Origin of the sequence: Haloactinopolyspora sp., from assembly GCF_027324685.1 — a bacterium.
Taxonomy (GTDB): Bacteria; Actinomycetota; Actinomycetes; order Jiangellales; family Jiangellaceae; genus Haloactinopolyspora.
The window spans coordinates 1-57,671 of record NZ_DAHVSH010000168.1; the positions used below are offsets into that span (position 1 = coordinate 1).

Genomic DNA, 57,671 nt, shown 5'->3' on the forward strand with positions numbered 1-57,671 from the left:
TGACGGCCGGGTGGTCGTCTGTGACGACGAGCGCGAGCCGGACTTGTTCTGGGCGCTACGCGGGACCGGCGGTGGCACGCTCGGCGTCGTGACGTCACTGGTGTTCGCGACGGTGCCGGAGCCGCGGACCACCGCGTTCCACCTGACCTGGCCGCACGACCAGGCCGCCGACGTCCTCACCGCCTGGCAGTCCTGGTCGCCGGCTGGTCCGGACGAGCTCGCCGCCAGCCTGCTGATGACGGTGTCGGGCTCCGGGTCGCGCCAGCCGGTCGTGAACGTCTTCGGCTCCTTGATCGGAACCGGTAGCGACGCCGAGGCACTGCTGGAGCCGTTCGTCGCGCAGGTGGGCACCGATCCGCGCTCGTCCGTTCGGCACGAGTCATCGTTCCGCGAGACCAAGCGTTACCTGTCCGAAGAGCTACCCGTCGCGGCGCACGCGGAGGAGCCTCCTGCGAACGGTGACATGCTCAGCCGGTCGGAGTTCTTCCGGCGATCGATGCCGCGCGAAGCGGTCGCGAGGCTGGTTGACAACCTCACCGCAGGGCTGGTCCCGGGTGAGTCGCGCGAACTCGACTTCAGCCCGTGGGGCGGCGCGTACAACCGCGTTGCGGTCGACGCCACGGCCTTCGCCCACCGCGCCGAACGGTTCCTGCTCAAGCATGCGACGGTGATCCATCCGGAGGCGACCGACGCCGAGCGTGCCGCGGCACGGCGGTGGCTCGAGGCGTCGTACGACACTGCGCGTCCCTTCGGAACCGGCCAGGTGTTTCCGAACTTCCCCGAGCCTGGGCTCGATCCGTGGTCGCCGCGGCACGTCGGCGGCAACCGCGACCGACTCCTCCAGAACAGCGACGCTTACGACCCGGACGGGCTCTTCGGCCGCGGTCGTGACGCCACCGCGAGCCGCCGGGGTGCAGGGTCACAGAGCGCGCGCGAGTGAGCGGCGGAGCAGCCACGATCCGAGCACCAGCAGGAACACCGCCATACCGGCCAGCACCCCCAGCGACGGCAGGATGTCCATCAAGCCGGCGTCATGCCGTTGGATCTCGGCGAACGCTTCGTATCCCCAGGCGTGCGGCGTGAAGTCAGCGACCGTGCGCAGGCTGTCCGGGAACAGCTCCAGCGGGAGCATCGATCCGCCGAGTCCGGCGAGCACCAGCCCGACGCCGATGCCGACTCCGGAAGCGGCGGAGTCGTTGTCCATCACCGAACCGATGACCATCGCGGCTGCGGCGGCCACCAGGCAGAACACGCTCAGGATCAGCCCGGCGAGCAGCACGTCACCCCAGGTCACCCCGAACAGCAGCGTCGTGCCGAGCATGATGTAGCCGCCCTGGAGCAAGGCGATGACGAACCGGCCGATCACCTGGCCGCCGATGACGTGCCGGGCGGACACCGGGGCGGCCAACGTACGGGCGATCACCCCTTCGCGACGAGCTTGGATCAAGGTCGCCGACCCGGCGAGGGAGATGAGGAACACGAACAGCAGCATCTGCTGGACCGCGCCGACCTCGAACTGTCCGACTCCGCTGAACTCCTGCGCCAGCTCATCGGTGTCCAGCACTTCCACGACCGGCGGCTGGACGGTCTCGCGTGCCCGCGTCAGTGCGTCATGCGCCGTGGCCTCGTCCAGGCCGGCACCGGTCAACGCTGCAAGCTGGCTCTGCTGGGTACCGACCGCCTGCACGGCGGTCCGCACCTTCTGCATGGTCGCCGGTGAACCGGCTCGGTCGGCGGTGACGATCTCGATGCGTACGTCCTCGCCGGCCTCGAACGCATCAGCGGCCTCGGCGGGGATGAACACGCCGACGTCACTGCGCCCGCGAGCCAGCTGCTCACGCACGTCATCGGCATCGTCGAACGTCACGTTGACGTCCTCGGTCTCCAGCTCGGCCACGACGGCGGTTCGCAGCGCTGAGTCGCCGCCAGCGACGGCGACCCGGCTCTGCCCGCTCTGCTCGCCGAACTGCAATCCGATGACCAGGACCATCAGCAGCGGGAACACGAAGACGAAGAAGATGTTCGACCGGTCGCGGAAGAAACGCCGCAGCTCGACGGCGCCGATCGCCAAGGCCGCCGTCATGTCGTCGCCGCCCGATCCGGGATCACTCGGGACACCAGCAGGCACACGACCGCGAACCCGACCATGATCGACAAGGGTGTGCCGAGGTCGGCCAGGTCACCGCCGCCGGACGTGATGCCCAGGCCCCGGATGAACGCCGCGATCGGATTCACGTCGATGATGGTGGCGGCCAGCCCGGTCGCGGGAATCGGAAAGAACGCACCGCCGGCCATGCCGAGCACCACGGCGACGATGGACTGCATCACGTTGGCCTGTTCAGCCGTGCGCGCCACTCTGGCGACGATGAACGTCAGTGAGGTCGCCGCCGCCACGGCGGTGACGATCAGCACAGCCACCGCGAGCACGTCACCGAAGTCGACACCGAACAGCAGCGACCCCACGGTCAGCAGGAACGACGTGGCGAACACGCCGAGCAGGAAACCGGTCAACGACTTCGCCAGGACCACGGTGGACCGGCGCATCGGCATCGACTGCAGCCGGGCCATGGTGCCCTGCTCACGCTCGGCAAGCAGCGCCAGCACGCCGAAACCGACGGTGAACAGCAGGAACAGTCCGGTCTGGCCGGCCACGAGCGTGCCTTTGGTGCTCAGTTGCTCGTTCGAGGCCTGCCCCTCGATCAGCGCGATGTGGTCACTCGGGGTTGCCGCGGTGCGGCCGACTGTGGCGAGCTCGTCGGGGGAGAGGCCTTCGGCGCTGCCCGCCACGGTGGCGACGACCCCCGCGGTGAGCTGGTCGACGGTGCCCTGGACCACGGAGATCACCACGTCGGCCTCCAGGCCGCTGGAGTCGCCCTCGATGATCTCGACACGCGCCTGCCGGCCGGTCGACACCGTCTGGGCGAAACCATCGTCGACGGTGATGCCCACGGCTGCATCGCCATCGGCTACGTAGTCGTCGACCTCGTCGGCGGGCATGTCCTTCACGGTGACGTCCATGACATCGAGCCCGGTCAGGACGTCAACGATGGTGGGCGCGAGCGGATCGTCGGCGGGGACACTGGCCGCGACCGTCACCGGCTCCAGTTCAGGGCTCTCGTCGAACCCGCCGAGCAGCAGGTTCAGTACGCCCATGAGAGCGAGCGGGACGGCGATGCCGAAGATCAGGATGGACTTGTCGCGGAGGCGTTGACGCAGGTCGAAGCCGACGATGGTCCACAGTTGCCGCATGTCAGTCCCGCAGCGCCTTGCCGGTCAGATGCAGGAACACCGACTCCAGATCGGGCCGGGTGATCTCGACGTCGGACAGCGACACCCCTGCCTCGGTGGCAGTGGTGACGACCCGCGCCACTGCGGTGGGCGCATCATGCACGGTGAGCATGAGCATGCGCCGGTCGGCGTCGACCTGTTCGATCTCGGGTAGCGCCCGCAGCGCCTGCGCCGCGGCTTCGATGTCGCCGGACCCGCTGAGGCGGATGTGGTCGACCCCGCCGGTGAGGCGGACCAGGTGGTCCCGGCTGCCCTCGGCCTGGATCCGCCCCTCGTCGATGATGCCGATGCGATCGCACAACCGCTCGGCCTCTTCCATGTAGTGGGTGGTGTACAGCACGGCCATCCCCTCGACCGACAGCGCCTCCACCGATTCCAGAATGGCGTTGCGCGACTGCGGGTCGACGCCGACGGTCGGCTCGTCGAGGATGAGCAGGCTCGGTTGATGCAGCAGGCCGATCCCGATGTTGAGCCGGCGTTTCATGCCGCCGGAGTACTCCTTGGTCAGGTCGCCGGCGCGGTCGCTCAGCCCGATCAGGTCGAGGACCTCGTCGATACGTCTATCGAGCGCGTCGCGCCCGATTCGCTGCAGCCGGCCGAAATAGCGCAGATTCTCCCGGGCCGTGAGATCGGGATAGATGGCCAGGTCTTGCGGGACCAAGCCGATGTTGCCCTTGACCTCGACCTTCTTCGGATCCATGGTCTGGCCGGCGACGACCACGCTTCCGGCATCAGGCGAGATCAGCCCGGCCACCATCGAGATGGTGGTGGTCTTTCCCGCGCCGTTCGGTCCGAGCAGGCCGTAGGTCTCGCCCGCCGCGATACGGAACGACACGTCGTCGACCGCGGTCAGGTCACCGAACCGCCGCACCAGCGACTGGACCTCGAGGACGTAAGCCCCCGCTGCCGGATGATCGAGCCGTGTGTTGGAGATGGTCTTCGCGGACACACGGAAACCCTTACTCGTCGGTCGAACGCGGGAGAGCAGCGATGACATCGTAGCGGCCCGGCTGCTGTCGCCCTTGTGTGGGAGGGTGAGCGCTGATGCGCGGGTCGTGAAGATCGTCGTGTCGGGGTGCGCGGGGTTTGGTCGGTTGTGATGATCGTCGTGTGGTGGGGCGCCGGGCATAGCGGCGTTTTTTGTCACGACGATCTTCACGACCGCCGGAGCTCAGGATTCGCGACCACCGGCTGAGCGGTTCCGCGACCGATTCCCTCACGACGTGACGCGGGTCTCCGCGCCGCGGTGTGCAATCGGCAGACTGTGGCGGTAAGCTCGATCACAGCCACGGCCCTTGCTCACCGCAGGGCCGTTCTCGTGCCCGGGTTCTATGACGGTGGAACGTCGAGAGAAAGTCGGGTACCGCGCCCCTGAAGGCTCATCGCGTTCCGCACCCGCGGCGACGCGCCGGGTGCGCCGACCGCTCGATTTCCGAACCGGAGCGCCAGTCTTGTCCTACGACCGTGCCAGCCTGCCCACGAGCAATTCTCGTCGTCCGCAACGCTCCAGCGGTGGTCCCCAGCGCCGCGACAATCGTTCCGGCCGCCGTCCCTACCGCAAGAACGACCGTCGCCCGAATGGTCACCGCAGCGACCGGCGTGCTTTCGATCCTGCGCGCCGGGCCGCCATCGAGGCGTTCGACCCGGCCGACTCCGCCTTCTCCGCTCTCGGGGTCCCCGAGAGCGTGGTGAAGATCCTCGGTGTCGACGGCATCGTCGAACCGACCGCGGTCCAGGCTGCCGTCCTGCCCGACGCGATGGCCGGGCGTGACGTGCTGGGCCGGGCCCGTACCGGCTCGGGCAAGACGCTGGCCTTCGGCCTGCCGATCCTGACCCGGCTGGCCGGGTCGCGCAGCGCCGCCAACCACCCGCGCGCGTTGATCGTCGTCCCGACCCGTGAGCTCGCCGGACAGGTGACGGCGGCGCTCGAGCCGCTGGCCGAAGCTCTGCGGCTGCGGATGGTCACCGTCTATGGCGGTGCGCCGTACGACCGTCAGATCCGCCGGCTCGACCGCGGCGCCGACGTCGTGGTCGCCACCCCTGGCCGGTTGAGCGACCTGATCGAGCGGGGTGCCTGCAGCCTCGACGCCGTCGAGGTGGTCACCCTCGACGAAGCCGACCACCTGTGTGATCTCGGCTTCTTCCCGGCCGTCGACGAACTACTCGCCCAGACACCGCGCGGCGGGCAACGGCTGTTGCTGTCGGCCACGCTCGACGGCGACGTCGACCGGCTCGTGCGGCGGCACCTCGACCAGCCGGCCCGGCACGAAATCGACCCCGAGGTCAGCTCCGTCGCGACCATGGATCACCACGTGCTGGTCGTCGGCGCGCACAACAAGCTGGACGTCACCACGCAACTCGTCCGCGCCAACCCGCGAAGCATCGTGTTCACCCGGACCAAGGGCGGCGCGACCCGCCTGGCCGAAGACCTCGAAGGCGCCGGGGTGCCGGCTGTCGACCTGCACGGTGACCTCTCGCAGCGGGTTCGCGAGCGCAACCTCGACCGGTTCCGGTCCGGGCGCGCCCAGGTCGTGGTGGCCACTGACGTCGCCGCGCGCGGAATTCACATCGACGGCGTCGGGCTGGTCGTGCATTTCGACCCGGCCGGTGAACCCAAGGCCTACCTGCACCGATCCGGTCGGACCGCCCGCGCGGGCGCGTCGGGCGCCGTGGTCACGATGGCGACTCATGGGCAAGCCCGGCATCTCGGCGAGCTGTTCCGCCGGGCGGGCGTGGAGGCGAAGAACGTCGACGCTCGCTCGGTCGCCGGTGAGCCCATCACGGCCTCGGCCTTGTCCGAAGCGCCCGCGATGGCACGGCGCGAGCCGCCTCGTGGACCCGCTCGCCGCAACAACGGCGCCCGGCCGGGTAACCGGCGGCGTCGCGACGGTGCACCGCGCCGCCGCCCGGTCGGCTGAGCCTGCTCAGAACGCAGCTTCGTCGAGATCCATGAGCGCGTTGTCCGTCGCCTCGACCATCGCGCGCTGAGCACCGAGCAGCGGCAGCACCTGCCGGGCGAAGAACTGCGCGGCGGCGACCTTGCCCTCGTAGAAGGCAGTGTCGGCGGCGGAGACGTCGCCGTCGAGCTTCGCCAGCGCGATGCTCGCCTGTCGGACGAGCAGCCACGCCACCACGAGGTCGCCGGTGGCCAGCAGGAACCTGGTGGTGTTCTGGCCCACCTTGTAGACGTTGCGGGGGTCACCACCGTCGCTGGCCGGATCGGCGGCGGTGGCGAAGCTGATCATGGCGGTCAGCATGCCCTGCACGTCGCCGAGCGCGGTGGCCAGCAGTTCTCGCTCGACCTTGAGCCGGCCGCCGCCGGCCTCTTCGGCGATGGTGTTCTGGATCTGCTGGGCCAGCCAGCCGATCGCCTGGCCGCGGTTGCGGACGATCTTGCGGAAGAACAGGTCTTGGCCCTGGATCGCGGTGGTGCCCTCGTACAAGGTGTCGATCTTCGCGTCGCGGACGTACTGCTCGAGCGGATAGTCCTGCAAGAAGCCCGAGCCGCCGAGGGTCTGTAGCGACTCCGAGCCCAGCAGCGTCCAGGAGCGTTCCGAGCCGTACCCCTTGACGATGGGCAGCAAGAGGTCGTTCACGCTCTCGGCGAGTTCGTCGGTCTCGCCGTTGGCGGCAGCCTGGGACACCCGGTCCTGCATCGACGCGGTGTACAGCACCAGCGCACGCATGCCCTCGGCGTAAGCCTTCTGCGTCATCAGGGATCGGCGGACGTCGGGATGGTGCGTGATGGTCACCCTCGGTGCCGTCTTGTCCGCGGCGTTGACCAGGTCGGCGCCCTGGACGCGCTCCTTGGCGTACTCGAGTGCGTTGAGGTAGCCGGTGGACAACGTGGCGATCGCCTTGGTTCCGACCATCATGCGGGCGTACTCGATGACCTGGAACATCTGCGCGATGCCGTGGTGAACGTCGCCGAGCAGGTAGCCGACCGCGGGTTCGCCGTCGCCGAAGGTCAGTTCGCAAGTCGAGGAGACCTTCAGGCCCATCTTCTGCTCGAGGTTGGTGGCGTAGACGCCGTTGCGCTCACCGAGCTCACCGGTCGACAGGTCGAAGCGGTACTTCGGGACGACGAACAAAGACAACCCCTTGGTGCCGGGGCCACCGGCACCTTCGACCCCGACCGGCCGGGCCAGGACGAGGTGGATGATGTTCTCGGCCATGTCGTGCTCGCCGGAGGTGATGAACCTCTTGACGCCTTCGAGGTGCCAGGTGCCGTCTGCTTGGGGATAGGCCCGCGTGCGGCCCGCGCCGACGTCCGAGCCGGCGTCGGGTTCGGTGAGGACCATGGTCGCCGCCCAGCGACGTTCGATCATGATCTCGGCGATGCGCTTGTGCTCGTCGGTGCCGTTGTTCCAGATGACGCTGGCGAAGGCCGGGCCGGACGCGTACATCCACGCTGCGGCGTTCGCGCCGAGAACGAGTTCCGCGCCCGCCCAGTGCAACGCATGCGGCAGCGGGGTGCCGCCGAGCTCCTCGGGCAGCCCGAACCGCCAGATCTCGGAGTCCATGAGGGTACGAAAGCTCTTCTTGAACGACTCCGGAATCGTGACGGTGCGTTGCTGCGGGTCGTAGACGGGCGGCTGCCGGTCGGAGTCGGTGTAGGACGCGGCGAGCTCGTCGCGGCTCATCCGGTCGATCTCGGCCAGGATGCTTCGCGCGGTGTCGACGTCGACGTCCGCATAGCGCCCCTGCCCGAGCAACTCACCGGTGCCGAGCAGGTCGAACAGCGTGAATTCGATATCGCGAAGGTTGGACTTGTAGTGGCCCATGTGGCTCCTCCGTGCGGCGCGGTCGGCGTGGCTACCAGTGAGTAACCCACATCTTGCTACCAGTGAGTAACTTTTCGCAACCTCGGTCTTCGTGATCCGGCCCGCGGTGCACGGCCCGACACGCCTGGTCGGGAACTTTGTGCCCGAGGAGGGGAACGGATCATCGCCGCGGCGCGTCGCATCGGTATGCGACGACTTCGAATCTTCAGTGCCGTGGCGGGCATCGCGCTGCTTGCCGCCTGCGGCAGCAACGGCAGCGACGACGGCACCACCGCGGTACCGGAGGACGGTTCCGGCACGTCCGAGTCCGAGACCACCGCGGAGCCCGCGTCGATCGTCAGCACGAAGTGGATCCTCAAGGAGGTGGCCACCGCCGACGTGTCGCTGCAGTCCGCGGACGACGGCCCGTCGGCCTGGCTGCAGATCAACGACGCCGGCGAAGTCACCGGCAGCACCGGCTGCAACGGCTTCGGCGGATCGGCGGAGGTCGGCGAGGGTGTCGTGACGTTCGAACCGCTGCTGGCGACGAAGAAGGGATGTTCGGGCGAACTCGGCGAGATCGACACGGCGATGCTGAGCGTCCTGCGCGGCGAGGTCACCGCGGAGGTCTCCGGCGACTCCCTCACCATGACCAACGCCGACGGCGACGTCTTGACGCTCACCGCCGGCGAGGTGCCGTCGGGCGAGCTCTGACGGTGGTACCGGCCCCTCGGACCCTTACCCCGAGGGGCCACCGTGGTTTCTATCGCACCGACCGCTGACCGTCATGGACCGACACGGGCGGTTGGGCACTCTGATCCCGGTCGGCGCCATGGGCACGCGAATGCCCGCAATGTGCGGCCAGGTACATTGATCGACACAGTCGGCCGGGGGACGCCCCGGCCGACTGTACTGACGAGTCCGCCGCACCGGGAGGCAGCGTGCGCGATCGGTCCAGCCGCGCCGAATCGGCGCTGCGTGAGGCCGTGTCGCGCGGCGTCGAAGCTGACCTGGGGCGAGACATCGACCCCCGCGCGGCCGAGTCCGCGCAGGCGTGGGACGCCTCCCGGACGGTGCGGGCGAAGGTCATCGACGAGCTCCTGCGCGAGTCGAACGAGTCCGGTCACGTCGGGGCCGTGCAGCTCACCGGCGTGCGGATCGCAGGCGGGTTGCGGCTGCGCTACGGCCGCCTCGTCCGCCCGCTGCGCCTGGATCTGTGCTGGATCGACGACGTCGTGCAGCTCGCCGAGCTCACCGCGGCCGGGGTCGAGCTCGTCCGGTGCCGCGTCCCCGATCTGCGGACCGAATCGGTCGACGTCGAGAGTTCGGTCTCGGTCCGCGAATGTCTCGTGGACTCGGTCACGATGGTCGACACCCACGTCAACCGGTCCGCGTCGTTCGAAGACACCCGGTTCGCCGGCATCGCGACGCTGTTTCACGCTCGAAATCTGACCGTAGGCGGCGACCTTCTGCTCGACCGCGCCCGGCTGTTCACCGACGGCGGGCCGGCGATCAACACCGAGCGCCTTCGCGTCGACGGTGGTCTCGGCCTCGTCGGTGTACGTGCTCGCGGGCCGGTCAAGCTCTCTGGAGCATCGATCGCCGGCCGGGTGGATCTCACCGACGCGGTCCTGCGCCATCGCGACGGCGTGGCGTTGGACGCCCAGCGCATGGTCGCCGGCGGGCTCGACGGGGTCGGCTTGCGCTGCAGCGGCGCGGTCGACCTCGGCCACGCCACGATCGCCGGGCGCGTGACGTTCGACGGTGCCGTGCTGGCCAACCCCGGCGGTGACGCGCTGCGCGCCGGCGACATCGAAGCCGATCGCATCGAGGCCGAGCACGGCGCCCGGATGCTCGGCCGGCTACTGATCAACCGCGGCGTCGTGCGTGACACGTTGGCGCTGCGCGGCCTGGAGATCAGCAATCCCGGTGGTTACGCCATCGTGGGCATCGGCGCCGCGGTCGGTTCACTGGTCGCCGACCGCGCCACACTGGTCGGGCGGGTCGTCTTCGACGAGGTCGAAGCGACCTCCATCCGAGCGGTCGCCGCGCACGTGAGCAATCCGGACGACTCCTGGGCGCTCAGCTTCCAGTCGGCGACCGTACGGCGTGATCTCAACCTCGAACGGCTGCGGACCGAAGGCGCGGTGAACGTCAAGGGCATCCGGGTCGGCGCGGGGGTCTTCCTCGACGCTGCGGCGCTCGACGGCGGGCGCCGGGCACTCGCGGCGTCGCGGGCCGTGGTCGGCGAACGATTCGTACTCGGCCGGCGGTTCTGGTGCCGGGGCGATGTCGACCTCACGCATGTGGACATCGGCAAGAGCCTGGTCATGGACGGCGCCCGGATGCAGGGCGTGCTGCGCCTGTTCCAGGCGCGCATTCGCAGCGACGTCCTGCTGCGCGGGGCGTACATCGAGGTCCCTGGGATCGGCGTCGACGCCATCGGGCTGCGGGTGGACGGCCGGTTCACCGCCCGCGGACTCGTGTGCGACGGCGCCGTGCGATTGACCGCCGCGGTCGCCGACAGCGTCGTCCTCACCGGCGCACAGCTGTACAACCCGGATGCCAACGCGTTGATCGCCTCGCGCATCGAAGTCCGCGGCGACTTCGTCATCGGGGACGACCCGTACTCCTCCGATCTCGGCTCGTTCTGGGCTGACGGCCGGGTGGTACTACGCGACGGCTCCGTCGGCGGCGACCTGATCTTCGACGGCGCGGTGTTGCGGCGCACCGGCCATCGGGTGCTCGACGGTACTGGGGTCCAAGTCGGCGGGAAGATCTCGCTCGAGCGGGCGGAGATCTTCGGCTTGGTCTCGTTCGACCAGGCCCATGTGCGACGGCGCATCGTCCTGGGCAACTCGATGCTCGCCGGCACCGGCGTGGGGTCGGCGGACGGTCCGATCGTCTTCAGCGCTATGCAGACCACGTCCGACGAGTTGTTGGTCGACCACGGCGTGTTCCGGGGCGCGCTGCGTCTGAGCGGTTCGTCGTTCTCCGCCGGGGCGAGCATCCGGCATGCGACCATCGAGGCCCACGGCAGCGCAGCGCTGTTGGCGGCGGATCTGACGGCCGGGGTGCTCCGGCTCACCGGCCTCGACGTCGACGGCGCGGTGGTGTTGTCCCGGTGTCGGCTGGGTGGAGACCTGCTGATCGACGGGGGCCGCTACCGGCACGCCGGGCGCATCGCCATCGACGCCGCGCACGCCTCGGTGGCCGGCGCGCTCATCGTGCGCGAGGCCGACCTGGCCGGAACCCTGGTCCTGCGACGGGCCGAAGTCGGTCTCGCGGTGCAACTGGCAGGCCTGACCGGCGAGGTCGGCTCCACGCAGGACCGGCAGGCCTCGATCGACCACGTCGTCACCGCCGCTGGCATTCGGGTGGAGGGCAACGTCGAGTGCCGCCGGCTCAACCTCGTCGGGCAGCTGACTTTCGCCGAGGCGACCCTGGCCGGCCGGCTGATCTTCCGGGGTCCGGGTTCGCTGACCAATCCCGGGCGGACGGCGTTGTACGCCCCGGACCTCACCGTCGACGGCGCCGTGGAGTTCGGCACGTTGTACAGCGACGACGGCGGCGCCACGTTGGACGTCGTCGGCGACGTGCGCTTCGACCGGGCTCGGCTGGGCGAGATCTGGTGGGAGCGAGTCTCGATCAGTGAAGGCATGGCCGAGCCAGGCCCGGCCGGGCCGGTCGAGGAGGAGAAACCGCTCATCAGCCTGCACCAGGCGCAGGTGTCTCGCCGGGTGCTGATGAACGGCATGGACATCGCCCCGGCGGCGCAGCCCGGACGTCTCGTGATCGTCGACCTGTCGCAGATGCAGGCGGGGACGGTGGAGTTGCCGTCCGGCGAGAGCGCTGTCGACCTCCGCGACGCCGCGGTGCGCACGCTCGTCCTCGACCCGGACGACACCACCAACGTCATGCTGTCCGGGTTGACCTTCGACGACCCCGGCGATGCGGACGTCACGACCGCCCTGGCCTGGCTACGCCGCGACCTGACCGGATACCAGCACCAGATCTACGAGCAGCTGGCCGCGCACTACAGCCGCGCCGGCAACGACGCCGCCTCGCGCACCGTGCTGCTCGCGCGGCAGCGGCACCGGCGCGACCTGCTCGGCACGTCGTCGTTCGGCCAGCTGCTCATGAAGCTCTGGGGCTACGCCCAGGACGTGACGGTCGGCTACGGGTACCGGCCGGGGCTGGCAGCCGTCTGGTTCGTCGGCCTGCTCGCCCTGGGTACCGCGTACTTCTCGGGCCAGGACATCGAACCGGTGGAAACTGACGTGCATCCCACGTTCAACCCGTTCGGCTACACCCTCGATCTACTCATCCCGCTGCTCAGTCTCGGCCAGGACGCTGCCTGGGACCCCAAAGGCGCCGACCTGTGGATGGCTTACGGCCTGGTCTTCGCCGGAGCCGTGCTCGCCACCACGGTGGTGGCGGCGGTCACCCGTGTCTTGAACCGCCGGTAGCCGGCGTCTCTGCGGCTTTGGTCATCCACAGATTTCATGCACAGGCCTGTGGGCGAAGGGAGTCTGACGCTCACGAACCTGTGGACACTCCTGTGGGCAACGCATCGGCCGGATTCTGTGTCTTCGAACCTCTTGCTGATGTGGCGGCACGGCACTAGAAACGTCAGCATCGTCCTCGACGGATTCGGAGTCCGGCTCCGGGGTGACCCGAGGGCTCCGAAGGAGCGGGGACGTGCCGCCCGGAAAACGGCGGGCTCGCACCGGGCCCACCCCGGTGGACTGTGTCCGACGCACAGGAGCTCGCGCGGAGCCGAGCGGCAGGCCGGAACGCGTACGACAGGAACGTCCAGGTCGTGCGTCGCAGGCGTCCGTCGGAGGCGTCGGCACGGGGGTCGGGTTCAACCCAGCCGCCGTGAGGTCCGGCCCATCGCGAAAGCCCCTCGGACCCTTACTCCGAGGGGCTTTCAGCGTCTTCGCGCCGTCCCCGGCGGCTAAAACCCATTGCCGCGCCGGCGCGCGGGTCGAAACGATGACGCACATGATCGACCATTCGGCACTGGCCACCACTCCGACTTTGACCGGCGAGCGCATCCGGCTCGTACCCCTGCAGGCCCGGCACGCACGCGACGTGTACCAATCTTTACAAGACCCCGTGTCTCGGCGGCTGACCGGAACCCACACCACCTTCACGTTCGACCAGATCGAACGGTTCTGCGCGAGCCGCGACGAACAAGACGACCGGCTTGATTTCGCCATCGAGGACATCGCCACGGGAACCTACGCCGGTGGGATGGCGCTCAACGGTATCGACGTTCACAACGAGTCCGGCGGATTCCGCGTCGACCTCGTCGAGGACTACCGCGGTCAGGGTCACGGACCGGAAGCGATCCGGCTGATGCTGGCCTACGCGTTCGACGTCATCGGGCTGCACCGCGTCAGGCTCGAGGTGTTCGACTTCAACGAGCACGCCATGCGGGCCTACCAGAAGTGCGGATTCGTTCTCGAGGGGCGCGAACGCGAGGCCCTGATGTGGGAGGGGCAGCGTTACGACATGTTGATCATGGCGGTGTTGAAGGGCGACGTCGTGTGGTGAGCGCCAGCGAGGTGGCTCAGCCTCGATCGCTCACGCAGAACTCGTTACCTTCCGGGTCGAGCATGACGGTCCAGTCATCGTACGAGTCGAGGAGCGAGGCACCCAGCGCAGTGAGCCGCTGCACCTCGGCGGGGCGGTCGCCGGTTTCGAGATCGACGTGGACGCGATTCTTCGTGACTTTGGGTTCGGGCACCTGCTGAACGAAGATCGTCGGGCCCGGCCCGTCGACAGCCACCGTCGGGTCGGTGTCGGGGGTGTGCCCGAGCTCCGCCAGCCTGGCGATCTCGGCATCGTCATACGCGCGCACCTGATAGCCGTCCAAAGCGGCCGCCCAGAACCGTGCGAGCGGCGCCGCGTGCGCCGCATCGATGACGATCTCTCGCAGCCGTGCCAACGTTCCCCTCCGCATCCCGCGTTCACTGCATCAGCACGTTATCGCACTGCCGGGCTCGTAACTGTCCGGCCGGCCGGCGACGTGCTTGGCGCGGTGAACGGCTCCACACTTCCGGCATTTCGGGCGGATCGCGACCATTCAGCGGGCCAGGTGATCCATTCACCGTGCCAAGCGGGCGCTCGCCATGGCTGCGGTCATCACGGGCAACGCGGCACGGGTGCGCTCCACGATGTGTTCGACCGATTGGCGACGTAGTAGTCGCTGACCCACTCGCCGCTGCCGATCCGGTTCCAGACCCGGGAGGTGCCGACTCGAGAACCGGTCTTCTGGCAGATGACGTAGGCCAGCGCGCCCGGACGCAGCACACCGCGCTCGGCGTAGCTGGCCCCGGGGCCGGACCGGATCTTCACCGGCGACGTACTGGTGACTTGGCCGGGATAGGTGCACCGCGGCAGACTGGCCGAGAAGGTCGTGTTCGACGGTGTCGCCAGGTGGAAATCGCTCACCCAGGTGCCGTTGGACAGCCGGTCCCACACGGCGGTGGTGCCCACCTTCGTGCCGTGTCCCTGGCACAGCACCGGCAGCGTGCTCCCCGGTGCGTGGCTGCGCACCACCGGGTAATTGGGGCCGGGGCCGGTGCGGGCGTTCAGCGCCGTCGAGCTGGTCACGCGATACGGCTGAGACACCGTGGCCACCGGAGCGTTGAACAGGTCGTTGTCGATGTTGAGTGTGACCCCGCCCCAGGTCTCGTCATGATCACCGCGGTACTGCTTGGCCCGCTGGTGGTAGGACCACCGGGCGTTCGGCACCTGCGGCCAGTCTCGCAACGAGGCGACGCCGTCCCAGCGGGCCATCCACACCGCGTCCGGGCGCGCGAACGTGCTGGAGTCGTACGAGGCCGACAGGTCGCGTAGCCCGGAATCCTGGTGGACGTAGACACCGGCCAGGTAGCCGCCGGCGTGCAGCGTCGTCGTCCACGCCGAGACGTAGCGGCGCACCGCGGTGACACAGGAACTGTTGCTCCGGTCGTAATGCTCGACGTCGGCGTACAAGGCACTGCCTGGCCGCAGCCCCAGGGAGCGGGCCTTCGCGAGCGCGTCGCGCGCTTCTCGCGCGCCGTAGGTCGCCGCGTTCGCCGCGGTGTAGCGGTGCGGCTTGTTGCCGAGCATGCAGGACGGTTGGCGGCCGAAATAGGTCGGAATCAGCTGGTAGCCGAGCGCGCTCGCCTCGCGGACCCACGCGGCGGTCAGGTTCGGCTGGGCACAGCCGCGATTGTTGCCGCCGAAATAGATGTTCACGTGGCGATACGGCGAAGCCCGCCACGCGCTCAACTGTCCGATGGACGGTGCGGTGCAGGTGTCGAACGCGGGCCCGCGCGCCACCGTGGCCGACGACCCGGACGGGTGGTCGACCGGTGTCGCTGGGGCGGCGGCTGCCGGTGCCCAGGTGGTCGCCACGGCGAGCACACCGATCACCGCCGCAACCAGTGCCGCGGTCGTGCCACGCCGGTTCTTCATGGTCAGCCCCCTGGCTGTCGGGTCCATGGTCCGCGCACCGCGGACGCCAGCCCAGGGCCGGACGACCTGTGAACCGCGGCGAACGGCCCCATCTACGATCGCAGTCCGCCAGGCGTTTCGGGGCGCTTTCATGGTGTTGGCCCGCCGATGTGTAGGGTGGCCGGGCCCGAGCGCACATCAACAGTTCGACGTCTGGGGGCCGGCGAGTCGTGGATCTCGTGATCGTGCTCGTCGTGGTGGCAGTGGCCGTTGCGATCATCATGTTCCTCCGCGCGCGGCGCGCCCGGACCGAGGCCGCACCGGAGCCCGTGCGCATCCCGCGAGATCCGTTCGATCCCAGCGACAGCACCCTCGGCGATCCGCGCACGCTCAAGGCGGGGGACATGGTCGATCTGCTCGGCCAGCGACTGTTCGTCCGGGGTTCGCTGCGGCTCCGAGAAGGCGGCTACCGGTGGAGCGAGCATTTCCTCGATGGTATGGATGACATGGCCGACATGACTGGCGCTGCCGGTACCCGCCGTTGGTTGTCCGTCGAGGAGGACCCTGACCTCGAGGTCGTCATCTGGACCGAGCTCAAGCGGACCGACCTGCGGCCCGACGCCGAGGTGCTGACCCACGACGGTGTCGAGTACCGCCGCGACGAATCCGGTACGGCGACATTCGCCTCGGAAGGGACGACGGGGCTCGGCTCCAGCGGCCGGGTCGAGTACGCCGACTTCGAGGGCCCCGGTGGTCGCTATCTGTCGTTCGAGCGGTTCGACGGCGGCGAATGGGAGGCCGGCCTGGGAGAGCGCCTGCCCGCCGGAAGCCTCACGGTGTACCCCGGAAGCGACGGGTCGGGAGGCTGATCGGGCGCGTGCTTGCCACCCTGGACGTGCCCTACGTCGACACCAGGGCCGCCGACCTCGTGTGGACGCTCGACCATCCGGTTCTGCCTGCCCTCACCCTGGGCCGCGCCACGACGCTCGGCGGCACGCTGGAACTGCGCGTGCTGGGGGCCTCGCACCAGGTCGTGTTGCGTGGCCGGGACGGCGACGTCGTCGAGACGGTCGCTTGCCTGCCCGGCCACCGCCCGTACCTGCCGGACGCCGTCGACCGTCGTGTCGCCGGGCGCCGCTACCGGTTCCGGGCCACCGTCGACCAGGTGAGTGCGGCCGAGGTCAGCGCTCGCGCTGACGAGCTGCGCGCGATGGCGGAGGGGCAGGCGACGGCACCCACGGTCGTCGCGTCGTTCCCGGCCGCGCCGGACGCGCTGACCGCCTTGGCGGCCGTGACCGGCCGCGGCGTGGGGTGGCGGACGTGGCATGTGTACCCGAACAGCGGACAGGTCGTGTCGACCAGCACGGAGGTGGTCTGATGAGGCGCCCGGGCCGGAGCCGTGCCGTCGTGGCGGCAACAGCCGTCGCCGCGCTCCTGGCGCTCACCGGATGCAGCACCGCGGGGGAGCAGGTGCGCGACTACGTCTCGGAGAACTACGAGCGGGTCTCCGACAACGGCCCCTATGCGGCGTTCCGATCCGACGACTCGGTCGACAAGATCGCCGAGGACATCCAAGCGGCTGCCGCGCCGGGGCGTGATCACCAGGACACGACCGGTCGCTACCTCGGCTACGAGGACGTGATGGTGCACATCGAGGAGGAGCAGAACGGCTCGGGCTCCGCCATCGAGGTCACCGACGCCCGCGACGGCTACGACCGCTGGGGCCCGGCCATCATCCCGATCTGGGGAACGTTCGGCGGCAGCTACCGCAACGCCTTCTCCGGCGGCGGATCAGGATTCGGCGGCAAGTGAACACCCGGCCGGCCCGGCGACGGTCGGCGACACCGACGTAGCGAGAGGACCACGGCACATGCTCATGGCACTGGGGGTCGAGGGCGACCTGGACGCCGGCGATCTGCTGGAGGAGGCGGGCATCGTCCTCGCCTACTGCGGCGTCGGCTTGGTGATGATGCTGCTCGGCTTCATCCTGGTGGACCTCCTGACGCCCGGCAAGCTGCGCGACCTGGTCTGGGTGGAGCGCAACTACAACGCCGCCGTGCTGGTCGCCACCGGTTTCGTCGCGCAGGGAATCATCGTGATCGCGGCCATCTACGCCAGCGCCGACGACTTCGCCAAGGGCCTGGTGACGACCATCGTGTACAGCGTTGTCGGCCTCGTCGTCAGTACCGTCGTGTTCGTGGTGGTCGACCTGCTGACACCCAGGAACCTCCGGCACGACCTCGTCCACATCGAACCGCAACCAGCCAGCTGGGTCATCGGCACGCTGCGCATCGTCGTCTCGGGCATCATCGCCTTGGCCATCGTCTGAGGCCGGATCACTGACCGGAGAAGCACCACTGAGCACATCGACCACCTACCAGGAGAAGCCCGCGTCGGGCGAGGTGCCCCGCGACAGCTGGTCGCGACCCGCCCGGGTGGTGATCCTCGGCGCCGCCCTGGTGTGCGCCGCCTGCGGACTGGTCTACGAGCTCGCGCTCATCGCCCTGGGCAGCTACCTGATCGGCGACACCGTCGTCCAGGCGTCCATCGTCGTCTCGGTGATGGTGTTCGCGATGGGCATGGGCTCGCTGTTCGCCAAGCCGCTGCAGCGGTTCCCGGCGGTGGCGTTCGTGGCGGTGGAGGCGCTGCTGGCGCTCGTTGGCGGCTGTGCGGTCCTGGTGTTGTACCGGTCCTTCGCCGTCACCGACGCGTACACGCCGATGATGATCGTCCTCGCGGCGCTGATCGGGGTGCTGATCGGCGCCGAGATCCCACTGCTGATGACGTTGCTGCAGCGGATCCGGGCGCAGGAGGCTGGGTCCGCGGTGGCCGACATGTTCGCCGCGGACTACCTGGGGGCGCTGCTCGGTGGGCTGGCGTTCCCGTTCCTGCTGCTGCCGGCGCTGGGGCTGGTCAAGGGGACCATCGCGACCGGTGTGCTCAATCTGGTGGCCGGCACCGTCGTGGTGATGTGGCTGTTCAAGCGGTCGTTGTCGCGGGTGTCGTGGGTCGGGATCGGGACCCTGGTCGTCGCGGTGGCCGTCGTGCTGAGCGTCGTGTGGTGGCGCGCCGACGCCATCGAGGTCGATTCGCGCCAACAGTTGTTCCGTGACCCGATCGCCTATGCCGAGCGAACGGAGTATCAGGAGATCATCCTGACCGAGCGGCATCGGATCGGCGGCGCCGACGACGTCCGGTTGTTCCTGAACGGCGACTTGCAGTTCGCCTCGCAAGACGAGTACCGCTACCACGAGTCGCTCGTCCACCCCGCGATGGCCGGGCGGCACGAGCGCGTCCTGGTGCTCGGTGGCGGGGACGGCCTGGCCCTGCGAGAGATCCTGCGCTACGACGGCGCCCGCGACATCACCCTGGTCGAACTGGACCCGGCCGTACTCGACCTGGCTCGGCACCACGACAGCGTGCGCGAGCTGAACGGTGACGCCTTCGCCGACGAGCGGGTCGACGCCGTCGCAGCCGACGCCTTCGGGTGGGTCCGCGACCAGGTGAACGCTGACGCGCAGCCCTACGACGTCGTGGTGATCGACATGCCCGACCCCGATTCGACCGCCACGTCGAAGCTGTACTCGCTGGAGTTCTACGGCATGGTGCACGACCTGGTGGCCGACGGCGGCCGCATGGTCGTGCAGGCGGGTTCGCCGTTCTTCGCGCCGCGATCGTTCGCCTCGGTGCGCGAGACGGTCGAGGCCGCGGGGTTCGGCGCACGCCCGTACATGGTCTCGGTACCCAGCTTCGGTGACTGGGGCTTCGTGCTCGCCGACCCCGAGGGCAGGGTCCCGCCGCTGCGCTTGCCCGACGACGCGCCGGACCTGCGCTATCTGTCGGCGGACGTGCTCGAAGCGGCCGCGGTGATCCCGCCGGACAAGGTGGTCACCGACGCCGAGGTGTCGACCATGCTCGACCCGGTGATCCTGGAGTACACGCGCAGCGAGTGGAAACAGTGGTGAGCGGCCACGTGCTCAGCCGACGGTCGCGACTGGAGCGTCGAGCGAGTCGCTGTCGATGTTGATCGAGACTCCGCCCCACGTCTCGGTGTGGGGACCGATGTACTGCTTGGCGCGCTGGTGATCGGACCACTGGTCATCGGGCGCGGTCGGCCAGCCGGTCAGCGAGGGGTCGTCGTCCCAGCGAGCCATCCACACCGCGTCGGGGCGGGCGTAGTCCGGTGAGTCGTACACGGCGGACAGGTCCGGCAGCCCGGAGTTCTGGTGCACGTAGACACCAGCGAGATAGCCGGCGGCCTGCAGCGTCTCGGTCCACGCCGAGACGTAGCGGCGAACCGCGGTCACGCAGGACGAGTCGCTGTTGTCGTAGTGCTCGACGTCGGCGTACAAGGCACTGCCCGGCAGCAGGCCGAGGTATTCGGCTTGCGCCAGCGCATCCTCGGCGTCGGCGGTGCCGATCGCGGTGGCGTTGTCGGCGGTGTAGCGATGCTCCTTCTCGCCGAGCATGCAGATCGGCTGATGACCCATGTAGGTCGGCAGCAAGTACCAGCCGATGTCGGTGACCTGTCGGACCCAGTTCGGGCTCAGGTTGGGCTGGTTGCAGCCTCGATTGATGCCGCCGAAATAGACGTTGACGGTTTCGTACGGTGACGTGCCCCACCAGGCTTGCAAAGCGCTCACCGGCTGCGCCGTACAGGCGTCGAAACCCAGCCCTTGCGCGATGGTGACCTGTCCTGATTCGACGTCGGCCGGGGCCCGCTGCTCAGCGACCGCGGTCGGCGTGAAACCGACGACGGTGGCGGCGACACAGGTGGTGAACAAACCGGCGACGGCGGCGCGTATGCGATGGCTCATGGGCTGATCTCCCTGTCCGGCTCGGCGTCGAACGCCCATGATGCCATCGATTCGCACGGATGTGAGTAGATTCTTGTCGATCAGTCATGCGACTCGTCAAGGCGTCCCGGCCGTCGGTATAGTCGCACGGTCCGGGGCGTCCGGAATGACGACGACGGGATGAACCGTTGCAACCGGCGTGGGAGGGCGGGCCGATGGTATTCAATGAATTCCTCGATGTCGCGGTCTCTTTCCCGGCTGTTCTTTTCGGCTTTCTGCTGATGGTGGTGGTCGTCTACTGGCTGCTGGTGATCATCGGCGGAACCGGGTTCGACGACGGTGCCCAGGACCGTCCGCCGCGTCTCGTCACGGCCGTCGGCCTCCGGGGGCTGCCGGTCAATGTCGCCGCATCGGTGATGATCGTGGTGGCCTGGTTGGTCTGCGTCGCCGTGATGCTGGTGCTGGCCCCGAACGCTGGCGCGGCCGGCGTGGGGTTGACGCTGGGCGCGGTCGCCGCAGCCGTGTTGGCGGCGTGGCTGGTCACCGCGGTGTTGGCGTATGCGGTGCGAAGCTCCGTCGCCGACCATCCGCCCGCCCCTGCCGACCTGGTGGGCGGGCTGTGCATCGTCCGCAGCGTGGACGTCGGCGCCGACTTCGGGGTCGCGGAGCTGGCCACCGGCGACGGCGCGCCGACCCTCATCGAGGTCCGTCAGACCGGCGGGGACGACCTCAGCACCGGAAGCACCGCGTTGATCGTGAAATACGAACCCGGCGACGACGTCTTCTGGGTGAAGGCCCACGAGCCCGACTTCGGCACCCGCTCCTGAGTCCGGCCAGCCGGTGCGAACAGCCCGACGCTCGCGGTCAGCGTCCCGGCTCCGGGTAGCCGGCCCGGCGAAACGCGTCGGCGATGGCGCCGCTGGGCGCCGATCCACCCGCGCGGCCAGCCGAACCGCCACCCGAACCGCCACCGCGCCTCGACCGCTCACCAGAGCGAGCCTGTTTGCCGTCCGGGCGGTTGCGCCCGCCGTTGCGGGCACCGCCCTGGCCCCCGGGAGCGCGGCCACCGGTTCGCCCGGCGCCGACCTCGTCGTCCAACCGCAGGGTGAGTGCGATGCGTTGACGCTCCACGTCGACCTCGAGGACCTTCACCCGCACGACGTCACCGGACTTGACGACGTCGTGCGGGTCCTTGACGAACTCGTGCGACATCGCGGACACGTGCACCAGACCGTCCTGGTGGACGCCGATGTCGACGAAGGCGCCGAAGGCCGCCACGTTGGTGACGACGCCTTCCAGGCGCATGCCGGGAACCAGGTCGCTGATCTTTTCTACGCCGTCGCTGAAGGTCGCTGTGGTGAACGTCGGCCGCGGGTCACGGCCCGGCTTGCCGAGCTCGGCCAGCACGTCGGAGACCGTGGGCAGGCCGAAGGTGTCGTCGACGAAGTCGGCCGGGCGCAGCCCGCGCAGCGCCTGCGGCCGGCCCAGCACACTGGCGAGGTCGCCGCCGGCGGAGTCGACGATGCGGCGGACGAGCGGATACGCCTCGGGATGCACACTGGAGGCGTCCAGGGGGTCGTCACCGTCGCGGATACGCAGGAACCCGGCGCATTGTTCGAAGGCCTTCGGCCCGAGCCGGGGAACATCCTTCAACGCCGTGCGCGAGCGGAACGGTCCGTTCGTCTCGCGGTGCTGCACGATCGACTCCGCCAGCCCGGAGCCGATACCCGACACGCGGGTCAGCAGCGGCGGCGAGGCGGTGTTCAGGTCGACGCCGACGGCGTTGACGCAGTCCTCGACCACGGCGTCCAGCGAGCGCGACAGTGCGAACTCGGGGAGGTCGTGCTGATACTGACCGACACCGATCGACCGCGGCTCGATCTTCACCAGCTCGGCCAGTGGATCCTGCAGCCGCCGCGCGATGGAGACCGCGCCCCGCAGCGAGACGTCGAGGTCGGGGAGTTCACGTGCGGCATAGGCCGAGGCCGAATACACCGACGCGCCGGCCTCGGAGACCATGACCTTGGTCAGGTTGAGCTCCGGGCAGGCCTTGACCAGCTCGGCTGCCAGGCGGTCGGTCTCTCGCGATGCGGTGCCGTTGCCGATGGCGATCAACTCGACCCGGTGCGCTTCGGCGAGCCGCGCCAACGTCGCCAGCGCGTCGGCCCAGCGGCCCTGCGGCTTGTGCGGGTAGATGGTGTCCGTCGCGACGACCTTGCCGGTGGGATCGACGACGGCGACCTTCACCCCGGTGCGGTACCCCGGGTCGAGGCCCATCGTGGCCCGGGTGCCGGCCGGCGCGGCGAGAAGCAGATCGCGGAGGTTCGCGGCGAAGACGCGGATGGCTTCGGCCTCGGCGGCCTCGCGCAGGCGGCTGCGCAGGTCGAGGTCCAGGCGAACCATGATCCGAGTCCGCCAAGCCCAACGCACGGTGTCACGCAGCCAACCATCAGCCGGCCGGCCACGATCGGTGATGCCGAACCGCGCGGCGATCGCGGCTTCGTAGTCGGTGGGACCGTCCGGCTGCTCGTCGTCCGGGGTGGGCTCGACGGTGAGATCGAGAATCTCCTCCTTCTCGCCCCGGAACATCGCCAGCACGCGGTGTGAAGGCAGCTTCGTCAGCGGCTCGGAGAAGGTGAAATAGTCGGCGAACTTCGCGCCGTCCTGCTCGCGGCCTTCGCGGACACGGGAAGACAACCGTCCGCGCGACCACACCCGCTCGCGCAGGTCGCCGATCAGGTCCGCGTCCTCGGCGAACCGCTCCACCAGGATCGAGCGTGCACCCTGCAGCGCCGCGGCGGCGTCGGCGACACCGGCCTCGGTGTTGACGTACTGGCCGGCCAACGTGGCCGGATCGTGCGAAGGGTCGCTCAGCAGCGCATCGGCGAGCGGCTCGAGGCCCGCGTCGCGCGCGATCTGGGCCTTCGTGCGCCGTTTCGGCTTGTACGGCAGGTAGATGTCTTCCAGGCGCGCCTTGGTGTCCGCGGCCATGATGCTGGCCTCGAGGGTGTCGTCCAGCTTCCCCTGCTCGCGGATGGACTCCAGGATCGCGGTGCGTCGCTCCTCGAGCTCACGCAGGTAGCGCAGGCGTTCTTCGACGGTGCGCAGCTGGGTGTCGTCCAACGCGCCGGTGCGCTCCTTGCGGTACCGGGCGATGAACGGGACGGTCGCGCCCTCGTCGAGCAACTCGACCGCGGCTCGTACCTGCGCTTCGAGTACGCCGAGCTCCTCGGCGATCTTCGCGTACACCGACTGTTGAGCCGTCTTCGTCACTGTGCCGTCCGCCCTCTCGTGAAACCGTCGCACGGCATTCTGCCCGGTGCCGGTTCAGCGTCCGGAGAGAGGATCGGCACAGCGGTGTGACCTGCGGTCAGACCCGGTACTGCGCGGTGATGGGGCAGTGGAACGGGTCCCGAGCTCGGAGGCCGACGTTGTTGAGATAGTCGACGACGATCTTGTACGACTTGATGAGCCCGGTCTCGGTGTAGGGGATGTGGTGACGCTCGCAGAACTCGCGCACGATCGGCTGCGCCCGGCGCAGGTTCGGCCTGGGCATGTTGGGGAACAGATGGTGCTCGACCTGCAGATTGAGCCCACCCATCGCGAGGTCGGTGAACCACCCGCCGGCGATGTTGCGCGACATCAGCACCTGCCGCTGCAAGAAGTCGATCTTCATGGTGGCCGGTACGATCGGCATGCCCTTGTGGTTCGGTGCGAACACCCCGCCCAGGAGCACGCCGAACAGGCCCATCTGGATGGCGAAGAACGCCGCCGCCTTGCCGGGCGGCAGCACGATGAGCAGCGCGGCGACGTAGCCGCCCAGGCGGACGGCCATGAACACCGCCTCGACCCAGCGGTGCTTCAGTTTCTCGCGCCGCACGAGCGTCTGAATGCTGGCGACGTGCAGGGCCAGGCCCTCCAGCAGGAGCAGCGGAAAGAAGAACCGGCCCTGGCGACGCGCGAACCACCCGGCCACTCCGCTGCGCTGCTCGACCACGCCGGGCGTGAAGGCGACGACACCCGGCCCGATGTCCGGGTCTGCACCGATCTTGTTCGGATTGGCGTGATGCCGGTTGTGCTTGCGCATCCACCAGCCGTAGCTCAGCCCGGTGAACAAGCCGGAGATGACGCGCGCGGTCCACTCGTTCCAGCGGTGTGAGGCGAAGATCTGGCGATGTGCGCCTTCGTGGCCGATGAACCCGAACTGGGCCAAGACCACGGCGAGTGCCGCGGCGAGCAGGAGTTGGTACCAGGAATCGCCGAGCAGGACGAAACCCACCCAGATGCCGGCGAAAGCAGCCACGGTCGTGAGCATCAGGGTCCAGTAGTAACCGTACCGGCGACGGAGTAGCCCGGCTGCCCGGATCAGCTGGGAGAGCTCGGCATAAGAACTGACGTGCCGTCCGCGGGGTGCGCTCGAGGCTGGCGGCACGAGGGCCGCGGGCTCCGCCGTGCTGGAAGTGATGGCAGGTTGCATGTGGTCCTGGCCCGTCTCCGGCCGTTTCGCCGGGGTCGTCGTCACCAGAACCGTCGTGACCCTGGTCGTGCTTCACTCTACGTTGGCCGGGCCGCGACCTTCGCCACACTGGTGACGAACGTGTACTGCCGCCGGACCCGGTGTGCGATGCTGTGCCGGACCGTGCGGACCAGGAATCGTCGCCCGATCAGGAGACTTGCGGTGCCCGATGTGACACATCTCGTCGTGATGGGAGTTTCTGGTTCCGGGAAGACGACCATCGCCGAATTGCTGGCCGAACGGCTCGACCGCCCGTTCGCCGAGGCCGACGACTTCCACCCGCAGGCCAATGTCGACAAGATGGCCGCCGGCGAGCCGCTGACCGACGACGACAGATGGCCGTGGCTGGAGACGATGCGGGACTGGTTGTCCAGCCAGGCCGCACGCGGGCTGCCCTCCATCGTGACCTGTTCCGCGTTGCGCCGCGTGTACCGCGACGTGTTGCGCGGGGCCGACGGGACGGTGCTGTTCGTGCACCTGGCCGGTCAGCCGGCCCTGGTCCGTCAGCGCGTCGAGCGCCGCCAGGGTCATTTCATGCCGCCGGCCCTGCTCGAGTCGCAATACGAGACGCTCGAGCCGCTCGAACCGGACGAGAACGGCATCGTCGTCGGGGTGGCCGACACCCCGGAGCAGGTTGTCGAATCCATCATCGAGCAGCTCGGACTTCGCGCCGGGGAGAAGTAGGTCACCGGCCGGTTGTGCTGGGTGCGGCGCACCTGTCCATGCCGACCATGAGGCGGCACCGGCGCTATCACGCCATGGGCGACTCATGATCCACCACCCAATGACACACATTGATCCGGATCTGCCGGTTTCAACCGGTAGGCAATTCGGGTATATGGGGCCGGCGAGCACCGCGTGCGCAGGTCGAGGTCTCCGCTCGCGGGGGTGGCGGAGAATGCGTCTGCGCACGCAGTGCTCGGGCGGGTCGCGGGGCAGTGGCGGTGTTGCAGGCCCCGGCGGAATGCGCGAGACCGATTCCGGCTCCGGCCGTCTGCCACGGAACTTCTGCGGCCCGTTCGGCGTCTTCAACGACGATGACAAAGCGTGAATCCGGCCACATGTCCGGCGCTAGTGGCCGAGACGGGTAAGCTGCGCAGTTTACGATCGAAGGCGTATGAGCGACGAGACACCGGCCGACGGCGGCCCTGCGCGATCAGCGAAGTATCGCGCCAGGCCCCCCAAGAAGACAGGATGGCGACGGATCTTCAATTGGAAGACCGTCGGCCTCTCGGCGCTTGGATTCTTCCTACTGGTGGTGGCTGGGGTCGGCGCGGCCTTCGCACTGATCGACGTCCCCGAGCCCAACGACTTCTCCACCTCCGAGACGACCATCGTCTACTTCGCCGACGGTGAGACCGAGCTCGGCCGGTTCAGCGCCGAGAATCGCGAGGTCGTCGACTCCGACGAGATCCCCGAGACATTGAAGCAGGCCACCGTCGCCGCGGAGGACCGCAGCTTCTACGAGAACGCCGGCTTCTCCGTCACCGGAATGGCCCGGGCTGCCATCGACACCTTGCGCGGTGAGGCCTCAGCCGGCGGCGGGTCGACCATCACGCAGCAGTACGTCAAGAACTACTACCTCACCCAGGACCGCACCATCACGCGCAAGCTGCGCGAGCTGGTGATCTCGGTGAAGATCGACCAGGACGTCGACAAAGATCAAATCCTGGCCGACTACCTCAACACCATCTGGTTCGGACGCGGCACGTACGGCGTGCAGACCGCCTCGCGCGCGTACTTCGGCGTCGACGTCGCCGATCTCGATCTGGCTCAGAGCGCGGCGCTCGCCGCGATCCTCCGCTCGCCGGCCCGGTACGACCCCACGTTGGGTGCTGAGAACGCCGAGCGGTTCGAGCAGCGCTTCCGCTACGTGCTCGAGGGCATGGTCCAGACCGGAGCCATCGATCGGGCCACGGCGCAGGCCACCAAACTGCCGGAGATCCTGCCTGAGCAGCAGAAGAACCGCTACGGGGGACCCAATGGCTATCTGCTGAAGATGGTGCGCGACGAGCTGCTCGCCCTCGGGTACGACGAAGTCGAGATCGAGACCGGCGGCCTGCGGGTCACCACGACGTTCGACGAGCAAGCTCAGGCCGCCGCGATCGAGGCGGTACGAGAGGAACGGCCCACCGAGAACGCCGACGGAGTGCACATCGGGATCGCCGCCGTACGACCGGGCGACGGCGGTGTCGCCGCGCTGTACGGCGGGCCGGATGCCGTCGAGCAGGGCTACAACGACGCCGTCGACGCCACCCCGCAGGCCGGATCGGTGGTCAAGCCGTTCACGCTGGCTGCCGCGCTGGAGAACGGCTACTCCCTGAACAGCCGGTTCGACGGCAATTCACCGTTCGATCCGCCGGAACTCGGCCCACCGGTGAACAACCAGGGCGATCAGGACTACGGCAGCGCGGTCTCGCTGGAGTATTCGCTCGAGAAGTCCATCAACACCGCGTTCGTCGACCTCACCATGGAGTTGGGTTCCGAGACCGTGGTGGACGCGCTCACTCGGGCCGGCGTCCCGGAGGACGCGCCGAGCCTCGAGCCCAACCCGCGCGTGACCCTGGGCATCATGGGCGTCTCGGCGCTGGACATGGCCAACTCCTACGCGACGCTCGCGGCGCAGGGCATGCGGGCCGACACCTACACCGTCAGTACGGTGACCGACGCCGACGGCGCGGTGGTCTACGAACGCGAGGTGGCGCCGAAGCGAGTCTTCGAGGAGGACATCACCGCCGACGTCACCTACGCACTCACCGAGACCGTCCGGACCGGCACCGCGTATGCCGCCGCCGAGCTCGACCGGCCGGTCGCCGCCAAGACCGGAACGCACGAGGACCTGACGGCGTGGTTCGGCGGTTACACCCCGCAACTGGCCGCGGCGGTCACCTACTTCCGCGGCGACGGCACCGAGTCGCTCAACGGCGTCGGCGGGATGGATCACTTCAGCGGCGGCGGCTACCCCGGAGAAACATGGACGGCGTTCATGCAGGGCGCCCTCGAGGGTGAGCCGGAGGAGGAGTTCCCCGAACCGGCTGGCATCGAAGCCGAGGGCAATACGGGGGGCGGCTACGGCGACGACTCGTACGACAACGACGACTACTCCGACGACGACTACTCCGGCAGGGAGCCGAGCGGGGACCCGACGGACGAGCAGCCCGACGAGCCGACGGACGAGCCGACGGACGAGACCCCGGACGAGCCCACCGACGAGCCCAGCGACGAGCCGACGGACGATTCCGGGGACGAGACGGGCACGCAATGGGGGTCGGAGTCCGGTAGCGATTCAGGTGACGAGTCGGGCACTGATGACGGGACCGATTCGGGCACGGACTCCGGGACGGATTCGGGGACCGATTCCGGTGGCGATTCGGGCACGGACTCCGGGACGGATTCGGGCACGGACTCCGGCGGTGATTCGGGCACGGACTCCGGGACGGATTCGGGTACGGATTCAGGGACCGACTCCGGGGGAAACGCGACCGGTACCGAGACGGGCGGCAACGCGACCGGGACCACACCCGGGTCCGCACCGGCGGCTCGCGGAGCGGGATCACTCGTCGCCGCGGGCGATGACCTCGAGCACCGTCTTCAAGTCGTGGACCACGATCGGATCGGCCCCGTGAGCCTGGCCTTCAGCCTTCTCATGCGCCTCCAGCCGGAGCCAGTCGTCCCAGCTGATCGCGCGGATCTCGCGTGAGGCGAGCAGCTCGCTGAGATCGGTGTGCGGTCCAGTCCGGGGCGGCAGGGAGTCGAGGTCGGCCAAGACGCTGGCGGCCACCTCGTTCGCATCCGAGCGGTTGGTGGCGATGACGCCGGTGGGGCCGCGGCGCAGCCACCCGGTGACGTAGACCCCCGGCATCACCTCGCCGTCGGCGATCACCCGGCCGTCGCTGGATGGAATGGTGCCGGTGTCCGGGTCGAACGGCAGCCCCGGAACCTCACGACCGCGGTAGCCGATCGCGCGGATCACCAACTCGGTGGGCAACGACAACGGCGGCGCGCCGTCGTCACGTGTACGCACGAGCTCGATGCCACGGACTCGCTGGGTTCCGGTGATGGCGGTCGGTCGTCGCCAGAAGTGCAGATGGATGCGGCGTGGTGCGCCCCGCAGCGGACGCTCGGACCACTCCCGGAACAATTCGACCAGCACCCGGGTCCGGCGGTCTTCGGCGATGGTTCGTTCGTCGTCGGGGCTCAGGACCAGATCGGCCGGGTCGACGACGAGGTCGATGTCGTCGAGGTCACCGATCTCGTGCAACTCCGGTGATGTGAACTTGACCTGTGCGGGACCGCGACGAGCCACGATGTGCACATCGGTCAGGGTGTTGGCCTCCAGCGCGTCGACCACGTGCCGGGGCATCGACGTGGGGCGCAGCGACGACGGGTGTTTGGTGAGGATGCGGGCGACGTCGAGTGCGACGTTGCCCGCACCGATGACGGTGGCCGTGCGCAGGTCGGCGGGCAGCTCGATCGGTTTCGCCTCGGGGTGGCCGGTGTACCAGGCCACGAGTTCCGACGCGCCCAGCGAGCCGCTGAGGTCCTCGCCGGGGATGTTCAGCGACCGGTCGCCGAGCATGCCCGTGGACACCACCACCACGTCGTAGGCCGAGCGAAGGTCGTCGATGGAGATGTCCTCACCGACGGTGACGTTGCCGAGGAAACGCACCTGGTCATGCTCCAGGCCACGCGCCAACACGCGGGAGATGTTGCGGGTCTTCGGGTGATCGGGCGCGACGCCGTAGCGGACCAGGCCGTACGGCGCCGGTGCGGCCTCGAACACGTCGATGTGGTCGAAAGCGTCACCCTTGAGCAGCGCGGCCAGCGCGTACAGACCCGCCGGGCCTGCGCCGACCACCGCGGCGCAGCGGGGGACGGACTGCGCACGCGCAGGATGAGTGGCCATCAACGCTGACCCTAGCGCGTAGCCGCCGAACCGCGGACCAAGCACGCCGTCAGGTGCGCGCTCCGCGAGCCCGCCGCTGCACGCGCCGCTGCCACCGGTCCATCTCCGAACGCAGCGGGGTGGCGAAGAACTCGCCCAGCGTGACCCCGGCCGCCAGCGCCAGCGCGACGCCGAGCGCACCGATGAGCATCCCGGCGCCGCCGACGACGTCGTTGGATTCGACCATGGTGAACATCGCGTTGTAGATCGCGAGCCCGGGCAGCAGTGGCGTGATACCGCACACCGATATCACCAGGTTGGGCGAGCCGATGCGTTCACTCACCGCGCCGGAGGCCAGACCGACCATGAGCGCGGCGAGGAACGCCGCCATGGCCGGGGTCAGTTCGAGCACCTGGCGGGCGAACAGCAGGGTGCCGGCGGAGAGCATGCCGATAGGGAGGACGACGAGGATGGTCTTGGCCCTGGTGTACGACGCCGAGGCCCACGCGGCGGCGATGAAACCGCCGCCGATCACCTGCACGGTCGTGGGACTCGACAGCGTTGACGAGTCGGTGATGCGCAGCGGCACGCCGAAGCGCTGACCGAACTCGAGGACCGCGGCGATCCCGATGACCAGGCCCACGGTGTAGAGGGCCACTTCGTAACTTCGGGCAGCCGCGGTCAGCGGATACCCCGCGATGGCGTCTTCGGCAGCGCCGACCAAGGAGAGCCCGGCCAGCAGCACCACGATGCCGGAGGCGACGATCAGCGACGGCGGCAGCAGAGTCGGCGGCCAGTCGAACCGGTCGGTCAGCCACAGCGCCACCAGGCCGATCAGCGTGGCGATGCCCGCGCCGACGATCTGCTGGAACAGGTACGGCAAGCCCTTGCGACGCAGTGTGCGCAACGTCCGGTCGATGATCATCGACGTCACGGCCGCGACCGCGGCGACGACCGGTCCGCCGTTGAGCAGCAGCGCGACACCGGCGGCCATCAGCCCCAGCGCCAGGGTGACGATCCAGCGCCGGTAGGGATGCGGCGCGGAGAGGATCTCGTCGAGGCGGCGGTGCGCCTCGTCAAGCGTGACCTTGCCCTCGCCGGCGTCATCGGCGAGATCGAACATGTCGGCGAGCCGGCTGTAGTCCGAGGTGCGGACGTTGATGACGCGCAACTTGGTGATGGGGTCGTCGTCCCGGTCGATGGACACCATGATCGAGATGAAGGTGATGTCGACCTGACAGCTGGTCACCCCGAACCCTGCCGCCATCCGCAGAAGGGCGGCGGTGACATCGGCCACCGGTGCGCCGGTCGCGATCATCGCCTCGCCGGTGCGCAGCACGAGATCGAGGACGGAACGTTCGACGTCGGCGGCCAGCCCGCTGCGGAGTTTGGGCAGCGCGATCGGCACCGTGGGCGGGTCCTCGCCTTTGACCACCCAGCGCGCCCGCTGGCGCAGGTGTCGATCGAGCGCGCCTCCTCGAGGCGGGCTGGACCGTCGTTCGGGCGAGCTGTTCACCCCTCTGAGCGTAGGACTCAGCAGGCCGAGTGCAAGAGCGGGTGTGACGTGCGGTTGGACACGTCAGGCGCGCGCAGCGGCGTGCGTGTGGCCTGGCAGACTGGCCGGTGCCCACAACGACGCCCGCTTGAACGGAGGGATCAGCGAAGGTGAGCGCAGCGACCGAGGACGACGCGGCGGCAGGCGCGTCCCCGGAGGCCGGCTCGAGCCGGCCCGAACCGAGCGACGATCTGGTCACCACGTCGCACACCCTGCAGGTCGAGGGGCGCAGCCTCGCCTACACCGCCACGGCGGGGCGCATAGTCCTGCGCGACGAGGTCCACGAGGACGACACGTTCGAAGGACACCGGCCGAAGGCGGAACTGTTCATCACGGCGTACACCGTGGACGACGCCGACCCGGCCACGCGTCCAGTGACGTTCGCGTTCAACGGCGGCCCCGGCTCGTCGAGCGTCTGGCTCCATCTCGGCCTGCTGGGCCCGCGCCGCGTCCTGTCCGGCGATGCCGGCGCGATGGTGCCGCCGCCGTACGGGCTCACCGACAACACCGAGACGTTGCTGGCCCACACCGACCTGGTGTTCATCGACCCGGTCTCCACCGGCTACTCACGGGCCGCCGCCGGTGAAAAGCCCGCTGACTATCACGGCTACCGGGCCGATCTGGAGTCCGTCGGCGAGATCGTGCGGCTGTGGACCTCGCGCAACGGCCGGTGGCTCTCGCCGAAGTTCCTGGCCGGCGAGTCATACGGGACGTTGCGTGCCGCCGGGCTGGCCGAGCACCTGTGGAGCCGCTACGGCATGGCGCTGAACGGGCTGATGCTGATCTCGTCCGTGCTCGACATGGGCACCATCCGCTTCTATGCGGGCAACGACCAGGCGTACCCGCTGTTCCTGCCGACCTACGCCGCCATCGCGCACCATCACGGCCACCACGGGGACCGCCCGCTGGCCGACGTCGTCCGCGAGGCCGAGGAGTTCGCCGAGCGCGACTACCCGTGGGCCCTGGCGCGGGGACACCGGCTCGGTGCGGAGGAGCGTGCGGCGATCGTGGCGCGGCTGGCGCGGTTGACCGGCCTGTCGGAGGACTACGTCGACCGGGTGAACCTGCGGATCGAGCACATCCGGTTCTTCACCGAGTTGCTGCGCGATCGCCGTGAGGTGGTTGGCCGGCTCGACGGCAGGTTCCGCGGGTGGGATCCGGACGCAGGCCGCGAACACTTCGCCGACGACCCGTCGTACCAGGCGATTCTCGGCCCGTACACGGCGGCGGTGAACCACTACGTCCGTGCCGAGCTCGGCTACCACAACGATCTGCCCTACGAGATCCTCACCAGCCGGGTGCGGCCGTGGTCGTACAAGGAGTTCGAGGGCGCACCGGTCAGCGTCGCGGACAACCTCGCCGCGGCGATGCGTGCCAACCCGCACCTGAAGGTACATGTGGCCTGCGGCTACCACGACGGCGCGACACCGTACTTCGCCGCCGAGCACGTCCTGGCCCATCTCGCGGTGCCGACGCACCTGCTGGACAACATCGAGACCGCCCACTACGAAGCCGGGCACATGATGTACGTGCATGAACCGAGCCGCCTGCGCCAGTCCGCCGACCTGGCCGCATTCGTGCGGTCGGCCGCCAACCGCCCGAACCCGGATTGAGCACCACCATGGCCGCCGACGTCCTGGTCGCCGTCGCGCACGGCACTCGTGCGCCCGAGGGCCCGGTCGTCCTCGATGAGCTGCTGGACGGCGTGCGCTCCCGGCTGCCGGGCGTGCCGGTGCACCTGGCCTACGTGGACGTCATCGAGCCGACGTTGGAGCAGGTTCTCGCCTCGGTGCACGGACGAGCCGTGGTGGTGCCCATGTTCCTCGCTTCCGGGTATCACGTGCGCGTCGACGTACCGAACGCCGTCGAGGCGACCGGGGGCTCAGCGTCGGTCACAGCGGCGCTGGGGCCGGACGACGCGCTCGTGGCCGTGGTGGCCGACCGGCTCCGGGCGGCCGGCGCCGTGCCGGACGCGGTCGTGCTGGCGGCGGCCGGATCCTCCGACGCCGGGGCGCTCGCCGAGGTCGAGAGCGTCGCTCGCCGCCTCGAGACGGTGCTCGATCGCGAGGTGGCCGTCGGTTACGTGACGACGGCGTCCCCGTCGGTCGGCGAGGCGGTCGAATCCCTGCGCGCGTCCGGCGCACGCACCGTCGGCATCGCGTCGTATCTGTTGGCGCCGGGGCTGTTCCAGCAGCGGCTGGCCGAGGCCGGCGCCGACGTGGTCGCCGCGCCCATCGGGGCGCACGAAGCCGTCATGGACCTGGTCGTGGAGCGTTTCCGCACCGCGGAGTGAGGTGTACGTTGGCCACATCACCTGTGGTCAGCCAGTTGATCGGCCCGGGTGACGATCCGGGGGAGCGCCGATGATGCCCGCCGACCCACTCGTACAGGCCCGCGACGCTGCCCGCCGTCGTGACTGGACCGGCGCATACGAGCACCTGAGCGCTGCGCATCGGCAGGGCAGGCTGCCCGCGGTGGATCTGGACCGGCTGGCGACGGCGGCCTACCTGACCGGACGCCTCGAGGAGGCGGTGCGCCACTGGGAACACGCGCATGACGCCTTCACGGCCGCAGGCGACCGCTCGGGCGCCGTCCGGTGCGGATTCTGGCTCGGATTGACCCTGCTGCTCGCCGGTCAGCAAGCGCGCGGCGGCAGTTGGCTGGCGCGCGCCCGGCGCACCCTGGAGGACATGCCGGCAGAGTGCGTCGAGGCTGGATACCTGAAGGTCCCGGCGGCGCTGCGAATCCTGCACGGTGGCGATCCGGCCGGCGCACTCACCGAGTTCGATGCCGTCGTGGACATCGCCGAGCGATTCGGTTCCCCTGACCTCGATGCACTCGGCCGGCTGGGCCGAGGCCAGGTACTGGTGGCGATGGGACGCGCCGCCGACGGCATCGCCGAACTCGACGACGCCATGCTCACCGTCACGACCACCGACGTGTCGCCGATCGTCGCCGGCATCGTGTACTGCGCGGTCATCATCGCCTGCCGCGACGTCTTCGACCTCAGCCGGGCCCAGGAGTGGACGGCCGCGTTGAGCAGTTGGTGTGCCGGCCAGCAGGGCCTGCAGCCCTACCAGGGTCAGTGCCTCGTTCATCGCTCGGAGATCATGCAGTTGCGTGGCGACTGGTCCGCGGCGATGGCCGAGGTGCGGCGGGCCTGGGAGCACATGGCAGCCCAGCCAGTCGACCCAGCCATGGGTTCGGCGATGTACCAGCACGCAGAGCTGCTCCGGCTGCGTGGCGAGTTCGACCAAGCGCAGACCGCGTACGGACAGGCGGCGCACTGGGGGCACGGCGTGCAGCCCGGTCTGGCGCTGCTCCGGTTGGCCCAAGGGCGCCACACCGACGCCGCGATGGCGGTTCGCCGAGTCGTGGCCGAGACCTCGAGCCCGGTGGAGCGCGCCCGGGTGTTGTCGGCGTATGCCGAAGTGATGCTCGCCATCGGGGAGATGGACGAAGCGCGCAGCGCGGCCGACGAGTTGATGCGTGCGGCTTCAGGGTTCGACTCGCCCTACCTTCGGGCCGTGGCCGGGTACGCCCACGGCACGGTCTTGCTGGCCGTGGGCGACATCGTTGCGGCCGGCGACGTCTTGCGCCGCACGTGGACGTCCTGGGGCGAACTCGAAGCCCCCTACGAGGCGGCCCGTACCCGCGTGATGATCGGCCTCGTGTACCGGCAGTCCGGGGACGACGACAGCGCCCAGGTGGAGTGGGACGGCGCGCGCCGGGTGTTCGAGCGACTCGCAGCCGCCCCGGACCTCGCGCGACTGGCCGAGCTGCGCCGCCCGGGTCCGCGCGCCGACGGACTGACCGACCGGGAACTCGATGTGCTCGCCCTGCTCGCGACCGGGATGACCAACAGCGCCATTGCCGCCCGCCTGGTCATCAGTGAGCACACGGTACGGCGGCACGTGCAGAACATCTTCGCCAAACTCGGCCTGGCTTCGCGCGCCGCTGCCACCGCGTACGCCTACGAGCATCACCTCGCGCGCCGCCCCTGATGGCTCGAACGTGCCATCCGTGCGGTTGCCGGATGGTCCGGTTGGTCGATGCGCGCCGCACGGGCCGGTGTCTAACGTCCGAGACGACGCTCAGCACAGAGGGAGCCACGGCCATGACCGCGCAGATGCCCAGTGGAGAACCGACCCCGGCCGCGTGGGATGCCGTAGCCGACGGGTTCGACGAATTCGTGACCCCGGTGAACAGCCGGCACGGGGCCGCGGCCCTCAGCCGGATCGACATCGGGCCGGGCACGCGCCTGCTCGACGTTGCCGCCGGTAGCGGCGCCCTGAGCATCCCCGCTGCTCGTCGCGGCGCGGACGTGACGGCGACCGACATCTCGCCGCGGATGATCGAGCGGCTACGTGCCCGGGCGAGCGCAGCCGGCGTGCCGAACCTCCAGGCGCGCGTCATGGACGGCATGCGGCTCGAGTATGACGACGACACGTTCGACGTGGCGGTCTCTCAGCACGGCGTGTCCACCTTCGTCGACCTGCGCGGCGGGCTGGCCGAGCTCGTACGGGTGACCAAGCCGGGCGGCCGGGTGCTGGTCAGTGCGTTCGGTGCGCTGAGCAGGGCGGAGTTCTTCGGGTTCCTGGTAGGTGCGGTGCGGGCGGCCATTCCCGGCTTCGTCCCGCCGCCGGCGGATCCGCCGCCCCTGCCGTTCCAGCTCGCCGACGTCGCCGTGTTCCGCGATCGGCTCGTCGAAGCAGGCCTGAGCGGCGTCACGATCGACACCACCGAGTGGGACACGCCCTACGAGTCCGCGACGCACTTCCTGGCGGCGGTGTCGTCCAGTCATCCGATCGCCGCGACGATGGTGACCCAGCTGGCGCCGTCGCAGCGTGCGCAGGTGACACAGGTGCTCGACGGCATGCTGCGGGAGCGTTCCGGAGGCGCGCCCGGGGCGGTGCTGCACGCCGAGGTGCACATCGGCGCCGGGACCGTGCCGGGCTGGAGATCATGAGGTGTGGGCGGCGTTGGCGCGCCGTGGGTGACTCATGATCGTTGGTGGTGGGGTGGGGTTGGGCTGTTGGTGGCTCATGATCGCGTGGGAGCGGTGATCATGGGTCGGTGGTGGCGTTGGTGGGGTGATCATGAGGTGTGGGTGGCGTTGGCGCGCCGTGGGTGACTCATGATCGTCATCACCTGCACCACCCGTGGGGCGTCGATGTCGCGGTGGCGCAGCTGCCTGATGGCGCTGGTCTACTCCGACGCCGTGCGTTTCACCCGGGCGTTGGCCGGCAGCGGCTCGTTGTGGACGACGACGTCGAACTCGCCGCGGATCTCGATCCGCCGTGCGTCGCCATCTGCAGCCTTGAGGGCCTCGGACCATACCGTGGGGTTGACGCGCAGAACGCTGATGTCCGCGCCGGTCTTCTTGGTCACTCACCTACCGTACGCCTGATGAGCGCCGGACATCAGGCGGCGCGCTGGATCAATACGCGTCGCAAGGCGTCGACCGCGAGGTCGATCTCGTCGGGCGTGACCACCAGCGGCGGGGCGAACCTGATGGTGGAGCCGTGCGTGTCCTTGACCAGGATGCCCTCAGCCAGCAGGGCCTCGCACGCCTCGCGCCCGGTCATGAGGGCGGGGTCGATGTCCACACCGGCCCACAGGCCGCGCCCGCGGATCTCGACCACGCCCTGGCCCATGAGCTCGCGCAGCCGCGTGTGCAGATGCTCGCCGAGCTGCGCTGCCGTGCGCTGCCACGTCCCGCGCTCCAGCATGCCGACGACGGCGTGGCCGGCCGCGCAGGCCAAGGCGTTTCCGCCGAAGGTGCTGCCGTGCTCGCCGGGCCGGATGACGCCGAGGACGTCGCTGTTGCCGACCACCGCCGAGACCGGGACGATGCCGCCGCCCAGCGCCTTGCCGAGCAGGTACAGGTCGGGCACGACGTTCTCGTGCTCGCACGCGAACGTCGTGCCGGTGCGGCCGAGGCCGGATTGGATCTCGTCGGCCACGAACAGCACCTCGCGCGCGTCACAGAGCTGCCGGACCTTGGACAGATATCCGGCCGGCGGCACGATGACACCGGCCTCGCCTTGGATGGGCTCGATCAATACCGCGACCGTGGTGTCGTCGATCGCGTCGGCGATGGCGGAGGAGTCACCGTAGGGAACGACCCGGAAGCCGGGCGTGAACGGCCCGAAGTTGGTCCGCGCCGTCGGATCGGTGGAGAAGCTCACGACGCTGATGGTGCGGCCGTGGAAGTTGCCGTCGGCCACGATGACGGTGGCGCGGTCGGCAGGGACGCCCTTGACCTCGTAGCCCCACTTGCGGGCTACTTTGAGCCCGGTCTCGACCGCCTCGGCGCCGGTGTTCATGGGCAGGACGAGGTCCTTGCCCGCCAGCGCGGCGAGATCGCGAACGAACGGGCCCAGCACGTCGTGGTGGAAAGCGCGGCTGGTCAGCGTCAACCGGTCGAGTTGGGCTTGGACCGCCGCGACGATCTCCGGGTGCCGATGCCCGAAGTTGAGGGCGGAGTACGCGGCCAGACAGTCGAGATAGCGGCGGCCTTCGACGTCGGTGACCCAGGCGCCCTGCGCGTGTGCCGCCACGACGGGCAGCGGGTGGTAATTGTGCGCGGCATGCTTCTCGACGAGGGCGATCGCCTCGTCGCTACGGCTGGCCTGAGTTTTCACGAGCACTCCTCGGCGGTGATCGGCGACGGGGTGAACGGGGCGTGCGGGCGGTGCAGCTCCAGCGTGGTGCACTTGACCCCGCCGCCGGCTTTCAGCAGCTCCGACACGTCGACCGGCACCGGTTCGAAGCCGGCCACGGCGACGGCAGCGGCCAGGTGCTCGGCTTGCTCGGCGAGGACGACGTGGCGCCCGTCGCTCACGGCGTTGAGCCCGAGCACGTCGGCATCGGCCTTGGTGGCGATGATCGCGTCCGGGTAGAGCTCGGCGAGCACGTTCTGGCTCGCCGGCGAGAACGCCGGTGGGTAGTAGGCGATGGTGGCCGGATCGAGTACGGCCAGGGCGGTGTCGAGGTGGTAGAACCGCGGGTCGACGAGTTCGAGGGGCACGACCGGAAGATCGAAGGTCGCTTCGAGGTCGGCGCGCGCGGCGGGGTCGGCGCGGAACCCGGTGCCGGCGAGGATGCGCGAGCCGGCCCAGGCGAAGTCGCCTTCGCCCTCGTTGATCGCCTGCGGCAGCCGGACATCGATGCCGGCCGCGGTGAGCCAGTCCCGATGAGCCGGCGCCTCGGCCGCTCGCACCGGTTGCCGGAAGTTGGCTCCCAGCGCGGTGTCGCCGACGACGAACGCGCCGTTGGCGGCGAAGACCATGTCCGGCAGGCCGGGAACGGGGTCGAGGAGGCGGACCCGGTGGCCGAGCCGTTCGTAGGTGGCGCGCAGCGCCTCCCACTGCTCGATCGCGCGGTCCCGGTCGACCGGCTGGGTGGGGTCCATCCAGACGTTGATCGCGTACTGCACGTCGAAGTACGTCGGCCGGCACATCACGTAATCGCGCGGGGTGGCGACTCGCTGGGGCGTGGCGGCGGGGGCACCGGTCACCTGGGGCGCAACGTTCACCGTCATACGTCAAGTGTGGCCAGCCCGTGACGGGTCATCCATGCCGGTTCATTGCGATCAACGGGCTGATCGTTGCGTGAAATCCCGCTCCTGCGGCTGAACATTGCGTGAGGCCGGTCTTGCGGCACGGCGCCCGGCGGATCACGATCGACAGGTGACACTCGATCCGCTGGACGAACAGATCATCCGGGCACTGATGGCCGACGGTCGCGCCAGTTTCGGCTCGATCGGCGCGAAGGTCAATCTGTCGGCGCCGGCCGTCAAGCGCCGGGTGGACCGGCTGCGGGCACGCGGTGTCATCACCGGGTTCACGGTGCGCGTGGACCCGGCGGCCATCGGGTGGAGTACCGAGGCCTACGTCGAGTTGTTCTGCAACCGCCGGACGTCGGGCGAAGAGATCCTGCGGCGCACGCAGACCTACCCCGAAGTCGTGGAGGCCTTCACCGTGACCGGGGACGCCGATGCCCTGCTGCACGTGTTCGCCGGTAGCATGCAGCACTTCGAGCGCGTGCTCTCCGAGATCTCGGCTGAGCCGTTCGTGGCCCGCACCAAGAGCGTCATCGTCCTGTCCCCCTTGCTGCGCCGGACGCAGCCACCGCGGGACGACATCGGCGAGAGCACAGCCTGACGTCGCGTCATACCTGCTCGCTTCGAAACGACACCGATGTAATTCGTCAAGTCGACACGCCGGTTAATGATGAGAATTTTGTGATTTCTGTTCCCTCGAGTGACGATCGTGGCTAGCCTTCTCTGCTGTGACGTGTGGTGCGGGGAGGTGGCCACGTTGCGCAGAACGATGGTCGGTGTCGTGCTGGCCGGCGTGATCGGGTCTGGTCTGGCGGCCGCTCCTGCTTCGGCCACCCCGGAGATCCCCTCCGAGCAGGAGATCGACGAGGCTCGCGAAGCCGAGCACGCCGCCGGGGGCGCCGTCGCGGTTCTGGAAGCTCGGCTGTCCGACCTGACGGCCCGAGCCGACGAGCTCTACGTCCGCGTGGCCAGCGCCGTCGAGGCGTTCAACGGCGCACGCATCCGGCTGGCCGAAGCCGAACAGGCCGAAGAACGCGCCCGCGAGATGGCACAGCAGAAGGCGGCCCAAGCCGAACAGGCCCGGATCGAGCTGGGCCGGCTGGCGGCGGCGTCCTACAGCCGCGGCGGCGAGCTCTCGGCCGTCAGCATGCTGCTCGGCGCCGAGGACGGCGAAGCGCTGTTCGATCGCGTCGGAGCGCTGCGCGCGGTGACCGCCTCACATGCCGGCGTCTACCGGCAAGCGGCTGAAGCGACCGAGCAGGCCGAGCAAGCCGCAGCGAAAGCCCAGCAGGCGTTGGCTGATCGCGAGGAGGCGGCCGAGACCGCTCGAGCCGCCCGGGCTGCGGCCGAGGCCGCCGTGGCCGAACACGAGCAGACGCTGGCCGCCGTCGAGACCGAGCGGGACGCCGCCCTGGCCGCGCTGGCCGCGGCCAAGGGCACCACGGTGGAACTCGAGCAGCAGCGCCGCCAAGGCCTCGCCGAGCGCGAGGCGGCCGAGCGTGAGCGCCGCGAGGCCGAGCGCCGCGAGCGTGAGCGCGAGGAGTCACCGCCGACGCCGACGCCGACGCCGTCGAGCACACCGGACGCTCCGGTGACTCCGGAGACCAGCGCCAGCCCGACGCCGTCGACGCCGCCCAGTCCGACGCCGTCGACGACCCCGGATCCGCCCGACCCGCCGGACCCGCCGGATCCGCCGGATCCGCCGTCGACCGGGGCCGACGCGGCGATCGACTTCGCTTACGCCCAGCTCGGTAAGGGCTACGAATGGGGAGCCGACGGGCCGGACACCTTCGACTGCTCCGGGCTCACCATGCGCGCCTGGCAGGCGGGCGGGAAGAGCCTTCCACACTGGAGCGTGGCCCAGGCCCGGCAGACGACCCGGGTGTCGTACGCCGAGCTGGCCCCCGGCGACCTGATCTTCTGGTCGGACAACGGCGCCGCGTCGGGCGTCTATCACGTCGGGCTGTACATCGGCGGCGGGAAGATGATCCACGCGCCGCGCCCGGGCAAGGCCGTGGAGGTGCAAAGCGTGTTCTACTGGGTCGACCCGGCCTTCTACGGACGGGTCTGACCGGCTACGCCGATCCTGGCCGTGCCGGTCGTCCGACACCGGCCGCGGAGGGCTCGTGAAGCAACTGCTCGTCCTGGTGAACGCACGCGCCGGACCGAGTCTGCAGGACGCCGGCGAGGCCGCGGCCGACGTCCTGCGCACGGGCGCCGACGTGCGCGTGGTCGAGGTCGGCGAGCCGAGCGAGCTCGCCGGGTTGCTTGAGCTCGAGTCCGACCGGACGCCGGTGATCGTCGGCGGCGATGGTTCCATCCATGCGCTCGTGGCAGCCTTGCGCGACCTCGACCGCCTGGGCGAGCGCCCGCACGAGCTGGGCATCGTGCCGGCCGGAACCGGCAACGACCTGGCCCGCACGCTGGAACTGCCACTGGACCCCGTGGCGGCCGCCGAGGTGATCCTGCGAGGGCGTGAGCGAGACCTCGACATCGTGGTCGACGACGCGGGAGGCGTGGTCGTGAACGCGCTGCACCTCGGGGTGGGAGCAGAAGCCGCACGACGGGCGGCGCCGCTCAAGCCCTGGTTGCGGCGGCTGGCCTACCCGGTCGGCAGCCTGCTGGCCGGAACAGCCGCGCGCGGCTGGCGGCTGCGGGTGGTGGTGGACGGCGACGTGGTGACCGACGGGCGGCGCCGCGTACTCATGGTCGCGCTCGGCAACGGCATGACGATCGGCGGCGGTGCCCCGGTCGCGCCGGCCGCGGCCCCGGACGACGGGCAGGTGGACGTCGTGGTGTCGTTCTCGACGTCGTGGCGCGCCCGCCTCGGCTTCGTGGTTACTCTTGCGCGCGGGCGCCATCCGCGACGCCCGGACGTCATCGTCCGCCGCGGGCACGAGGTGCGGGTCGACGGCGAGCCGGTGCCGGTCAACGCCGACGGCGAAGTATCGAACCTCGAGGCGGGCCGATCGTGGACGGTGCTTCGCCACGCTCTACGCGTCCCGGTGCCCGCACCGTGACGGCCGAGGACGTCGCGAGGGATCTCAGAGGTCGGTCTCCAGGATCCGTTTCATCGACGTTTCGCCGTCGTCGGCCACCACTCCGGTGTCCCAGTGCACCCGCGCCGATCGGCTCGTCAGGTCCAAGGTGGCGATCGCGTTGTCGAAGCGAGGCCCGGTGTCGACCCGCCAGCTGACGGTCGAAGCCGGCACACCGGCCCGTTTCGCCAGCGGAGCCCCGACCGCTCGCGCGACGGCGAAGGCGGCCGCGCCGTTGAGATAGCGAACGGCTCTGTTCAACGGGTTGCGCAGCGGTGAGCAGACCAGTTGGTGCACGCGGCTCGTGGTGTCGGACTCGCCCGGGTAGGACATGCGCGCCGCATACGAGTAGTGCACGTCGCCGGACAGGAAGGTGATGGTCTGGGGGCGGTGGCCGCCCGGCGCCGTCGCGACGTCGGTGATCAGGCGCTCCATCGCCCGGAACGAGTGCCCGAATGCGGCCCAGTGCTCCAGATCGACCACTTGGCGCATGGTCTCTGCGGGTTTCACCCAGCGCTCACCCCAGGCGCCGTCGGCGACCGACTCGTTCCAGGCTTCGACGGAGTGCAGGCCGGGCGGTAGCAGGTACGGCAAGGAGGTGCCGATGAGTACATGGTCAGCGTGGCTGGCAGAGCGGATGTGTGCGTCGATCCAGGCCCACTCGGCGTCGTCGACGATGGTGCGCCGGCCGGGCTCGAGCATCCGGCCGCAGCGCGAATCGATCATGATCAGCCGGACCGGCCCGATGTCGCGGGCGAAGCTCCAGCGGTACGAGGACGGATCGCGATCGGCCGTGCGCGCGAACTCGTGGAGGACCTTGCCGCCGTCGTCGCTCTCGCGGACCGCGGCCAGGACCGGATCGTCGGCGCGCTCGTCCGGCGACAGATTGCCCAGGTGCTGATAGAGCCAGTACGCGGCGAGGCCGCCGGTGATGCGGTCGGGCCACCATGGTTCGTCGGCCATCTGCTCGCGCCAGGCACGCGAGGTGTTCCAGTCGTCGCGGATGTCGTGGTCGTCGAAGATCATCGCCGACGGCACGGTCGACAGCAGCCAGCGCACGGCCGGGTCACTCCAGGCCAGCCGGTACAGGTGGGCGTATTCCTCGAAGTCGGCGACCTCGGTACCGGGTGGTTGCGACGTGTCCCGCCGGGCGGCGATGAACTGCTGCATCTGCGGCGCGGTCTCGTCCGCATAGACCTGGTCGCCCAGCAGCAACAGGGCGTCGGGCCAGTCCGCGCGGCCGTGCGCCACCTGGTGGGCGTAGGTGCGCAGCGCGTCCACGCCGTAGATGCGGCGATGCCGGGCGTCGTGCGGGACGCTCATCCGGCACGAGCCGAACACCATCCGGACCGGCTCGTCGGCCGTGTCGTCGGGGCGGGTCCGGATGCGCGGCGGCGGGAAGGACGAGTCCGGGTCGGGCCAGACGGTCTCGCCGTCGATGGTCAGGTGGTACTCGGTGGTCGTGGCCGGCTCGAGGCCGTCGATCTCGAGCAGAGCGTAGTGGTGCCCGTGCACGGCGAACGTCGCTGCGGTCGCGTCGAGTGCACCCACGACGCAGGGCCGGTCGGTCTCCACCCAGATCGCCGCCGACGTAGGGCCGACGTGCCGCAGCATCGGCCCGACGACGATGCCGTCGGTCACGGGTGACTGGATTCCCTGTGGCGGCGCCGTGACGCCTCGATCTCCTCCTCGGCGGCCTTTCGATCCACCCACGTCGCGCCTTCGACCGATTTACCGGGCTCCAGGTCCTTGTAGACCTCGAAGAAGTGCTGAATCTCCAGCCGGTCGAACTCCGGGACGTCGTCGATGTCCTGGAACGTGTCCTTGCGGGGATCGCCGGACGGCACGCACAGGACCTTGTCGTCGCCGCCGGCCTCGTCGGTCATCCGGAACATGCCGATGGCCCGGCAGGCGATCAGACAGCCCGGGAACGACGGCTCCTCGATCAACACCAGGGCGTCGAGCGGGTCGCCGTCCAAGCCGAGGGTGTCATCGATGAAGCCGTAATCGTGTGGATAACGGGTGGAGGTGAACAGTCGCCGGTCGAGTCTGATCCGCCCGGTCACGTGGTCCATCTCGTACTTGTTCCGGCTGCCCGCCGGGATCTCGATGGTGACGTCGAACTCCACGAACGTGCCTTCTCCCTACTCGCCCAGCTGTGCCGATCAGAACCAGTCTCCCGTACCGTGGCACACGCTGAACAGCGAGGACCAGCGAGCAAGGGGAGATGCGCGGATGTCGTGGCGTGGCGCCGTCGTCGTCATCGGCCTTGCGCTGCTCGTGGCCGCCGGTGCCGTCGTCGCCTTCGCCGCCACCTACGGCCTGCCGTGGAGCAGCACCGACACGTCCGGTCCGGCGCTCATCACGCCGAGCCCGCCGCCTGCGGCCGCGTGGGAGTCCGCGGCCGAGGTGCTGCCGGCCGCAGGCGATGTGGAACCGACGGACGACGCAGCCGGCTCGTCCGACGCGGTGGCCGCAGCGCTGGCCGGACCCCTCGCCGCCGACGGGCTCGGCGGTCGGGTCGGCGTGAGCGTCATCGACCTCGCCTCGGACACGCCGGTGTACCAATCCGAGGCCGCCCGCGCCCAGACACCGGCGAGCACACTCAAGATCCTGACCGCCGTCGCCGCCTTGGACGTCCTGGGGCCCGAGCACGTGTTCACCACCAAGGTCGTCATAGCTGGAGCGGGTCTCGAGCCGCCGGCGGCCATGATCACCTTGGTCGGCGGCGGTGATCCCACCCTCACCACCGAGGACGGCGACGGGACCTCCTTGACGGCGCTGGCCGAACGCACGGCCCGGGCCCTCGACGAGGCCGGTGTCACGTCGGTCACGTTGACCTATGACGATTCACTGTTCAGCGGGCCGGCCGTCGACCCGGACTGGCGTCCCACGTACGTGTCGTCGGGCGTCGTCTCGCCGGTCACGGCGCTGGCTGTGGACGTGGCCGAGGACCGTCCGCAGGACCCGTCGGCCGCAGCGGCAGACCAGTTCGCCGAGCTGTTGCGCGAGCGTGGCATCGACGTCGCCGCGCAGGTGCAGCCGGACGCGGTCGCCGACGATGCGACCGAGATCGCCTCGGTGCATTCCGGCCCGGTCGCCGCCGTCGTCGAAGATCTGCTGATCACCAGTGACAACGATGTCGCCGAAGTGCTGGCTCGCCATGTCGCGCTCGGGGCCGGCCTCGAGGGCACAGCGGCGGAAGCGAGTACCGCGGTCGTGCGCACACTGGACGAGCTCGGCATCGACATGTCGTCGGTCACCATGCTCGACGGCAGCGGACTCGCTCGAGGCAACGCGGTGCCAGCCTCGACCATCGCGGCCGCGGTGGCGCTCGCCGCCGACAGCGAGCACCCGCAGCTGCGTGCGGCCGTCACCGGACTGCCGGTCGCCGGATTCACCGGCACGCTCGCCGACCGGATCGAACAGAGCCCCGGGGCGGGCAACGTCCGCGCCAAGACCGGCACCCTGACCGGAGTGAGCTCACTGGCTGGTGTCGTGACGTCCGCCGACGGCGTCCGGTTCGCCTTCGCGGTGCTGGCCGACGACATCACGAACACGTTCGAGGCCCGGGCGGCGCTCGACGACGTGGCCGCAGCACTGGCCGGATGCACCTGCGGCGCGGGCCAGGCCCCGTCGTGACGTAGCGTTGAACCATGACGACCAGCGACGCTGCGCCCACGATGGTGGACTGGGATCTCGCAGTCTCGACGGCGCAGCGGTTGGCCGGGTCCGGCCCGGCTGTCGGCGCCGCCGAGGCGCGCGCCGCCGTCGCCGAGCTCCGCGATCTCGCCGCCGAGGCCGAGGCCCATGTGCACCGGTTCACCGCGCTCGACGGTACGGGCGCGGCCGCTCCAGTCGTCGTGGTCGACCGCGGCAACTGGGCCCGGGCCAACGCCCAGAGCATGCAGACGATGATCGCTCCGCTGGAGCGCAAGCTCCGGGGCGAAGGTGAGATGTCCGCGGCGCGCCGGGCCGGCGCCAAGCTCACCGGCCTGCAGACCGGAGCCCTGCTGGCGTTCCTGTCCAGCAAGGTGCTCGGGCAGTTCGACCCGTTCTGGTCCGGACCGGCCGGCACCGATCCGTCCCGGACGCATGGCCGATTGTTGCTCGTCGTGCCGAACATCGTGCACCTCGAGCGAGAGCTCGACGTGGTGCCGCGCGACTTCCGCCTGTGGGTGGCGCTGCACGAAGAGACGCACCGGGTCCAGTTCACCGCTGTGCCGTGGCTGCGCGATCACCTGGCCGGCGAGATCGAGGCGTTCGTGGCGGCGACCGACGTCGACCCGGCGGCCTTCGCCACCCGGTTGCGCGAGGCGGTGCGCGGTCTCACTGAAGCCGCCCGGTCCGGCGATGACGGCGCGTCCCTGCTCGACCTCGTCCAAACGCCGGCCCAGAAGGTCGTGGTCGACCGCGTGACCGCGTTGATGTCGCTGCTCGAAGGGCACGCCGATGTCGTCATGGACGGCGTTGGCCCCGACGTCATCCCGACGGTCAACACGATCCGGCGACGCTTCCAGCGACGCCGCCGGTCCCCGCAGGGCCTCGATCGAGCCGTGCGGCGGCTGCTCGGCCTGGACGCGAAGATGCGTCAGTACCGTGATGGCGCGGCCTTCGTGAACAAGGTGGTCGAGCGCGTCGGCATGCACGGCTTCAACCGCGTGTGGGAATCCGCCGACGCCTTGCCCACGAAGGACGAGATCGCCGACCCGATCGCGTGGGTCCGGCGCATGAACGGCGCGTCGCCGGTGACCACCACGAGCTGACGATGCCGCCAGCGCACCTGGACGTCCGGCGTGCGGTCCGCGACGAGCTGCGCGACGCCCCGGGTGGGGCCACCGTCGTGGTGGCCTGCTCCGGCGGCGCCGACTCCTTGGCCCTGGCCGCGGCGCTGGCGTGGGTCGGCCCGCGGCTGGGATTGCGGGTCGCGGGGATCACCGTCGATCACGGGCTGCAGGAAGGTTCGGCGCTCCGGGCGCGCGGGGTGGCGGCGACGATGGCGGGCTTGGGATTCGATCGCGTCGAAGCCGTACACGTCGACGGGCGCGATGGTGCCGCCGGCCCGGAAGGCAACGCGCGAGCCGCGCGCTACCGTGCGCTGACCGCTGCGGCCGGCCGGTTGGCCGCCCACGCCGTCCTGCTCGGGCACACCCTCGACGACCAGGCCGAGACGGTGCTGCTGGGGCTGGCGAGGGGTTCGGGCGCGCGGTCGCTGGCCGGCATGCCGCGCCGATCCGGCATCTTCCGGCGTCCGCTGCTCGGGCTGCGTCGGGTGCGGGTGCGCGCCGCGGTGCCCGAGGGGCTGGCCACGTGGGACGACCCGCACAACGCCGACCCGGCCTTCGCCCGGTCCCGGGTCCGCCACCGGGTCCTGCCCGTGCTGGAGGCCGAGCTCGGTCCGGGTGTGGCCGAGGCGCTGGCTCGCACGGCGGATCTGCTGCGGGCCGACACCGACGCGCTCGAGGCCCAAGCTGCGGCGGCGCTGCGCGATTCGGTGGTCGAGGCGTCGTGGCCGTCGCAGGCCGACGACGGGCCTGATCGCGACCAGGGCTACGACGTCACCCGGCTGGCCCGGTTGGCCGATGCCGTTCGGTTGCGGGTGCTGCGGCAGGCGGCCATCGCCGCGGGCAGCCCGCCCACCGATCTCACCGCGGCGAACGTCCTGGCCGTCGATGCTCTGGTGATGCGCTGGCGAGGTCAGACCGGCATCGACGTTCCCGGCGGCCTGCGGGCCGTGCGACGGGACGGGGTGCTGAGGTTCGCCTCGTCGCGCTGACGTGGCCGCCGTATGGCAGGCTGCGGTACGTGGATCCCCAAGACGTCGACGGCGACCTTGAAACGATCTTGTTGTCCGAGGAAGAGATTCAACGCCGGCTGGCGGAGATGGCCGCGGACATCGAGAAGGACTACGAAGGCAAGGACCTGCTCGTGCTGGGGGTGCTCAAGGGCGCGGTCATGGTCATGGCCGATCTGACCCGGCACCTGTCGCGCCACGTCGAGCAGGACTGGATGGCGGTGTCGTCCTACGGGTCGGGCACCCGTTCGAGCGGTGTCGTGCGCATCATCAAAGATCTCGACACCGACATCACCGATCGGCACGTGCTCGTCGTCGAGGACATCATCGACACCGGCCTCACCTTGTCGTGGCTGGTGTCCAACCTGCGCTCGCGCGGCCCGGCCTCGGTCGAGATCTGCACCCTGCTGCGCAAGCCGGAGGCGGCGAAGACATCGGTCAAGGTGAACTACGTCGGCTTCGACATTCCGAACTCGTTCGTCGTCGGCTACGGGCTCGACTTCAACGAGAAGTACCGCAACCTGCGCGTGGTCGCGACGCTGGCACCGCACGTGTACGCCTGATCAAACTGGGCAGACGCCGCCACGTGTGACCGATCATGCATGGTGCTGTGGGAACACGCGGGCTCACCAGCGACGTTCTCCTAGTGTCGCGGGCAGGTGCGAATGGTATCGCGAGTCTCCAGCAAGGTATCGTCGGGTTTGGAATCCGACGCCTTCGGTGAGATGTGGGATCAGTCCGCGTCGTCAGCTGAGGTTGCCAGCCGATCTGCAGGAGGAACGAGGCCGACGGTCTCGCATCATGAACGCCAAGCGATTCACGCGACCACTGATCTGGTTGCTCATCTTCGTGCTCGCCGCCGTCGTGTTGAGCAGTGTGCTCAACGACTCCAACGGCGTCGAGGAGGTTGACACCGCCCAGGTCGTCGCCGAGATCGAGTCCGGCAACGTCAAGTCCGCCAAGATCACCGGCGGCGACACGCAGGAGATCGAGCTCACCCTCAACGACGACACGCGGATGTCTTCGCAGTACGTCGAAGGGCAGGGCATCCAACTCAAGGACGCACTGCAAGAGCAGTACCAGGCCGGCAACCTGCCCGAGGGCTACGACGTCGAGGTTCCTCAACCCAGCCTGCTGTGGGGCATTCTCGGCACGCTGCTGCCGTTCTTGATCCTCGGTGCGCTGATCTTCTTCTTCATGACCCAGATGCAAGGTGGCGGCGGCCGGGTCATGCAGTTCGGCAAGTCGCGGGCCAAACTCGCGTCCAAGGATGCGCCCAAGACCACGTTCGCCGATGTCGCCGGTGCCAACGAACCGGTCGAGGAACTACACGAGATCAAGGAGTTCCTGCAAGAGCCGGCGAAGTTCCAGGCCGTCGGGGCCAAGATCCCCAAAGGTGTGCTGCTCTACGGTCCTCCCGGAACCGGTAAGACGTTGCTGGCGCGTGCCGTGGCCGGCGAGGCCGGGGTGCCGTTCTACTCCATCTCGGGTTCGGACTTCGTCGAGATGTTCGTCGGTGTCGGTGCCTCCCGCGTGCGCGACCTGTTCAAGGAAGCCAAAGAGAACGCACCGGCCATCGTTTTCGTGGATGAGATCGACGCGGTCGGCCGGCATCGCGGTGCGGGCATGGGCGGCGGTCACGACGAGCGCGAGCAGACCCTGAACCAACTCCTGGTCGAGATGGATGGCTTCGACGTCAAGACCAACATCATCCTGATCGCGGCCACGAACCGTCCCGACATCCTCGACCCCGCCCTGCTGCGCCCGGGTCGCTTCGACCGGCAGATCGCCGTCGAGGCGCCTGACCTCGAGGGCCGCGAGAAGATTCTCGGCGTGCACGCTCGGGGCAAACCGATGAGCGAGGACGTCGACCTGCGCGCCGTGGCCCGGCGCACCCCCGGGTTCACCGGCGCCGACCTCGCCAACGTGCTGAATGAGGCCGCGCTGCTGACCGCGCGCAAGAACGAGAAAGTGATCACGCCCGAGGCGCTCGACGAGGCGATCGACCGCGTGGTGGCGGGCCCGCAGAAGAGCTCGCGGTTGATGAAGGACGAAGAGAAGCGCATCACGGCCTACCACGAGGGCGGGCACGCGCTGGTGGCCGCTGCCTTGCACCACACCGACCCGGTGCACAAGGTCACGATCCTTCCGCGGGGTGGCGCGCTGGGCTACACGATGGTGCTGCCCGACGAAGACAAGTACTCCACCACGCGCAACGAGATGCTCGACCAGTTGTCGTACATGATGGGCGGACGTGCGGCCGAGGAGCTCGTCTTCCACGACCCCACCACCGGTGCCGCCAACGACATCGACAAGGCCACCACGCTCGCTCGCCGCATGGTCACCCAGTACGGCATGACCGAGCGGCTCGGCGCCATCAAGTTCGGCTCCGACCGGACCGAGCCGTTCCTCGGCCGCGAACTGAGCCACGAACGCGACTACTCCGAGAACATCGCCGGTCAGGTCGACGAAGAGGTCCGCAAGCTCATCGAGGCCGCACACCAGGAGGCGTTCGACATCCTGGTCGAGAACCGTGAGGTGCTCGACAACCTGGTCCTGGAGTTGCTCGAACACGAGACGCTCAACAAGGAACAGATCGCCGAGATCTTCGCCCCGATCCGGCGCCGTGATCCGCGCCCGCCGTGGACCGGTTCGCCCAACCGCAAGCCATCCGATGAGGGCCCGGTGCCCATCCCGATGAAGGTCTCCACCAACGGCAAGGAATCCGGTCACGAGCAGGGCATCGTGGTCGGGCCGGACCAGGACCACGCCACGGTGAACGACCCGGAGCCTCGCGGTGAGCAGTGATGAGCTTGAGGGCGAGCTCGACCTGAGCATTCCGAACCGCAAGTTCGACCACGCTCGGGCCGAGGCGGCCATCCGCGAGCTGCTGATCGCCGTCGGCGAAGACCCTGATCGGGACGGGTTGACCGACACGCCGGCCCGGGTGGCGCGTGCTTACGAAGAGATGTTCCGGGGCCTGCATGAGGAGCCGTCCGAGGCGCTGACCACCACGTTCGAGCTCGGGCATGACGAGATGGTGCTGGTCAAGGACATCGAGCTGGCGTCGATGTGCGAGCACCACCTCGTCCCGTTCTACGGGTACGCCCACATCGGCTACATCCCCGGCCCTGGAGGCCGCATCGCGGGCTTGTCCAAGCTCGCCCGGCTGGTCGACGTGTTCGCCAAGCGCCCGCAGGTCCAGGAGCGGCTCACCACCCAGGTCGCCGACTCGCTGCGCGACCTGCTCGACGCAGGCGGCGTCATCGTCGTCATCGAGGCCGAGCACCTGTGCATGACGATGCGTGGGGTGCGCAAGCCCGGCGCCAAGACGCTGACCAGCGCTGTGCGAGGGCAGTTGCGTGACCCGGCCACCCGGTCCGAGGCGATGAGCCTCATCATCGGCCGCTGAAACCTACTTGCCGGTGCCGGCGGTGAGCCCAGCCAGGAGCCACCGACGCCCGACCAGGTAGACCACGAGCAGCGGCAGGACCGACAGCATCACGGTCGCCATGATCAGCGGGACGTTCAACCCGTACTGGCCCTGCAGGTCCCACAACCCCAACGTGAGGGTGCGTACCGACGCGCTCTGCGTCAGGACCAGCGGGAACAGGAAGCCGTTCCAGGCTTGCATGGCCGCGAAGATGCCGACGGTGGCCAGCCCAGCCCGCGACAGCGGCAGCACGACCGACCACATCGCCTGCCACGGTCCCGCCCCGTCGAGGTGCGCGGCCTCGAACAGTTCGCGCGGAATGTCGCGCAACCCCGACGTCAGCACCACCACGGACAGCGGCAGCGAGAACGCCGCGGTCGGCAGGATCACCGCGAGCAGTGAGTCGTACAGGCGCAGCTGCGTGATCAGCAGGTACACCGGCACGATCACCGCTTGGGACGGCACCGCGAGCCCGATGAGCAGGATGGAGAACACCCGGGCGACGGACCGGTTCGGGCTGCGCACGATGGCGTAAGCCGCCGGCAGCGACAACGCGAGGACGATGGCGACGCAGGCCGCGGTGACGATGACGTTGTTGACGAAGTAGCGGACGAAGTCCGACTGCAGGACCTCGGCGTAGTTGGCCAAGCTGATGTCCGCGGGAATGGACAGCGGCCCGGCCTGCAGGTAGTCGCTGGATTCGCGCAGGCTGGTGGCGATGACGAAGTACAGCGGGACGCCGACGACGACCAGCCAGATCAGCGCGCCGGCACCCCCGATGACGTTGGGGCGCTGTCTCATAGCCCCTCCCGCTGGCTGGCCATCCGGTGATAGCCGGTCACCCTGGTGACCAGGAGGGACAACGCGGCGCCGAGCGCGAGCAGGACGACGGCCAGCGCACTGGCATAACCCATGTCGAAACTTCGGAACCCTTCCAGGTACATGTGCAGCGGCAGGATTCGGGTAGCGGTTCCGGGCCCGCCTCCGGTGATGATCAAGATGACCTCGAAGTAGGTCAGCGACCCGACGACGATGAGGACGCTGGAGGTGATCAGCGTGTCCCGCAGCTGCGGCAGAGTCACCGAGCGGAACTGTCGCCAGCGCCCGGCACCGTCGATGGTGGCGGCCTCGTAGAGGGTATGCGGGATCTGCCGGGTGGCCGCCTGGTACAGCAGCGTGTGAAATGGCATGAACTGCCACGACACCACGAGCAGAATGCAATAGAACGCCAGCGTCGGGCTGCCGATGAAGTTGCCGTCCTCGACCCCGATCCATGGTCCCACCACCGACGCCAGGCCGAAGTTCGGATCGAACAGGGTCGTCCACAACAAGGCGATGGCCGCGCCGGACAGCAACAGGGGCATGAAGAAGATCGCTGCCAGGAGGGCACGACTGCGACCGGGCGCGGCGATGAAGACCCCCAGCGGTAGCGCGATCGCGGTCTGAAACAGCCAGGACAGCGCCGTCAGCGCGGCTGACTTCCACAACGAGTCGAAGAAGATCGGGTCGTCGAGCAGCCTCGCCCAGTGGTCGCCACCGAGCCAGGCCGGGGTACCGATGCCGCTGTACTCGGTCAGGCTGAGATACACCACGGCGCCCATCGGCAGCAGCGCGAACAAGCCGAAGAACAGCAGCACCGGGGCGGCCCAGACGAGTCCCGGCCGCCCCGCCGTGGCGACGGAGCCGTGCCGCGCTGGGGTCATTGCGCCGCCTGCTCCATGGCGTCGGCGAACTCCTCCGGAGTCATCTGCCCGTTGAAGACCTGCTGGATGTTGGTGAGCATGGTCTGAGAAAGGTCCGGCGGCAGCGCCTGGTCCCACGACTGGGTGAACGACGGCGCATCCCGGACCATCTCGTACGCATAGGTGTTGAAGTCGCCGAACGTGCCCTCACCGACCTGGTCCTCCAGCCCGGCGATGGCCGGCACCTGGCCGACCTCCATCATGCCCTGCACGTACTCGTCGGACGTCATCTGCGTCATGAGGAACTCGACGGCGGCCTCCACATCGTCGGACTGCGACGACACGGAGTAGAAGTTGCTGGGGTTGCCGACGATGCTGTCCGGGTTGCCCGCCCCGCCTTCGATCGCCGGGAAGTCCGCCCAGCCGAGCGTGCCGGCCTCGATGAATTCGGGGAAGTTGTCGTTCAGCCCGGTCACCTCCCACGACCCCATCAGCTCCATGGCGGCGCGGCCGCTGGTGAGCAGGGCTTGCGAGCCCTGGTTGTCGTAGTTCACCGACGCGTAGTTGGTGCCGAAAGCCCCGGCGTCCACGAGTTCGCGGACCATCCGCATCGACTCGACCACGGCTTCGTCCTGCCAGGCGCCCGGTTCACCGGCGACGATCGCCTGGAACTTCTCCGGGCCGCCGAGACGGTCGAGGAAGTACTCCAGGTACATGAGTTCCGTCCAGCCTTGCGACCCGGCCAGGGCGATCGGCTGGACGTCGATGGCTTTGAGCTTGTCGACGGCGTCCATGAACTCCGTCCACGTGGCGGGGAACTCCTCGATTCCGGCCTCGGCGAAGACGTCCTTGTTGTAGAAGAACGAGACCGGCTGCACACCCTGCATCGGCACGCCGTAAACCTCGCCGTCGACGGTTCCGACGTCCAGCACGCTGGGCAGGAAGGCATCTCGCACGTCGGGGTTCTCGTCGAGCGCTTCGGTGAGCGGGGCGACCTGGTCGGCGTCGACGTACTGCTCGAGGTTGCCGCCGCCCCAGTTGTAGAAGATGTCCGGCGCGTTCGGCGAGCCGATCGACGTCTGCAACTTGGACTTGTACGGGTCGTTGACGTACGTCGTCATCTCCAACGACGCGTCGTGTTCTTCGTTGAACCGGTCGATGGCCGCCTGCTGGACCTCGTTGATGCCTTCGTTCTGCAACGTCCACAAATGCAGGTCGGCGCCCGAGGAACCCTCCGATCCGGTTTCGCCCGGCCCGGAGGTGCCGCAGGCCGCCGTGGTGAGCAGCAGCGCGAGAACGGCTGCGCCGATGGTGCTTCGTCTCCTGGATGCGATCGCCATTTCGAAACCCCTGACCGAGAATTTTCGAAAACTTTCTGGATGTGTTGCGCTAGTAAACCGTCCGCATGTACTCAGGTCAAGACGGTGGAGCCGAACAGGTTCGGGTGATCCATCGTAGAGAAGCGCGCTGTTGGAGCGCTTTGGCCAGCCAAACGTTGCGATAGAGTTTCGGAAACATGCATGCCGGGAGCGCAGCCAGGCCTGGCGGGAGAGGGGCCGAGTCGTGAAGCCTGCACCGCATCGGGTGAGCCGTCCGACCCTGGCCACCGTGGCGGCCGCGGCCGGAGTCTCGCCCGCGACCGTCTCGAAGGTGCTGAACGAGCGCGGCGACGTGTCCGCGGCGACGCGGCGACGCGTCGGGGAGCTGTTGCGCCAGTACAACTACGCCCGGCCCGGTTCACCGCCACGGACCGCTCAGATCGTGGAGCTGGTCATCGACGGCCTGGACAGTCCGTGGGCCGTCGAGATCCTGCGTGGCGTGGAGCGGGAATGTCACGACAACAGCGTCGGTGTGGTCGTGTCGCGCTGGCGGCCGGACGACCACGGCAACAGTTGGGTTTCCGAGGTGTCGAAACACGGCAGCCACGGCGTCATCCTCGTCAAGGCACGTGTCACCGCAGCCGAGCGGGCGCTGTTGCGCGCCGCCCAGGCCGCCGTCGTGGTGGTCGATCCCGTCGACGTCGGCGAGAGCGACATCCCCAGTGTTGGCGCGACGAACTGGAACGGGGGGTTCGCAGCCACCGAGCACCTACTCGACCTCGGCCATCGCCGGATCGCGGCCATCGGCGGGCCGCGCGAGCTGATGTGCGCCCGGGCCCGGGTGGACGGATACCGCGCAGCGCTGGACCGGGTCGGTGCTGCTGGGTCCTCTGACGAGTTGGTGCGCTATGACGATTTTTCGTTCGCCGGCGGGTTCCGCCAGGCCAGCGACCTGTTGGCCCGGCCCGACCGGCCGACGGCGATCTTCGCGGGTAGCGACCAGCAGGCGCTGGGGGCCTACGAAGCGGCCCGGCAGGCGCGGTTGCGTATCCCCGACGACCTCAGTGTCGTGGGCTTCGATGACATTCCGCTGTGCGAGTGGGTGTCGCCGCCGATGACCACGGTGCGCCAGCCGTTGGAGCAGATGGGGCGGGTGGCCGCGAGCACGCTGCTTCAGGTGCTGCAAGGACGACACTTGGTCAGCCACCGGGTCGAACTGGCCACTGAGCTCAAGGTCCGGTGGTCGTCGGGACCACCGGGGTCCTGAGGGTCGGCGGGCTTTCCGGACGAACCGCTGCCGCCGGCCGCGCAGGCCATGTTCGTGCCTGCCGACATGCCAGCGGAGCGGGTTCGCACGGTTCTCAGGGACTTTCAGGGACGGGTACCGGTTCTCAGCCGGTGACGGATCAGGTGAAGACGCTCACGCCGCCGGGACCGACCAGCAGGCCGACCACGACGAGCACGATTCCCCACAGGATCTGCCCACGCAGCAGCGAGACGATGCCGCCGATCACGAGCACGACGGCGAGGATCCACAGCAGCAGGCTCATTGTTCGTTCCTCTCTTCGATCATCACGGTTGTTCGTGCCCTGATCGGCGTGTCCTAAACGTCCAGGTTCGCCCGCGGTGGTGCGGGCGGGTTCGCTCGTGGGCGACAATGAGGCAGTGCCTGACAAGTCGCAGATCCCTGATGTCCTCGCCGCTCGGTACGCCTCAGCCGAGCTGACCCGGTTGTGGTCCCCCGACGGCAAGATCGGTCTCGAACGCCGGTTGTGGCTGGCGGTTCTGCGCGCGCAACGCGACCTCGGCGTCGATGTCCCGGACGGCGTGATCGAGGCGTACGAGGACGTGCTCGACGACGTGGACCTCGCCTCCATCGCCGAGCGGGAACGCGTGACCCGTCACGACGTGAAGGCGCGTATCGAGGAGTTCAACGCGCTGGCCGGTCACGAGTACATCCACATGGGGATGACCAGCCGCGACCTCACCGAGAACGTCGAGCAACTCCAGGTCCGACGGTCGCTGGAGCACGTCCGGGAGCGGACGGTCGCCGTGCTGGTGCGCTTGGCCGCGCGAGCCACCGAGTACGCCGACACCCCGATGGCCGGGCGTAGCCACAACGTGCCCGCACAAGCCACCACGCTCGGCAAGCGGTTCGCTTCGGCGGCCGACGAGCTGCTCGTCGCCTTCGAGCGGATGGACGAGCTGATCGGGCGCTACCCGCTACGCGGGATCAAGGGGCCGGTGGGCACAGCGCAGGACATGCTCGACTTGCTCGGCGGCGACCACGAGCGCCTCGCTGACCTTGAACGGCGGGTCGCGCGGCACCTGGGCTTCGACCGGGTCCTGACCAGCGTCGGTCAGGTGTATCCGCGCTCGCTCGACCACGACGTCCTGTCCGCTCTGGTTCAGGTGGCCGCCGGTCCGTCGTCGCTGGCCACGACGGTGCGCCTGATGGCCGGTCAGGAATTGGTCACCGAGGGATTCCGACCGGGTCAGGTGGGCTCCAGCGCGATGCCGCACAAGATGAACACCCGCTCGTGCGAGCGGGTCAACGGTCTGGCGGTCGTGTTGCGCGGCTATGCGTCGATGACCGGTGAACTCGCCGGAGCCCAGTGGAACGAGGGCGACGTCTTCTGCTCGGTCGTGCGCCGGGTCGCGCTGCCTGACGCGTTCTTCGCCCTCGACGGGCTGATCGAGACCTTCCTGACCGTGCTGGACGAGTTCGGCGCCTATCCCGCCGTCATCGCGCGCGAGCTCGACCGTTACCTGCCCTTCCTGGCGACGACGAGCGTGCTGATGGCTGCGGTGAAGGCGGGAACCGGGCGCGAGACCGCTCACGAAGTGATCAAGAAGCACGCCGTCGACGTCGCACTCGACCTGCGCGAGCGGGGGCTGGAGCACAACGACCTACTGGACCGCTTGGCCGCCGACGACCGCCTGGGTGTCGACCGCGCCCATCTCGAGTCCCTGGTTCGCTCGCCGATGGAGTTCACCGGAGCGGCCCGGGCACAAGTGGACGAGGTGGTGCGGCAGGTGGAGCAGGTCGCGGCGCGGTACCCGGAGGCGGCCGCCTATGTTCCCGCGCCGATCCTCTGAGCCGCGGGCTGGGCGGCCTCACACCGCGCAATGAGCGCAGATCCAGGCCGAGCGTGAGGAGCCTAGGGCGACCGGCACAGGTTCGGTCTCGAGACGGTGACAAAGTCGGCAACTATCGACCACACCGTCACCCCCATCGAAACGACGCCCGAGCCCGCCAGGACGCTGAACCGCCCCGGTCGTTGAACTAGTAGAGCGGCTGGGTCGCATCATCGCGTCGTCCACAGGGGAACGTGGCGGGCCTTCGTTGTCCACATTGGCGGTTCGGCCCCTCGCGGCCGCCATCTCGCCGGATGCATCGTGGCTCACATGGATGCGGGTGGACTGATCAAGCGCGCGAGGGTCGCGGCCGGACTGTCTCAGCGGATGCTGGCCGAGCGGGCCGGTGTCAGCCGGCATGCGTTGTCGCGCTACGAGCGCGCCAGCCGTGTCCCGTCCATCAGGACGCTGACCACCATCCTTGCCGCTGCCGGTTGGCAGGTCC

At 69.2% G+C, this 57,671-nt stretch carries 47 protein-coding genes and 2 pseudogenes (1 of these 49 running past the window's edge); 29 read left to right on the top strand and 20 right to left on the bottom strand.

From position 1 onward, the window contains the following. Positions 1-940 (top strand): annotated as a pseudogene (locus tag M6444_RS18160) (FAD-binding oxidoreductase); the annotation flags it as partial. On the opposite strand, the gene M6444_RS18165 reads toward M6444_RS18160, so the two are convergent. The 3 genes from M6444_RS18165 to M6444_RS18175 are packed head-to-tail and all read right to left on the bottom strand — an operon-like array spanning position 920 to position 4,222. Beyond that, a complete protein-coding gene (locus M6444_RS18165) occupies positions 920-2,083 on the bottom strand; it encodes an ABC transporter permease (RefSeq protein ID WP_298330681.1) in 1,164 nt (387 codons plus the stop codon). The pseudogene M6444_RS18160 and the gene M6444_RS18165 sit on opposite strands and share 21 nt — an antisense overlap. Beyond that, positions 2,080-3,249, bottom strand: a complete 1,170-nt coding sequence (locus tag M6444_RS18170; RefSeq protein WP_298330684.1) for an ABC transporter permease — start codon at positions 3,247-3,249, stop codon at positions 2,080-2,082. The genes M6444_RS18165 and M6444_RS18170 overlap by 4 nt, the downstream gene beginning before the upstream one ends. 1 nt (position 3,250) lies before the next feature. Then, entirely contained in the window at positions 3,251-4,222 is a 972-nt protein-coding gene (locus M6444_RS18175) for an ABC transporter ATP-binding protein (protein WP_363326422.1), read from the bottom strand. 517 nt (positions 4,223-4,739) lie between these two features. Here M6444_RS18175 and M6444_RS18180 point away from each other — a divergent pair. Then, positions 4,740-6,206, top strand: a complete 1,467-nt coding sequence (locus tag M6444_RS18180; RefSeq protein ID WP_298330691.1) for a DEAD/DEAH box helicase — start codon at positions 4,740-4,742, stop codon at positions 6,204-6,206. A 6-nt stretch (positions 6,207-6,212) separates the two neighbouring features. Here the strand turns inward: M6444_RS18180 and M6444_RS18185 are convergent, their stop codons facing one another. Then, entirely contained in the window at positions 6,213-8,072 is a 1,860-nt protein-coding gene (locus M6444_RS18185) for an acyl-CoA dehydrogenase (protein ID WP_298330694.1), read from the bottom strand. Between the two features lie 213 nt (positions 8,073-8,285). On the opposite strand from M6444_RS18185, the gene M6444_RS18190 reads away from it, so the two are divergent. From M6444_RS18190 to M6444_RS18200, 3 genes are all read left to right on the top strand, one after another. Further along, positions 8,286-8,765: an META domain-containing protein gene (locus tag M6444_RS18190; RefSeq protein WP_298330697.1), complete on the top strand. Its 480-nt coding sequence runs from the start codon at positions 8,286-8,288 to the stop codon at positions 8,763-8,765. Positions 8,766-8,992: 227 nt separating this feature from the next. After that, positions 8,993-12,520: a hypothetical protein gene (locus tag M6444_RS18195; RefSeq protein WP_298330700.1), complete on the top strand. Its 3,528-nt coding sequence runs from the start codon at positions 8,993-8,995 to the stop codon at positions 12,518-12,520. Positions 12,521-13,058: 538 nt separating this feature from the next. Next, positions 13,059-13,613: a GNAT family protein gene (locus tag M6444_RS18200; protein WP_298330703.1), complete on the top strand. Its 555-nt coding sequence runs from the start codon at positions 13,059-13,061 to the stop codon at positions 13,611-13,613. A gap of 16 nt (positions 13,614-13,629) precedes the next feature. On the opposite strand, the gene M6444_RS18205 is transcribed toward M6444_RS18200, so the two are convergent. Both M6444_RS18205 and M6444_RS18210 read right to left on the bottom strand, forming a co-directional pair. Continuing rightward, positions 13,630-14,007 carry a VOC family protein gene (locus M6444_RS18205; RefSeq protein WP_298330705.1) on the bottom strand — a complete coding sequence of 126 codons (378 nt, stop codon included), beginning with the start codon at positions 14,005-14,007 and terminating at the stop codon, positions 13,630-13,632. A gap of 197 nt (positions 14,008-14,204) precedes the next feature. After that, positions 14,205-15,524: a glycoside hydrolase domain-containing protein gene (locus M6444_RS18210; RefSeq protein ID WP_298330708.1), complete on the bottom strand. Its 1,320-nt coding sequence runs from the start codon at positions 15,522-15,524 to the stop codon at positions 14,205-14,207. Positions 15,525-15,733: 209 nt separating this feature from the next. Between M6444_RS18210 and M6444_RS18215 the strand changes: the two genes are divergently transcribed. The 5 genes from M6444_RS18215 to M6444_RS18235 all read left to right on the top strand — a co-directional run bounded on the left by M6444_RS18215 (position 15,734) and on the right by M6444_RS18235 (position 19,468). Then, a complete protein-coding gene (locus M6444_RS18215) occupies positions 15,734-16,372 on the top strand; it encodes a DUF4178 domain-containing protein (RefSeq protein ID WP_298330711.1) in 639 nt (212 codons plus the stop codon). Between the two features lie 8 nt (positions 16,373-16,380). Beyond that, a complete protein-coding gene (locus M6444_RS18220) occupies positions 16,381-16,881 on the top strand; it encodes a DUF2617 family protein (protein ID WP_298330715.1) in 501 nt (166 codons plus the stop codon). A gap of 29 nt (positions 16,882-16,910) precedes the next feature. Further along, positions 16,911-17,315 (top strand): DUF4247 domain-containing protein, encoded by a 405-nt coding sequence (locus tag M6444_RS18225; protein WP_298330718.1) that lies wholly within the window; start codon positions 16,911-16,913, stop codon positions 17,313-17,315. 58 nt (positions 17,316-17,373) lie between these two features. Next, complete coding sequence (locus M6444_RS18230; RefSeq protein WP_298330721.1) at positions 17,374-17,832, top strand: DUF350 domain-containing protein; 459 nt, start codon at positions 17,374-17,376, stop codon at positions 17,830-17,832. 73 nt (positions 17,833-17,905) lie between these two features. Beyond that, positions 17,906-19,468, top strand: a complete 1,563-nt coding sequence (locus M6444_RS18235) for a polyamine aminopropyltransferase (protein WP_298330724.1) — start codon at positions 17,906-17,908, stop codon at positions 19,466-19,468. A 12-nt stretch (positions 19,469-19,480) separates the two neighbouring features. Here M6444_RS18235 and M6444_RS18240 read toward each other — a convergent pair whose 3' ends face one another. Continuing rightward, positions 19,481-20,320 (bottom strand): DUF1906 domain-containing protein, encoded by an 840-nt coding sequence (locus M6444_RS18240; protein WP_298330727.1) that lies wholly within the window; start codon positions 20,318-20,320, stop codon positions 19,481-19,483. Positions 20,321-20,514: 194 nt separating this feature from the next. Here M6444_RS18240 and M6444_RS18245 point away from each other — a divergent pair, with 194 nt between their 5' ends. Continuing rightward, on the top strand, positions 20,515-21,126 hold the full coding sequence (locus M6444_RS18245) for a hypothetical protein (protein ID WP_298330730.1): 612 nt from the start codon (positions 20,515-20,517) through the stop codon (positions 21,124-21,126). A 37-nt stretch (positions 21,127-21,163) separates the two neighbouring features. Here M6444_RS18245 and M6444_RS18250 read toward each other — a convergent pair whose 3' ends face one another. Further along, positions 21,164-23,572, bottom strand: coding sequence for a Tex family protein (locus tag M6444_RS18250; RefSeq protein ID WP_298330733.1), 2,409 nt, complete (start codon positions 23,570-23,572; stop codon positions 21,164-21,166). A 97-nt stretch (positions 23,573-23,669) separates the two neighbouring features. Continuing rightward, complete coding sequence (locus M6444_RS18255; RefSeq protein WP_298330736.1) at positions 23,670-24,821, bottom strand: acyl-CoA desaturase; 1,152 nt, start codon at positions 24,819-24,821, stop codon at positions 23,670-23,672. A 183-nt stretch (positions 24,822-25,004) separates the two neighbouring features. Between M6444_RS18255 and M6444_RS18260 the strand changes: the two genes are divergently transcribed. After that, positions 25,005-25,499, top strand: a complete 495-nt coding sequence (locus M6444_RS18260) for a gluconokinase (RefSeq protein WP_363326423.1) — start codon at positions 25,005-25,007, stop codon at positions 25,497-25,499. 433 nt (positions 25,500-25,932) lie between these two features. After that, positions 25,933-28,515: a transglycosylase domain-containing protein gene (locus tag M6444_RS18265; RefSeq protein ID WP_298330741.1), complete on the top strand. Its 2,583-nt coding sequence runs from the start codon at positions 25,933-25,935 to the stop codon at positions 28,513-28,515. A gap of 567 nt (positions 28,516-29,082) precedes the next feature. Here M6444_RS18265 and M6444_RS18270 read toward each other — a convergent pair. Beyond that, a pseudogene (locus M6444_RS18270) lies at positions 29,083-29,721 on the bottom strand (FAD-dependent oxidoreductase); the annotation flags it as partial. Positions 29,722-29,770: 49 nt separating this feature from the next. Beyond that, positions 29,771-31,216 (bottom strand): threonine/serine exporter family protein, encoded by a 1,446-nt coding sequence (locus tag M6444_RS18275; protein ID WP_298330744.1) that lies wholly within the window; start codon positions 31,214-31,216, stop codon positions 29,771-29,773. A gap of 149 nt (positions 31,217-31,365) precedes the next feature. Between M6444_RS18275 and M6444_RS18280 the strand changes: the two genes are divergently transcribed. The 4 genes from M6444_RS18280 (at position 31,366) to M6444_RS18295 (ending at position 36,224) form a co-directional block, all read left to right on the top strand. Further along, the gene (locus M6444_RS18280; protein ID WP_298330747.1) at positions 31,366-32,868 is read left to right on the top strand and encodes a hypothetical protein; all 1,503 of its coding nucleotides are present in this window, start codon (positions 31,366-31,368) and stop codon (positions 32,866-32,868) included. An 8-nt stretch (positions 32,869-32,876) separates the two neighbouring features. Beyond that, positions 32,877-33,548: a CbiX/SirB N-terminal domain-containing protein gene (locus tag M6444_RS18285; protein ID WP_298330751.1), complete on the top strand. Its 672-nt coding sequence runs from the start codon at positions 32,877-32,879 to the stop codon at positions 33,546-33,548. Positions 33,549-33,618: 70 nt separating this feature from the next. Next, positions 33,619-35,259, top strand: coding sequence for a LuxR family transcriptional regulator (locus tag M6444_RS18290; RefSeq protein WP_298330753.1), 1,641 nt, complete (start codon positions 33,619-33,621; stop codon positions 35,257-35,259). A 113-nt stretch (positions 35,260-35,372) separates the two neighbouring features. Then, entirely contained in the window at positions 35,373-36,224 is an 852-nt protein-coding gene (locus M6444_RS18295) for a methyltransferase domain-containing protein (protein ID WP_298330756.1), read from the top strand. Positions 36,225-36,463: 239 nt separating this feature from the next. Here M6444_RS18295 and M6444_RS18300 read toward each other — a convergent pair whose 3' ends face one another. From M6444_RS18300 to ddaH, 3 genes are read right to left on the bottom strand one after another with little or no spacing between them, the layout of a single operon-like run. Next, positions 36,464-36,646, bottom strand: a complete 183-nt coding sequence (locus M6444_RS18300; protein ID WP_298330762.1) for a hypothetical protein — start codon at positions 36,644-36,646, stop codon at positions 36,464-36,466. A gap of 32 nt (positions 36,647-36,678) precedes the next feature. Next, the gene (gene rocD, locus M6444_RS18305) at positions 36,679-37,902 is read right to left on the bottom strand and encodes an ornithine--oxo-acid transaminase (RefSeq protein WP_298330765.1); all 1,224 of its coding nucleotides are present in this window, start codon (positions 37,900-37,902) and stop codon (positions 36,679-36,681) included. Continuing rightward, positions 37,899-38,801, bottom strand: a complete 903-nt coding sequence (gene ddaH, locus M6444_RS18310; protein ID WP_298330768.1) for a dimethylargininase — start codon at positions 38,799-38,801, stop codon at positions 37,899-37,901. The genes rocD and ddaH overlap by 4 nt, the downstream gene beginning before the upstream one ends. A 148-nt stretch (positions 38,802-38,949) precedes the next feature. On the opposite strand from ddaH, the gene M6444_RS18315 reads away from it, so the two are divergent. The 3 genes from M6444_RS18315 to M6444_RS18325 all read left to right on the top strand — a co-directional run bounded on the left by M6444_RS18315 (position 38,950) and on the right by M6444_RS18325 (position 41,842). Continuing rightward, positions 38,950-39,423 carry an Lrp/AsnC family transcriptional regulator gene (locus M6444_RS18315; RefSeq protein ID WP_298330771.1) on the top strand — a complete coding sequence of 158 codons (474 nt, stop codon included), beginning with the start codon at positions 38,950-38,952 and terminating at the stop codon, positions 39,421-39,423. Positions 39,424-39,579: 156 nt separating this feature from the next. Then, positions 39,580-40,893 carry an NlpC/P60 family protein gene (locus M6444_RS18320; protein ID WP_298330773.1) on the top strand — a complete coding sequence of 438 codons (1,314 nt, stop codon included), beginning with the start codon at positions 39,580-39,582 and terminating at the stop codon, positions 40,891-40,893. Between the two features lie 55 nt (positions 40,894-40,948). Continuing rightward, positions 40,949-41,842 carry a diacylglycerol kinase family protein gene (locus M6444_RS18325; RefSeq protein WP_298330776.1) on the top strand — a complete coding sequence of 298 codons (894 nt, stop codon included), beginning with the start codon at positions 40,949-40,951 and terminating at the stop codon, positions 41,840-41,842. Positions 41,843-41,866: 24 nt separating this feature from the next. Here the strand turns inward: M6444_RS18325 and M6444_RS18330 are convergent, their stop codons facing one another. After that, positions 41,867-43,501 (bottom strand): alkaline phosphatase D family protein, encoded by a 1,635-nt coding sequence (locus M6444_RS18330; protein WP_298330778.1) that lies wholly within the window; start codon positions 43,499-43,501, stop codon positions 41,867-41,869. Then, the gene (locus M6444_RS18335; RefSeq protein ID WP_298330780.1) at positions 43,498-43,989 is read right to left on the bottom strand and encodes an inorganic diphosphatase; all 492 of its coding nucleotides are present in this window, start codon (positions 43,987-43,989) and stop codon (positions 43,498-43,500) included. Before M6444_RS18335 ends, M6444_RS18330 begins: the two co-directional genes overlap by 4 nt. A gap of 106 nt (positions 43,990-44,095) precedes the next feature. On the opposite strand from M6444_RS18335, the gene dacB reads away from it, so the two are divergent. The 6 genes from dacB to folE all read left to right on the top strand — a co-directional run bounded on the left by dacB (position 44,096) and on the right by folE (position 51,066). Beyond that, on the top strand, positions 44,096-45,502 hold the full coding sequence (gene dacB, locus M6444_RS18340; RefSeq protein ID WP_298330783.1) for a D-alanyl-D-alanine carboxypeptidase/D-alanyl-D-alanine-endopeptidase: 1,407 nt from the start codon (positions 44,096-44,098) through the stop codon (positions 45,500-45,502). Between the two features lie 14 nt (positions 45,503-45,516). Further along, on the top strand, positions 45,517-46,626 hold the full coding sequence (locus tag M6444_RS18345) for a zinc-dependent metalloprotease (RefSeq protein ID WP_298330787.1): 1,110 nt from the start codon (positions 45,517-45,519) through the stop codon (positions 46,624-46,626). A 2-nt stretch (positions 46,627-46,628) separates the two neighbouring features. Beyond that, the gene (gene tilS, locus M6444_RS18350) at positions 46,629-47,636 is read left to right on the top strand and encodes a tRNA lysidine(34) synthetase TilS (RefSeq protein ID WP_298330790.1); all 1,008 of its coding nucleotides are present in this window, start codon (positions 46,629-46,631) and stop codon (positions 47,634-47,636) included. A 29-nt stretch (positions 47,637-47,665) separates the two neighbouring features. Continuing rightward, on the top strand, positions 47,666-48,217 hold the full coding sequence (gene hpt / locus M6444_RS18355; protein ID WP_298330792.1) for a hypoxanthine phosphoribosyltransferase: 552 nt from the start codon (positions 47,666-47,668) through the stop codon (positions 48,215-48,217). A 238-nt stretch (positions 48,218-48,455) separates the two neighbouring features. Then, the gene (ftsH, locus tag M6444_RS18360; protein WP_298330795.1) at positions 48,456-50,462 is read left to right on the top strand and encodes an ATP-dependent zinc metalloprotease FtsH; all 2,007 of its coding nucleotides are present in this window, start codon (positions 48,456-48,458) and stop codon (positions 50,460-50,462) included. Between the two features lie 22 nt (positions 50,463-50,484). Further along, positions 50,485-51,066, top strand: a complete 582-nt coding sequence (gene folE / locus M6444_RS18365; RefSeq protein ID WP_363326424.1) for a GTP cyclohydrolase I FolE — start codon at positions 50,485-50,487, stop codon at positions 51,064-51,066. A gap of 3 nt (positions 51,067-51,069) precedes the next feature. Here folE and M6444_RS18370 read toward each other — a convergent pair whose 3' ends face one another. The 3 genes from M6444_RS18370 to M6444_RS18380 are packed head-to-tail and all read right to left on the bottom strand — an operon-like array spanning position 51,070 to position 54,109. Beyond that, complete coding sequence (locus tag M6444_RS18370; protein ID WP_298330800.1) at positions 51,070-51,888, bottom strand: carbohydrate ABC transporter permease; 819 nt, start codon at positions 51,886-51,888, stop codon at positions 51,070-51,072. Then, entirely contained in the window at positions 51,885-52,790 is a 906-nt protein-coding gene (locus M6444_RS18375) for a sugar ABC transporter permease (RefSeq protein WP_298330803.1), read from the bottom strand. Before M6444_RS18375 ends, M6444_RS18370 begins: the two co-directional genes overlap by 4 nt. Beyond that, positions 52,787-54,109 carry an extracellular solute-binding protein gene (locus M6444_RS18380; protein ID WP_298330806.1) on the bottom strand — a complete coding sequence of 441 codons (1,323 nt, stop codon included), beginning with the start codon at positions 54,107-54,109 and terminating at the stop codon, positions 52,787-52,789. The genes M6444_RS18375 and M6444_RS18380 overlap by 4 nt, the downstream gene beginning before the upstream one ends. Before the next feature lie 244 nt (positions 54,110-54,353). Between M6444_RS18380 and M6444_RS18385 the strand changes: the two genes are divergently transcribed. Continuing rightward, positions 54,354-55,355 carry a LacI family DNA-binding transcriptional regulator gene (locus M6444_RS18385; RefSeq protein ID WP_298330809.1) on the top strand — a complete coding sequence of 334 codons (1,002 nt, stop codon included), beginning with the start codon at positions 54,354-54,356 and terminating at the stop codon, positions 55,353-55,355. A 139-nt stretch (positions 55,356-55,494) separates the two neighbouring features. Here the strand turns inward: M6444_RS18385 and M6444_RS18390 are convergent, their stop codons facing one another. Beyond that, entirely contained in the window at positions 55,495-55,638 is a 144-nt protein-coding gene (locus M6444_RS18390; protein ID WP_298330812.1) for a GPGG-motif small membrane protein, read from the bottom strand. 115 nt (positions 55,639-55,753) lie between these two features. Between M6444_RS18390 and purB the strand changes: the two genes are divergently transcribed. After that, the gene (gene purB / locus M6444_RS18395; protein ID WP_298330814.1) at positions 55,754-57,187 is read left to right on the top strand and encodes an adenylosuccinate lyase; all 1,434 of its coding nucleotides are present in this window, start codon (positions 55,754-55,756) and stop codon (positions 57,185-57,187) included. Between the two features lie 309 nt (positions 57,188-57,496). Beyond that, positions 57,497-57,671 carry the start of a helix-turn-helix transcriptional regulator gene (locus M6444_RS18400; RefSeq protein ID WP_298330817.1) on the top strand. The gene runs 605 nt beyond the window's last position, so 175 of the gene's 780 nt are visible here — the first part of the coding sequence; it begins with the start codon at positions 57,497-57,499; its stop codon lies off the right edge, out of view.

What these genes read in the sequence shown, in the direction of transcription:
- M6444_RS18165 (WP_298330681.1), bottom strand. Translation starts at nt 2,083, where the DNA reads ATGACGGCGGCCTTGGCGATCGGCGCCGTCGAGCTGCGGCGTTTCTTC.
- M6444_RS18170 (WP_298330684.1), bottom strand. Translation starts at nt 3,249, where the DNA reads ATGCGGCAACTGTGGACCATCGTCGGCTTCGACCTGCGTCAACGCCTC.
- M6444_RS18185 (WP_298330694.1), bottom strand. Translation starts at nt 8,072, where the DNA reads ATGGGCCACTACAAGTCCAACCTTCGCGATATCGAATTCACGCTGTTC.
- M6444_RS18200 (WP_298330703.1), top strand. Translation starts at nt 13,059, where the DNA reads ATGATCGACCATTCGGCACTGGCCACCACTCCGACTTTGACCGGCGAG.
- M6444_RS18210 (WP_298330708.1), bottom strand. Translation starts at nt 15,524, where the DNA reads ATGAAGAACCGGCGTGGCACGACCGCGGCACTGGTTGCGGCGGTGATC.
- M6444_RS18230 (WP_298330721.1), top strand. Translation starts at nt 17,374, where the DNA reads ATGCTCATGGCACTGGGGGTCGAGGGCGACCTGGACGCCGGCGATCTG.
- M6444_RS18240 (WP_298330727.1), bottom strand. Translation starts at nt 20,320, where the DNA reads ATGAGCCATCGCATACGCGCCGCCGTCGCCGGTTTGTTCACCACCTGT.
- M6444_RS18245 (WP_298330730.1), top strand. Translation starts at nt 20,515, where the DNA reads ATGGTATTCAATGAATTCCTCGATGTCGCGGTCTCTTTCCCGGCTGTT.
- M6444_RS18260 (WP_363326423.1), top strand. Translation starts at nt 25,005, where the DNA reads ATGGGAGTTTCTGGTTCCGGGAAGACGACCATCGCCGAATTGCTGGCC.
- M6444_RS18265 (WP_298330741.1), top strand. Translation starts at nt 25,933, where the DNA reads ATGAGCGACGAGACACCGGCCGACGGCGGCCCTGCGCGATCAGCGAAG.
- M6444_RS18285 (WP_298330751.1), top strand. Translation starts at nt 32,877, where the DNA reads ATGGCCGCCGACGTCCTGGTCGCCGTCGCGCACGGCACTCGTGCGCCC.
- M6444_RS18290 (WP_298330753.1), top strand. Translation starts at nt 33,619, where the DNA reads ATGATGCCCGCCGACCCACTCGTACAGGCCCGCGACGCTGCCCGCCGT.
- M6444_RS18295 (WP_298330756.1), top strand. Translation starts at nt 35,373, where the DNA reads ATGACCGCGCAGATGCCCAGTGGAGAACCGACCCCGGCCGCGTGGGAT.
- ddaH (WP_298330768.1), bottom strand. Translation starts at nt 38,801, where the DNA reads ATGACGGTGAACGTTGCGCCCCAGGTGACCGGTGCCCCCGCCGCCACG.
- dacB (WP_298330783.1), top strand. Translation starts at nt 44,096, where the DNA reads ATGTCGTGGCGTGGCGCCGTCGTCGTCATCGGCCTTGCGCTGCTCGTG.
- M6444_RS18345 (WP_298330787.1), top strand. Translation starts at nt 45,517, where the DNA reads ATGACGACCAGCGACGCTGCGCCCACGATGGTGGACTGGGATCTCGCA.
- tilS (WP_298330790.1), top strand. Translation starts at nt 46,629, where the DNA reads ATGCCGCCAGCGCACCTGGACGTCCGGCGTGCGGTCCGCGACGAGCTG.
- ftsH (WP_298330795.1), top strand. Translation starts at nt 48,456, where the DNA reads ATGAACGCCAAGCGATTCACGCGACCACTGATCTGGTTGCTCATCTTC.
- M6444_RS18370 (WP_298330800.1), bottom strand. Translation starts at nt 51,888, where the DNA reads ATGAGACAGCGCCCCAACGTCATCGGGGGTGCCGGCGCGCTGATCTGG.
- M6444_RS18375 (WP_298330803.1), bottom strand. Translation starts at nt 52,790, where the DNA reads ATGACCCCAGCGCGGCACGGCTCCGTCGCCACGGCGGGGCGGCCGGGA.
- M6444_RS18380 (WP_298330806.1), bottom strand. Translation starts at nt 54,109, where the DNA reads ATGGCGATCGCATCCAGGAGACGAAGCACCATCGGCGCAGCCGTTCTC.
- M6444_RS18390 (WP_298330812.1), bottom strand. Translation starts at nt 55,638, where the DNA reads ATGAGCCTGCTGCTGTGGATCCTCGCCGTCGTGCTCGTGATCGGCGGC.